We start from the raw sequence: 57,671 nt of genomic DNA, 5'->3' as shown, positions 1-57,671 counted from the left end.
TACATTGAACTGTGATTTTTAGACTCTCAGCCCCTCAATCTCACCTAAACCATTGTGGCGTTACAAACAAAAGTTACTTCAACCCCAAATACCAAGCGTTGCGAATCTGACATAAACGCTTTGCTAGCACTTTATTCGATAACCCAATTTGCTGCACCTACACCATCTTCACTAAAATATAAGTTAATTGGGTATGTCTTCTCACAGCCGTTGACCACCCAGATCTCACGCCAATATCTTGAGCCGATCTCTCCTTGAGGTAGCGCCTTAACGTATGGCAGGAAATTTTCTGGACTTTCACACCCCCTAGTCGCTACCTCTGCGACAACACCAACCATAGCATCCTGGATCAATTTTTGATTCGACAAGCTTCCTTCTTGTATTGCTCCTTCAGGTAGGGCTGAATCAGCGACTACAGGATGGGCAAAAAGCATAAATAGGCCTGCGATAGTTTTGAGTTTCATAGATATTTCCTTTTAAGTACGCGTTTATCCTGCTGCTTCGCGCTTTTCTTTGGTGACTAGCCAGCACATCAGCGAGCCAACCGTCACCATCACGACGCCTTGCCAGAAGCTGTGGCTCAGAGTGACCCCAAGAATAAGAGAGGAAAACAAAGCTGAGAAAATCGGCGTGAAGTAAGACAACGTTGCGAGAAACACCATATTGCCACCCACGATCGCAATGTTCCACAACCCGTAGCCACCCGCCATTAATGCGGCAGATGCGAGCAAATAACCCGCAGCTTCCCAACTGAATGTCATTGGTGGCTCATCTGCAAATGCATACTTCACCCACAAAGATACTGCCGTTGCGATAAAGAACAACGTAATTGCGTTGTGCTTTGATTGTTGTCGTTGCGTTAGGTTGCAATATACAGCCCAAATCACTGCGCCAGTAAACGCCATAAAATACACCAGAGGATTGCTACTAATATTAGCGACTAACTGTGTCGGAGATAGACCGTTGTCACCACTAACTGTCCATGCAACGCCAATAAACGCCAACGTAACTGCTGGGTACAACAACCAATTCGGCTTTTTATTACTGCCCAACACAGCGAATAAAACGGTTAGCGCAGGCCAGAGATAATTAACAATAGAAACCTCTATTGCTTGAGCTCGAGAGTTTGAGTACCCCAATGCCAGTGCGAGGAAAATTTCATAACATACGAACATCGCTCCTCCCAGCACTAAGTACTTGGGAGAGAAATAAGACAGCTTGGGAATACCGACAACAACCAACAAGAAAATCGAACTCAGAGAGTACAGCATCGCTGCACCTCCTACTGGCCCTAGACTCTCTGTCACCAACCTAGCAATACCGAGCAAACAGCTCCAACAAAGAATCGCGATACAGCCATAGAGGGTGAAACGAAATTGATAAGATTGCATATTATCTGTGTGACCTACTGCTCATGAATACCAACGAAAACTGCAGCTTAACTCAAAAATGATCCGCTTCAACGTACTCTTTTTCCAAAATCGGTATAAGAACTACTCTATTAAGCGATTGGAGTCGATATGAAACATTTTCTTCCTTCCAGTGTCATGCTGACACCGTTTGTTGTGCGCTACTATGAAGAAGAAGACGAAAGTGAAAACGTTGAAACACGTTCAGAAGCTCATAGTTTAGATAGTGAGGAACAATCTACGGAACGTTCAGAGTAAGGGAATCCAATCATGAAGAAAATCGCAGTTATTTTAAGTGGTTCCGGCGTTTATGACGGAGCAGAAATCCACGAAGCTGTACTAGCACTCTATGCTATCGAAAAAGCAGGCGCCACATGGCACTGCTTTGCACCTAACATCGACCAACTTCACGTCATTAATCACCTGACAGGCGAGGAAATGGATGGCTCGCGTAATGTTCTAGTCGAATCAGCACGTATTGCACGCGGCAACATTGATGATGTCGCCAAACTGAATGTCGACGAATACGATGCCCTACTTCTCCCTGGTGGATTTGGCGCAGCAAAAAACTTAACTGACTTCGCCGTTTCCGGTGCGGAGTGTTCTATCAATACTCACGTAGCACAAGCATGCCGAGCGTTTGCTCAATCAGGTAAACCTGCGGGTTATTTATGTATTGCTCCAGCAATTATTCCACTGGTTTATGACCAAGGCGTACAAGGTACGATTGGTAACGATGAAGCAACGGCAGCGGCGTTTAATCGCATGGGTGGTGAACACATTGATTGCCAAGTTGATGAAGTCCACTTTGATGAAAAACACAAAGTACTTTCTACACCAGCTTATATGTTAGCGGAGAATATAACCCAAGCGGCATCAGGTATTGAGAAATTAGTAGATAAGTTAGTTAAAATCGCCTAAAAGGAAAACGTTTGCTTAAAGGCGAAATACCAATCCCCATTGATAGATATAACATCAATGGGGATTTTTTATACTTTAGTCAAATTGGGAGATTAATCGTACAAAACTTGCTATTTTTGCCAATCGTTTGCGTGATAAATGAAATATTTCAGCTACGTTAAGTAGGTGTTGCACCACCTCACTGTGCAACAAGACTGCCATCACACTTTCTGCGTTCAAGATACCTCTAAGGGGTTATTCTTGTTCTAGATCAATCTCAAACATGAACTTGGTATGCAAAAGTAAATGACAGATTAAGAAAGATTATTAAAAATAACGACGGAGCAATCCAATATGACAAGTGCATTTTTTATCCCTACCGTAAACCTAATGGGCGCAGGTTGCCTTAAAGACGCAACAGACAGCATCCAATCTCAAGGCTTTAAAAAAGGTTTGATCGTTACGGATAAAATCCTTAACCAAATCGGCGTAGTAAAGCAGGTACAAGATCTTCTTACTGAGCGTGACGTTGAAACTGTTGTGTTTGACGGCACTCAGCCAAACCCTACAATTGGCAACGTAAACGCAGGCTTAACTCTTCTTTCTGATAACGAGTGTGACTTCGTTATCTCTCTAGGTGGTGGCTCACCACACGACTGTGCAAAAGGTATCGCACTAGTTGCTTCTAACGGCGGCAAAATCGCTGATTACGAAGGCGTAGATCAGTCAGCAAAACCAATGATGCCACTGATTGCAATAAATACGACTGCTGGTACAGCATCTGAAATGACTCGTTTCTGCATCATCACTGACGAAGAACGTCACATCAAGATGGCAATCGTTGATAAGCACACTACTCCGCTTATTTCTGTAAACGATCCTGAGCTAATGCTTGCTAAACCAGCTTCGCTAACAGCAGCTACAGGTATGGATGCACTGACGCACGCCGTTGAAGCTTACGTATCTATCGCAGCGACACCAATCACTGACGCAGTAGCAATCAAAGCGATCGAATTGATTCAAGCGCACCTACGCACAGCAGTGAAAAACGGTGAAGATCTAGAAGCTCGTGAGCAAATGGCATACGCACAGTTCATGGCTGGTATGGCGTTCAACAACGCGTCTCTAGGTTACGTACACGCAATGGCACACCAACTAGGTGGTTTCTACGACCTTCCACACGGTGTTTGTAACGCGATTCTTCTACCTCACGTACAGCGTTACAACGCGCAAGTATGTCCAGAGCGCCTACGCGATGTAGCGAAAGCAATGGGCGTAGATGTAGAAGGTATGTCAGCAGAACAAGGTGCGGCAGCAGCTATCGACGCTATCGTTGTACTAGCGAAAGATGTTGGCATCCCTTCAGGTATTAAAGAACTTGGTGCGAAGCTAGAAGACATCCCAACACTAGCAGACAACGCACTTAAAGACGCTTGTGGTTTCACTAACCCTAAACAAGCAACTCACGAAGAAATCTCGAAGATCTTCGAAGAAGCGATGTAATCTCGCTGAATAATTAATTCTCTATTGCCTTAATTCAATCCCCGATCTCGTATCGGGGATTTTTTTATGTTCGCATCCTCTGCCAAACATAGTCTTTTAGTGTTAGCTTTTAAGCATTAGTACGATTCATATTGGAAGGAACCATGAGAACGATTGCCGCCGCCCTACTCGCTTGTCTATCCTTTTCTGCCAGCGCTGCTGAATACCGCGCTAACGAAGTAGCGAATGGATTGCAAATTCCCTGGGGAATTGAGTTCTTAGATAACCAACGAGTTATCGTTAATGAAAAAAACGGTACGGTTTCACTGCTCGATATCACTTCAGGCAAGCCTCAAAAGCTGTTTAACGTCCCCGACATAAATAGCAGTGGGCAAGCAGGCTTATTGGATGTCGCACTCGCACCGAATACCAATGAGCAGAACCCGCACCTCTTCTTTACCTACAGTAAGCGCTCTAGAAAAGGCAATACGGTGGCATTAGCGACTGCGCAATTGCAAAATAATCAGCTTGTTGGCTGGAAAGACGTATTTGTCGCTGACGCGATCACTGACACGGGACGTCACTACGGCAGTCGTATTGCGTTTGTTGGCGACAAAGTTTACTTCTCGATTGGAGACCGCGGCGAACGTGATAATGGGCAAGACACTCAAACCCATGCTGGCAGTATTCTTCGTCTCAACCTTGATGGTTCGGTTCCGCAAAACAACCCATTCAAACCTTCTGAGGCTCGTCCCGAGATTTGGAGTTACGGGCACCGCAACCCGCAAGGCATGTTTTATGACGAAGCAACAAAACAGCTGTGGTCGATTGAACATGGACCGCGCGGCGGTGATGAAATTAACCTGATAAGGAAAGGCGCGAACTACGGCTGGGCAAAAGTCTCTCATGGTAAGGAATATTGGGGACCGTTGGACGTTGGTGAAGCTAAGTCGTTACCGGGAATGGAAGATCCAAAACTGGTATACATCCCTTCTATCGCACCAAGTAACATGATTTTGTACCGTGGCGATAAGTACCCTGAGTTGGACGGAAAAATCCTCGCCGGTGCATTGAAACTGGCGCACATCAACGTGGTTTCTATTGAGAATGGCAAGCTCACCGAATCAAAAAGATTGATGGAAAATCTTGGTGAGCGAGTAAGAGATATAACCATCAGCCCCGATGGTTATATCTACTTTTCTACCGACAGCGGCAAAATATTTCGTCTCGAAGAGAAATAGTTTTCTCTGACGAACTAGTCAAAAAAGCTAGCTCTTTAAACTCACTGCCACCGTTTCATTGTCAAAATCGAGCATCATGGTCGAGCCCAATGGTACGGTGAGCATTGGGTGGGTATGACAGCTATCAAAGTCATACAAAATCGGTAGTGGTTGACCGTTCAGCACTTCTAGCAACACGTCTATGGGTGCTCGCCCTGTGCCTTTGTCGTTGAACTTTTCATGCTTGCCAAGAACAACTGCACTGACTTTTTCAAACACGCCAGAAAGCTTGAGCAGCGCAAAAGAACGTTCGACCGTTTCAATCCCCTGCAAACAATCTTCCACCAGCAAAATATCGCCATGTTCAATACTCGGCATAAACTCACTTGCCCATATTCCTGTCATGGTGTTGAGGTTACCGCCAATCAAACGTCCGGTGATCTTGCCTTCGCCTTTGAAGTGCCACTGGTTTTGCAAAGTGTGCTTTGCGCGGTCTTGGTCACCCCACTCTATCCATTCATCTGTCCAACCTTGAGGCATTGTGTACTGATGTGCCAAGCCATCTAACGTATTCACAATCGATTCGAACGAAGCAAAGGTCTCGTCGACCAAAGGCGGGAATTCACCCAGCGACGCCACTAAAGCAGGACCATAGAAAGTGACGATGCCAGTTTGTGCGTAAATGCCCATCAGTAGGGCTGTCACGTCTGAATAGCCAACAATGATCTTGGGGTCTTTCTTCAATGCCTCGTAATCAATGTAAGGCAGCAATGAGTTACTGTTGTAACCGCCAATGGTCGACATAATACAGCGTACTTCGGGATCACGAATCAGCGCATTCAACTCTTCCACTCGCTCTTGAATCGAACCCGAGCGATATTGGTCAGTTTTGTCCGTTAAGCTTCCTGCTTTTAGCTGGTATCCACATGACTCCACATACGCTTTAGCACGCTCAAAACGCTCGGGGGCAAATACTGTGGCAGGAGAGGAAGGAGAGAAAAAGCCGATGGTATCGCCCTTTTGTAACGGTTTTGGAACTATCATGACTCATCCTTGTTTTGTGATGCACTATTGATTTATTTTCATACAATCTAAACAGAAGATCCTACACTTAACAATAACCAATTGTTTTTTAAAACGATCGTTCGGTTTTGTTGTACGAGGTCACTATGGTTCCTTTCCCATTACAAATTGAAAATATCAAGGCTGTTATTTTTGACTTAGACAATACACTTGTCAGTTCTGATATGAATTTCAGCCAGTTAAGACATCAGCTCGGCTGCCCATCAGATGAGGACTTATTGGATTTTGTAGAAGCACTTGATCACCCACATCATAAAGAACACGCCCACAATGTTATCTTTGACTATGAGATTTCTGATGCGGAACATTCGTCACCGATGCCAGGATGTCATGAACTGTTAGACCACTTACACGGCCAACAAATCAAGACAGCGATTGTAACCCGCAACTGTTTAATTGCGACACAGAAGAAACTCGAACACAATCAAATCAACGTTGAAATCGTGATCACGAGAGAGTGTTACCCACCCAAACCCGATCCGCTTTCACTGCAAGTATTGGCTAAAGATTGGCGCTTGTTGCCCAACGAGGTGCTCTATGTCGGGGATCACTTGTATGATTTGCAAGCAGCATTTAACGCTGAAATGCCCTCCTGCTTGATTCACCATGGGAATCCAGAAGACTTTATTCCATCTGCATCCGTCGCTCTTGAGCAACTAGGCGATTTACTTAGTTTATTTCATTTGGCTCACCACAAATAGGGTGACATTTAGTTAACCAATCTGAACCACTACTCTATAGTGTCGGATGGTGGCGCAAACAAGCACCGCCAGCGCTGACGCCAAGACAAGTTAGGACGAGTCACTTCTTTGATCATGTCTTTCCATTCAGCGAACGTTACTGTGATTGGGTTGAAGCTGTTGACGGGTTTAGAGATGCCATAACGAACCGTTTCCACTTCTGGTTCGAAGGTGCCAAACATACGATCCCAAATGATCAGTACCCCGGCATAATTTTTATCGATATATTGACGATTTACCCCATGATGCACACGATGATGGGATGGCGTATTAAAGACCCATTCCAAAGGCCCGAGAGAACGAATCGATTGAGTATGAACAAAGAACTGCAGCCCAAGGTTGAGTAACACCACAAACACAACCCATTTAGGATCAAAACCAATAACGACCAAAGGTAGCCAGAATAACCACATTCCAGCCAATGGGTACATCAAGCTTTGACGGAATGCAGTACTGAAGTTCATGCGCTCTGAACTATGGTGCACCACATGAGCAGCCCACATCCAACGAATGCGATGACTTGCGCGGTGGAACCAGTAATAGAAAAAGTCCTGTAAAACCATCAGCAACAAGAAAGTAGAGACGGTCATCTCAATGTCAAACAGACGCCAGCCAAACCACCATAAATACAGCTTAGCGATCAGCAGTCCTGTTAAAATATCTGTAGCTTGATGAAGCCCCGCTAGAACGAAATTACACACCACCTCGGGTAAATAATATCGCGCATTCTCTGGTAATCTCCCGCCGCGCTGTCCAAACCAATATTCCGCCGCAATACAGAGAAAGAATATTGGCGCGAGCAGCATCAGCAATAAATCAGGATGTTCTGTAATCTGTGACCATTCCATAGTCCGTTCCTACCATTTCGCGTAGTGATCTTCGGTGAGTCCCATCACCTCATCGAGTTCGTGCTTAATGCCATTGCCATCAATCAAATAGCCAGAGAAGTAACCGACAAATTGACGAAAATTGCTTTTCAAAAACCAGAAGTTCTTCTTCTCCGAACGTTGATTTTTAGGCGTAAACACCAGGTTAATGCGATTGTCTTGCGAAGTGATCCGCCATGATGCTTCTTGATGCATGCGGGAAAAATCAAACTGTACGGGTGGCATCAGATGACGTTCACCATCAATCCAAATGACGTTTTCACAATACCCCGTTTCGTTCACCCCAGCCGCTAGGTTAAGCCCAATGCGTTTATCTTCATCTTGATGATTGATACTCGCCCATCGCCAACTGGTTTCTCTTCGCATATACCCAGCCGAGAAATCATACCCAGCAACCGCATTCACCAAGTCTTGTTGCTGCCCTTTCACACTCATTTCACCTTGTACGGTGAGTGCATTATGTTTTTGGGTATAGGTCCATCCTGAGTATGCTGTGGGTGTGCAAAGCATCAAGGGTAAGCTTTCTTGCTCAGTTTGAGACTTTGAATCAGGTAAGAGCATCAAATCCGCTTGAACAAGATTCGTGGCAAGCTTTATATGCCACTGCCCATTTTCAATATTGAACTGGATTGCATCATTAGCGAGATATGCTTGGCTATTCCAGCTAGAAGGTTGCGTTTGATAACCCATATTAAGCGGCTTTAACCACTGCTGTTCAACTAGCTCATGGTTTTCTGTATCAAACACATAGCAAAAACCAGACGCCAAATAGCGAATATCTGCAATTGCGACACCAATGATGTATTTCGACGTGACAATCGAAACAAACTGGAATTGCTTGTAATCGAACCGCTTACGCCAACTCGACGCGGGCAGATCCATTTCATTGAGATACACGAAAGTATCTAACTGAAGCGATTCCGGTATTGATGCTAAGTGACCAAATTGAGGTATTCCATTAGCTTGAATAAAGGGATTCAAAGGCGTTTGCACATCCATGCTCGTTATTAATCAATGACACACCATTCGATATTAACATTAATTTAACAACAAACTATTTGCGCCACTGCACAACATTGGTTCAGGCTCCGACTTTTAATGACTCAAAGTGTGAAACAAGTCACTCACATTCAAGCCATTAGACGGTTAATTAGAGCTTTAACTTGGGGTTAGATAGCAAGCTGATTACGATTGAATACCAGCCTTATCACCTATAACGTCACTCTCCCTTAATCCACTAACTCTGTAACAACATCCGTCTTCACTGAGTTGGCAATAAAGCAGTTTTCGTGTGCCATGTGGTGCATTTTCGCTAACTGTTCACGTGTCGGTTGCTTATCTCCAGAAAAGACAATGTTTGGTCTAAGCACTACTTTCGAAACCCACTCTTTGCCATTTTCTCCTACTGAAAGTTCTCCAAACGCCTCATCAATATAGCTGTCGATCACGTAGCGACGTTTCGCTGCAATGGAGAGAAACACCAACATATGACAGCTTGAAAGCGCGGCAACAAACGCTTCTTCTGGATCAACGTTTTCTTCGACTGAAAGTGGCAATGGTACAACATGAGGCGATGGTGAAGCGGGTACGGTCACGCCACCATCAAACTGCCATACATGCGCACGACTATATAAATTATCACTGAAAATTTCCTGAGGCTGACGTTGCCAATGAACGGTAGCGGTGTGTCGAGACATATCACTTCCTTGTCAAAGTGGTTAAGAACTTCACCATACTGATAAATTGCTTGAATGTTAAAGGCCATTTACTCATTCCGTGTCTCAAACCATCAACTACATCACTACTGGCTAAGAGTCAGCCACCTAGAAAACTTACTTATCGATACGACAAACAAGACAAATTGGCGGAAGTGGTGAAAACATATACTATCCGCCCCCATTTTTCATTCTGATAAGTTATTGAGTTTAAAGAATTAGTGAAAATTCAAAGCCTTTTATTGATTGCATTATCATCTATTACATTTGCTATTTCTGCCGCTGATCTTTTAAGCAAAGAACAGCAGACTTATCTAAAAAACAACCCATCACTAAAAGTCGGTGTGCTAGAAGGAAACTGGTTACCTTACTGGGGCGATATTCGCTCAAAAGAAGGTATCAATATTGAGTACGCTGAAACAATGACGGAAGAGTTGGGCATAACACCGGAGTATGTCCCATTTTCCAATATACAAGCGCTTTTTGCCGCGTTAAAAGCGAACGAGATCGATTTGACAGTTGGCTTTGTTGCGACACAAGCTCGAAGCGCCGACTTTCTTTTCTCACAGCCTATCTTCAATACTCTACGCTTAATTTGGCTTAGAGACAGCTCTCTAAAGTCCAAACCTTTAGACGAACTAGTGTGGGCATGTGTGAGAAATTCGAGCGCATGCGACCTCGCAAAAACGCAGGATTACAATAAGCTTCATATCGTCAATAACAACGAAATGCTGTTTCAGTCTTTAAACACTGGGATTGCCGATGCCGCAATTGTGGGCCTCTCAACCCTTAATAGCTATGGTTTTCAGAACGTTAACGGTGAGCTCGTTGGTGAAGTGATATATGACAAGTCGCTATCAAAAGGCGAAGTCTCTATTGCGACTAATAATAGTAACCCTGAGTTGATGTCAATCATCAACAAGTATATTGAGCACACAAAAAACACTCAGAATACTCATGTCGAAATAGAAGCAAATATCAATATATTGCATAACGACATGATGCTAAAAGTACTTGAAAAACAAGAAGGCCGAACAGCAATTCGATACACGATAGAAGATGATTTGTATCCTCTCTCTTATATTGATCCGCAAACAGGAAGACTGCGAGGATACGTTCACGACCTATTGAAACTGCTAGCCCAACGTAGCTTATTGTCATTCGAATATATCGATCCTCAAGGTCATGATGTCGAACAGATGTTAAAGGACGGTGTCGTTGACCTCTTGCCTGCTCGCAATACGAATAATATCGATCGCCGCGATTTTATCGCGACACAACCGTATTCTGAGCTCAAGTTTAGCTACATAAGAGCAACTCAAATCAAAGGAAAGCAAACCACTGCCATCTTGGATCGCAGTGGTAACTTTTACACCCACTTTCATCAAAATGAAAAGTTCAAACAATATCCGGTGTACCGAGATTTCGAGGCGCTGATGAATGCCTTTGCTTCGGGCAAAGCTTCTCATGCCTTCGTCAATAAGAGCATTGTTGATAACCACTACTACAAAGGTTTCGAGAAGCTTTTTGTACCTGTAACTGCGCCAACAGCTTACGACCTAACGTCTCCAATCGGCATGGAGTTACGTAGTGAATCTGCGTTCTTACACAAGATACTAAACACTGTGCTCACCGTTACGTCCAAAGAGGAGATCGAGCAATTAATTGAACGTCATAACAAGGTGATGATCACTTATGGTATCGATAAGAAGTTAGTCGTTATTTGGGCGCTGGTAGGAACTTGTGTTTTCCTAATTGCTCTGATGATTTACTTCATGCACACGGATAGATTGTCTAGAACACTGCGAAGAAGAGAGCTTGAGTCAAAAATCAAACGCACTGAAAACCAATGGCTTTCATCAATCTTAGATAATGTGCCCAACTTGATCGTCATAACGGACAAGAGCAGTCAACAAGTATTAGCTAATCAGCGGTATTTGTCAGTAATGGAGCGCTGCACTAAATATGGCACTGCGTCGGTTGATGAGAAGCAGCTCTTTCTGAAAACGGTAAAATTTGACAAGGCATCCTCATTAGAACATGAGTCTAAACACCTAAAACTTGATGATCACATGTACCGTGTCCACCAGCAGACAATAAAACACCCGTCTGATGGTAACGAATACCAAATGACGGTCTTCGACGATATTTCAGTGCTCAAGAGAAAAGAAGCCGAACTAGAGCAAGCAATTGCGTCACGGAACCACTTCTTAGCTGTAGTGAGCCATGAGCTGAGAACTCCTATCGCCGCCATGTTGGGCTTGATGGAGCTGTTGGAAGAGGATCTTACGAAGCCAGAGAGCAAAGAACTATTAAGAAATGCGATGCTTTCAGCCGATCGTTTGAAGCTGCACGTAAACGATATATTGGATTTCTCAAAGATTGAAGCAAACCAACTTCAGTTAGACGTCTGTAACGGAAATCTGTATAGCGAATTGGGGCCAATTCTTCGCAGCTTTGAAAAGAATGCTGAGCAAAAAGGGCTTAGATTTATTGTCGATTGGCCACCAAACGCATTTGCGGACGTTGACCTTGACTGGCTGCGCATCAATCAAATTTTAAATAATTTGTTGAGTAATGCCGTCAAATTTACCCATGAAGGCAATATTGAAGTTTCTATCGCTTCATCAGAGTCTCAGTTGGTCATGGGTATATCCGATACCGGATGTGGAATGACTCCAGAGCAAGTATCATCCCTTTACTTACCGTTTATCCAAGGGGATGAAACCATTACACGACGCTTTGGCGGCACTGGGCTTGGCATGTCTATTGTAAAAAGTTTGGTGGACTTAATGGCAGGCAGTATTAGTGTGAGTAGCCAACCCAATATTGGTACTTCTGTCATCATCAGCATTCCAATGGTTGGTAGACAGATTCAACTTTTAAATACTGGACCAGTTGCTTGCAACAATAGCCAAACCGAAGCTTGGTTGAATTGCTGGGAAGTACCTGTTGATGAGTTCGGTTTGTATACATCGGCATTAGAGCCAGAATCTGGGAGTTCAAACTTCTACCCAGACACGCTTTATCATGCCCTGCTAAACCGAACATCCAAACAAGGTCAAGATAAGCCGCAGCAATCACTATCTGTGTCAGGTCATGTGATGGTAGTTGATGATGATCCGATCAACCGCTTGCTGTTCAAAAAGCAACTCGACAGCATTGGTGTGTCAGCAACGGTTATGTCGAGTGGAGAGTCTGCTTTCAAAACACTGGTCGAATCTATTGAGAAAGAAGAGCTCGCGTACGATTTAATCATCACTGATTGCCATATGCCACACATGGATGGGTATCAATTAACCCAAAAAATAAAGAATCATCCGATGTTGAATGCACTGCCTATTGTCGGCTGTACCGCAGACAACGCTAAGTATGTGTTGGAAAAAGCATCAGCAGCTGGAATGAACGAAGTCATTTTCAAGCCATACTCTATCGAAACACTCAGAGGCATTTTTGAAAGGTACTTACCGCCGAGCTCAGTAAACCAAAACAGATGTTGGCTTGATAGTTACCACGTGGATGAGCAAGTTGAAATTGCAGAGGTGGTACTCATGGCTTTTGCCTCAGACAAAGCACTACTAAACAGTGCTGAAGAACCTCTTAAATCTGTCGCCCATAGAATTAAGGGCTCAGCAGCGGCACTCTCTATTGGTGAACTAGAGCAAGCTGCAAAAACATGTGAACAATGGATAGGCTCAGACAAAGAGCAAGTTAGTAAGGACGCACTGATAAAAATACTTGAAGAGATTTTGTCTAGCACGAAAGCGTGGCTAGATAACAGAGCGTAGTTAAATGAATATATTGATTGTTGAAGACGACATTCTACAAGCGACAAACCTGAAGATTTTACTGAGCCGTTACACTAGCGCCAACATTCAGCTGCTGCATTCCGGCAAAGAGGTCGCTCCATTGTGTGCCAAGCAACAAATCGACCTGATGTTTTGTGATTTAAACTTACCGGGTTTAAATGGCATTGACTTACTATCGTCACTATCTGAAGCTCAGCGCCCTACCGGCGTGGTGATTCTTAGCGCGGCAAACAAAGATGTCGTCGATATTACTTATAGTATGTGCGTGTCCGCTGGCTATTGCTTTGTTCGCTCCCTAGTTAAGCCCATCGCTTTAGGTACCTTAGAAGACATATTGTCTGACTTTAAGGCTATCGCTTCGCCATCAGATTCGGGTAAGCAAATGGTCTCGCTCTCCGTTGAGGATATTAATCAAGGCTTTGACCAAGGCTGGTTTCGTAATTACTACCAGCCCCAATACCAAGTATCTAACAACAAGATCATTGGTGTTGAAGCGCTGATTCGTTGTGAACATCCTACACATGGTGTGTTGGGGCCAAATGCGTTTCTTAGCGCAATGACCAAACACAACATGTTGGACAAATTGTTTTGGGTCTCATTAGAAACCGCACTAAACGATCTATCTCGTTTCGATAACCAATTGCTGCTTTCAATAAACATGAATCAAAAGACGCTGCAAACACCAATGAGCGAACAACTCCTAGAGTTCTGTGAGCGTTCTCAATTTGCGGTGGAACGGCTAACTCTCGAATTAACCGAAGATGAGGTATATAACTCATGCGTTATTTCATTGGCCAATTTAGCCAATTTACGACTGAGAGGAGTTGGGTTAGCGATTGACGATTTCGGGACGGGCTATTCATCTTTGAGCCAATTGGCGACGTTACCATTCACTGAACTAAAAATTGATCAGAAGTTTATTGGTAATGCGGTTCAAAATTACAAAAGCCGCCAGCTAATTGCGGCCTGTGTGCAACTTGCTACGTCACTCGGATTACGCTCCGTTGCAGAGGGCGTTGAAGACCATGCGACTTTGACTTACTTAAACGAAATTGGGGTAGACCTTTTTCAAGGTTACATTGCATCAAAGCCCCTACCTATTTCTCAACTGATTGAATTGCTCTAACGCGCAAGCTTGGAGCGTTTCTATCCACTGCTGTTGTTTTGTTGATATTAAATTTCATGAGTAACAAATCATTTTCTGAACTCAATGTTTTAATCGTAGATGATGCCCCTGTCGTTGTGCTGACTTTACGAAACATGCTGACTAAACTCGGATTTTCAGACAAACGCATTCTTAGTGCTAGGCTTGCCAAAGGGGCGATAACCATCGCTCAACGTGAAACACTAGACGTTGTTATCTGCGACTATAACTTTGGTAAAGGCATGAATGGCAAACAACTGTTCGAAGAGTTGAAGCACCTTAAGCTGATTCGACCAGAAACCTTGTTCATTCTTGTCACAGGGGAAAACTCAGCATCCATCGTGCGCGCTATCATTGAGTTAAAACCGGATGAATATCTACTAAAACCATTTAACTCCGTGACTTTAAAAGAACGGATATCTTCCGCGATTCGTCGTAAGGAAGCCCTTAAAGATATCTATAAAGCGGAGCTAGAAAATAACTGGAATGCGGGCTTACTTGCCTGCGATGAATTGTCTCCTTTCCATCCCGAATATTATTTTATCGTGGAGAAGTTTCGCGCAGACTTCTTAACAAAGCTTAAATTGCATGAAGAAGCAAAAGTGGTTTATCAGAAAGTCATCGATCGCAAAGAGGTTAACTGGGCAAAAGTAGGCTTAGCTAACTCTTTAATGATGCTGGGGGAAACGGATGAAGCACAACACATCGTACAAGAGCTACTTAAAAGCTCACCGAATAACGTTCAGATACGTGAATGTGCAGCAGCTTATGGGATTGTTAAACGAGAGATTCCCGAGGCTATTAAACACTTAGCACTCGCAAACAAATTAGTGGAAGGTAACTCGGAACGAGAACTGGTTATCGTGAACTTGTGTCTTTCAGAAGGATTATACAAGTTGGCGCTTGATCATTATTACAACTATTTAGAAATCAACAAAGATACCTATCGTAATAATGCTTACAGTAAGATGAATCTCATCCGAATTTTACTGTATTGCCACAGAAAGCTCAGTGGCCGTGAGGATTTGTTGCGCCAGGCAAAAGCACATTTTAAAGCTCTAGTAACCAGTGCTGAAGGGTTCCAATTTCAGGATGAGCTCGACCTCATTGCTGCGCATATTGCCGCTGAAGATGGCAACTATATGAAGGCCTTCAAAGTACTGAGCGATCTCTATCGTCGAAACCCATTTCGTCATTTCTACGCCCAATACCATCTCGCTTGGTTATTACATGAAATGAACTTTGAGACTGAGTTTGCGACCGCAATTACTTGGTGCTTTGATAACCTGCAGACTGACTCGAGCGACACCATACTATCGAGCAAAATTACCCTAGGACAAACGTTAGAAGCTGAGAATCGTGCACGTCAGGCTTGGATGCAGGAGCAATACACAAAAATAAGGGCGCATGAGGAAGATTATCCAGCACTATTGGATGCATTAATCGAGCTTCAACTTCGATGCCCAATGCTGCGTACCGTTTGCATAAACATTATCAAAATCCTAACTCGGGCATGGCCCTCAGACAAAACGGCTTTGGAAGTTCAAGCTCTTATTCAACGCTGCGATACCATTATCCAACAGTTGGTAAGTGCCGAAGAGCTAGAAAAAACCAACTATCTTAAGTTTTACAATAGAGCACTAGAAATCAGCATTCAGGCTGAATTGAATGAAAAAAAGAAGCAGTATTGATCATAGCGGAGCCAACGGAACTGGCTCCATAGAAGAAACTTACCTTCCTATCAAACGATCAATCCACGTAATATGGCCGTATTGAATCAGGTCAAACACGGTAAAGAAAATCACACAAATAACGGCAAGCTTTAAAAGCCTTTGAACTACTAGCATCACATTTCCTAAAAATTCCCGATGACGAACTCATCATATTCAAATCATCTTGACTATCAACCAACGGTTTCAGTTAACCCCTTGTCGCTGTAGGGGTTTTAAAACATACCTTTAAATTGTACCTTAAATAGCAAACGATCAATTACTTACAAATGTATCAAAGTGAAATTTTAGGGAGCCTCAAGGAGTAGAGTATCTATGTAATCCAAGGTTTTTACTTCTACAAACCGATGCCAAAGCCAGACATCTTGGATCAGTTTTCATCACTTGAACCCCACCTAAAATGCCGAAGCGCTACTAGCAAAAACTAGTGGCACTTTTTGTACATATTCATTTACAGCTTATTACTAACAATTTCCGAGGATTAGCCCTGCTATAGCTATACTTTAGTTATTGCACAAGGAGGGCTCTATGAGACATTTATATGCTTGGCTTGCCCTATTTTTTACACTCGCCACAAGTAACGTTAATGCCGCGAGTGAAATCTGGGTAGTTCCGGTCAAAGGCGCTATTGGCCCCGCAATCAGTGATTACCTAGTCCGTGAGATCGAGCTTTCAAACGCAGAAGGAGCTGATCTAGTCATCTTGAAAATGGACACCCCAGGGGGCCTAGATAGCTCGATGAGAGATATCATCAGAGCAATCACTACCTCCACCGTTCCCGTGGCGACTTGGGTTGGACCTTCTGGTTCTCGCGCAGCTAGTGCTGGTACCTATATTCTTATGGCAAGCCATATTGCCGCCATGGCTGAAGCGACCAATTTAGGCGCTGCTACGCCTGTCGCCCTTGGTGGTGCACCTCAACAACCTTCATCAGAAAAAGAAAGCAATGAAAACAAGGAAGAGGCTGATCCTGAGCAATCGTCCGATAAAGTCACCACAAAAACCACAATGGAAAAGAAAGTCGTCAATGACGCAAAAGCATATATAAAGGGGCTCGCTAAGCTTCATGGTAGGAACGCAGAATGGGCCGAAAAAGCGGTCAGTGAGGCAGCAAGCCTCGATGCACAAGAGGCTCTAGAGCTCGGGGTCATTGATTACATAGCAGCCTCTCCGCAAGAGTTGGTAAAGATAGCTTCGGGCAAAAGCATCAAGTTAAACAGCATAAGCGTGACATTGTCACTAGAGAATCCCGTATTCATTGAACGCGTCCCTGACTGGCGCGCAGAAATGTTGGCCGTTATCACTAACCCAAATGTGGCTTACATATTGATGCTCATTGGTATTTATGGACTATTACTTGAGTTCTACAATCCTGGTATCGGTTTACCCGGCGTATTGGGAGGCATTTGCTTACTACTAGCAATGTACGCCCTACAAATGATGCCAGTAAACTATGCTGGCTTGGGGCTTATTTTACTCGGTATCGCGCTGATGATCGCGGAAGCTTTCAGCCCAAGTTTTGGCGTACTCGGGCTGGGAGGCGTTGTTGCATTTGTGCTGGGTTCCGTTTTCTTGATGGACAGCGAGCTACCTGGTTTTCAAATCGCCCTTCCCCTCATATTCGGAATAGCGATTTTCTCCGTCGCACTGATCATCATTACCGTAGGTTTATTACTGAGAATACGAAACAGGAAAGCCACAACAGGTTTAGAAGCCTACCCAGGAAAACTAGCCATTGTAAGTGATGACTTTATCGATGGCACAGGTCGAGTGCAGTTAGAGGGCGCACTCTGGAAAGCCAAAGCAAGTGAACAACTCAAACAAGGTGACCAAGTCACCATAATAAACGTGGAAGGGCTGACCTTAACTGTGAAGCCTAATGACCGCCCTAAAGGATAGGAGGCGATTATGATGCTCTACACTGCTGCCGTTATACTGGTTTTACTGTTTGCACTGGCAACGCAAATGTTCAAAGTGCTGCGCGAATATGAACGTGGCGTTGTCTTCTTCTTAGGACGCTTTCAAGAGGTGAAAGGTCCGGGGTTGATAATCCTTATTCCATTTATTCAACAAATGGTTCGTGTTGATCTACGAACCATTGTATTGGATGTTCCGACCCAAGACTTAATTACCCGTGATAACGTCTCTGTGCGTGTCAATGCAGTGGTTTATTTTAGAGTCGTCGACCCGCAAATGGCCATCAATAACATCGAAAGCTACAGCGATGCCACCAGCCAACTTGCGCAGACAACGTTGCGTTCGGTACTTGGTCAGCATGAACTGGATGAGTTGCTTTCTGAACGAGAGCGCCTCAACAAAGACCTGCAATCCATTCTCGACCAACAGACCGACGATTGGGGTATTAAGATAGCAACGGTTGAAGTGAAACATGTAGATCTTAACGACAGCATGGTGCGCGCCCTTGCCCGCCAAGCCGAAGCCGAGCGTAACCGCCGCGCGAAGATCATCCACGCAACTGGTGAGTTGGAAGCTTCCAACAAGCTAAAAGAAGCGGCAGAAATGCTTAACGAAGCACCTAACGCGTTGCAACTTCGATACATGCAGACGCTCACTGAAATCACCACAGACAAGACATCGACCATCATCTTCCCGATGCCGATTAATCTCGTCGAAGCGGTCTCCGATATCGCCAAAGCAGTGAAGAAAAATCAGGGAGAGTCGGAAGAAGGGAAAGAGTAAGCCTAGTAGCCGCTATAGAGGCAAGTAGAAAAAGAAAAAAGGGAGTAGCTGTATTCTACTCCCTTTACCAATTCAACATTGATTGCACTTAAGCGTCGGTGCACTCTTTCTTCATAATTGCCAACCCAGTTTCAAAGCAGTGACGCCACGCGTACTCTACCCTTTCATCAAAGTCAGCATCACATTGGGCGACGGTTTCTAACAGGCTTTCAAACCAGACATCAATGTCTTCAGGGGCGACGCCAATATTGTTGCGTCCATGCTTATTGCCGTATTTCCGCATCATATCTCGAGCATCTACAGAGGTGTCTGCCATCATCACAAACACAATAGATCCTTTAAGCATCCGGATTTGCTTTTTCATGTCCACGCCATCGAACTTTTGTCTGAAGTTCTCACCTTTCGACCAAAAGTTCTCATAGAACAAATCAAAGAAGTCCTCATGGATTACGCAGCGTTCGTAGCTGTCGTTAAATACCTCGATTACGTTCATACCCTAGCCTCCAACCAACTTATCTATTTTCATTATGAATGTAATTTGATAATCCTACCAAGCTCGTTGGTGGTTTCTGCGGTTTCTGAACGTCGGCGTACGGAGAATGCCAACCTGCCTTTTAGGCGTTCAAATTCGATTTTCAATAAAAAATAGAAAGTGATTTAAACGAAACACGTATTATCAATTCTATAAAAGTCGATATTATGGACTCACTTTCGAGGTACGCATGGTTGTCGATGCTAAGCGCATCCTCATTTGTTGAATAATTTTAAGAGGATATCAACGTGTCTCATCAAATCATTACAGACCTAAACAACCGTTACACAGCTAAAAAATACGACGAAGAGAAACGCATCTCTCAAGAAGATATGGCAATCATCAAAGAAGCAATCCGCCTATCTGCGTCTTCTATCAACTCTCAGCCTTGGAAATTCATCGTAATTGAGAGCGACGAAGCGAAACAGCGTTTCCACGATACGTTTGCTAACATGCACCAGTTTAACCAACCGCATGCTAAAGCCGCGTCTCACACTATTCTGCTGGCGTACGATCCAAAATTCACTAAAGAGAAATTCGCGAAGCGCGTTGATGCCGAAGTAACTTCTGGTCACTTACCAGCAGAGATGTACGACATGTTCATGGGTGCTTACGCTTTCGCTGAAGCAAACACAGACGAGAATGGCTACAACGGCGGTTGGACTAAAGCGCAAGTTTACATCGCGCTTGGTAACCTACTGCACACACTAGCGCGTCTAGGTATTGACTCTACTCCAATGGAAGGTGTTGACCCAACATTGATCGGCGAAGAATTCAAAACAGAACTCGACGGTCACGTATGTGAAGTTGCACTTGCAATCGGTTACCACAAAGATGGCGAAGACTACAACCACGGCCTGCCTAAAGCACGCCTTCACATCGATGACGTGGTTACTACTCTGTAAGTCATAAGTCGAGTTGGTTTTCTTAAGGAGAGTCGTTTATACGGCTCCCCTCTCGTTTTACGAATCCACTATTAATCGAAAACTCACCAAATTAAGCTTAATTTTATATAAACCTCAAACTTTGAACACTTGGCAGTCAAGCAAATTGTCTTGAGTGTTTCTCCTCTATATACTGCGCGCTCACTTTAAAGCCTCCCAATCTAAAGCATTGTTTGGCAAATAAAAACTTCGATATAACTCCCACAAAATAAGCAGGATTATAATGATCAGCAGTAAAGCGTCAGTACTTGGCCTAATTTCCCTTTCTATTTTACTTGGTGGTTGTGCTACCACTAAAGAAGAGCAAAACAACCAACAAACTAACGTTGAGCAAACATCTGAAAACAAAGTTAAGGTTGGAGCGACAGCTAAGATCAATAAGTCTGGCCTTGCAACGCCTGCTTTTAAAAACAAGCAGCTTGTTGGTTATAACTTCCAAAAAGGCTTCGCGGTTCCTGCAGAAATTGGCAACTTCTTTGGCTTTAGCTACACGGCAACTCAGTCAGTTTCGATGACACCAGATGCAACCGAAGGAAAAGTTTATAAGAGCCTACCGGTTATCGTTGAAGTGACTCACCCTGAGATCAATGGCTCAACTCAAAGCAGCTGGAACGATACGCTTTACTTTGGTCGTGATAACTTTGCAATGTGGCAGTTTGAATCAGAAGCAGAACTTGCAAACGGTAAATGGACAGTGGCAGTTAAGCTGAATGATGAAATCATCGCAGAGAAAAACTTCTTCGTTCAAGTGCCACCAAAAATGCCAGCGAAAGTGACGCAAGTTTGTGATGCGCAAGTAGAACTTTTCCCTAAACCACTACAAGAAGCTCATACTGCATGTTGTGAAAACAACGACGCACAAGCTTGTTACAACTTTGCATGGCGTGGTCTAGAGCGCATTCGTGATAAAGTAGGCGCGCAACTTTACTACGCAAAAAGCTGTGATTTAGGTGATGTTTCTGGCTGTCGCACGGCAGCAAAACTTGCTGACACTAAAGAACAGAAAATGGAATTCTTCAAAAAAGGTTGTGATTTGGACGACTTCGAAAGCTGTGTTGACGCAAAACTAGAGCTTTAGCAACAACAGACGTTGAATTGAAAAGAGCCGCACTTGATCAGTGCGGCTCTTTTTTATTTTAAGAAGGTAACAAACGTTTGGGATAAGAAACAGCTACGCCACTTGCTTGGACTTAAAATTACCAAGCAGCGCGTCATACAACTCGTTATCACTCAATACGCCCACTAACTTGTTCTCTTCCACCAGCAAGATAGGTTGATTGCTGCGCTGCTTCAGTTCAATCGCCTCACGCATGCTGATGTCTGGGTTAGCTTGAACGACCGTACTTTCACCGATGTCGTCGAGTGTGGTTAAATCGCTTTCCCAATTCACCAATGACTTATCGGAATCCACCAGCGTTAAGCCTTTCGGCTCTTGCTCGACCCAAATCTGCTTATCTGCGCACACCAACACACGGTCATTCTGCTGCTTAAGCTCGGTACTGGCTTGCATCAATGAACGACCTTTCAAAACATTGAGCGGATTAGTGTGAGCCACAAAATCTGCTACATATTCGTTTTCTGGCGCAAGGATGATTTGCTCAGGCTTGCCGTGTTGAATCAGTTTGCCCGATTCCATAATGGCGATGTTGTTACCAATTTTTAGCGCTTCATCTAAGTCATGGCTCACAAACAAAATCGTCTTGTTGAGCTTCTCTTGCAGTTGAATCAATTCATCTTGAAGCTGAGCGCGAATCAGCGGGTCGAGCGCAGAGAACGGTTCATCCATTAGTAGGATGTCGGTATCCATAGCAAAGGCGCGAGCCAAGCCAACACGCTGCTGCATACCGCCAGAAAGCTCATGCGGGAATTTACTCTCCCACTCGCTTAGCCCAACCATTTCAAGTTGTTCACGCGCTTTTTTACGACGTTCCGCTTTGCCAATGCCCTGCATCTCAAGACCAAATGCCACGTTATCCAATACCGTTAACCACGGCATCAGCGCAAACTTTTGGAACACCATAGAAACTCGATGAGTACGCAAGTTACGCAGAGTCTGCTCGTCACAATTGGCAAGCTCTACCATGTCTTCACCATCTTTGATTTTGAGTGAGCCGCGAGAGATCTCATTCAAACCATTAACGGCACGAAGTAAGCTGGATTTACCCGAACCAGAAAGCCCCATCAGTACACAGATCTCACCTTGTTTGACGCTCATTGAGACCTTATCAACACCAACCACTTGTCCGGTTTCATCAATGATCTCTTGGCGAGACTTACCTTGGTCTAAAAGCGCCAATGCTTGCTCTTGCTGCTGACCAAACACAACGTCGAGGTTTTCAATCGTAATTGCATCCATGTTATGCCTCCTTTTGGTTTGGTGCTTTGCACAAGCGGTCGAGAATAATCGCGACCAAAACAATCGCTAAACCGGCTTCAAAGCCTTGAGAAATGTTCACGGTGTTCAATGCCCGTACGACTGGTTTACCCAGACCATCGGCACCTACTAGTGCAGCTATCACCACCATGGAAAGCGACAACATAATGCACTGGGTCACTCCCGCCATAATGCTTGGCAGAGCCGCTGGGAGTTCGACTTTGAATAGTAATTTCATGCGGCTTGCACCAAACGCTTTACCCGCTTCAATCAGCTCTTCTGGCACTTTGGTGATGCCAAGGTAAGTCAGACGAATTGGCGCGGCGATGGCAAAGATAATGGTAGAAATCAGCCCCGGAACGATGCCTAAACCAAACAGAACTAATGTTGGGATCAGATACACAAACGTTGGTACGGTCTGCATTAAATCGAGTATCGGGCGCAATAAGGTATACAACCACGGGCGATGCGCCGCCATGATGCCAAGCGGCACGCCAATTAATACGGAAATCGTTGTCGCAGCGAAGACGAGAACAAAGGTTTCCAGCATTTCTTGCCAGTAGCCGAGGTTGAGGATGGTCAGCAGCGCGAGCACGATAAACACAACTAGAGGAATGCTGCGGTGTAGGAACCACGCAATCGCTGCGGTCATGATGATAGGTGCTGCCGGTGGCATCCATTTGAAAATATCCACCACGAATAGAATGATGGTTTCGAGAAAAATAGAGATAGCATCAAAGAAACCCGACGCGTTCATGGTTAACCAATCCACGCCTGTTTCCATCCATTCACCCAACGGAAGTTTGTTGTCCGTAATAAAATTCACAATAAAACCTTTGTGTTAAAAGGCGGGCATCTCTACCCACCTTTTCCTAAAGAGAGGAATGATTAAGCGTTTGTTTTTAGGTAAGAAGTAATCGCTTGTTTTGCGTCTTTGCCGTCTAGCGTCTTCACGCCTTCTAGCCACGCTTCAAATTGTTGTGGGTTGGCATTCAACCATTCTTGTGCTGCTTTCGCTGGCTTCTGCTTTTGGTTTAGAATCGCTTCCATCAACTGGTTTTCCATCTCTAGGCTGAACTCTAGATTCTTAAGCAGTTGACCCACGTTTTGACACTCAGATAGGTAATCTTGGCGCACGTTGGTGTAAACATTTGCACCACCATAGTTAGGTCCAAAGAAATCGTCACCACCAGATAGGTACTCCATCTCAACATTGCTGTTCATTGGGTGCGGAGCCCAACCTAGGTAAACGATCCATTGGTTACGGCGCACTGCACGAGACACTTGAGACACCATGCCCGCTTCGCTTGATTCCACTAGGCTGAAGTCTTTCAAGCCGAATGCATCGCTGTCGATCATATCTTGGATCAAACGGTTGCCATCGTTACCCGGCTCAATGCCGTAGATGCGGTCTTTGAATTTGTCGGCATGTTTTGCCAGGTCAGCAAAGCTTTTCACACCCGCGTCGTACACGTACTTTGGCACTGCTAGTGTGTATTTTGCGCCTTCTAGGTTTGCACGAACGGTTTCCACTGTGCCAGCTTCACGGTACTTGGCAATATCGCCTTCCATGGTTGGCATCCAGTTACCTAGGAATACGTCAATGTCGCCGTTTGCCATTGAAGAGTACGTCACAGGTACAGATAGCAGATCGGTCTTGGTTTTGTAGCCCAAGCCTTTTAGCAGTTCAGAGGTAACAGCAGTAGTTGCAGTAATGTCTGTCCAGCCGACATCGGCAAATCGAACGGTTTCACATTGGTTAGCGTAAGCACCTGTCGCTACTGCACTCAGTGCGATAGATGAAAAGATTTTTGTCATCGTAGACATGTTTAAATTCCTTGTAATGATTACTGACTTTATGAGATTGAGCTTAAGTCTCTTTTCGGCGGACGCATTCTTTGCGTCTCTTGCCAGTTCGGAGCAATCCAAACCGGTGTGTTATTCGATTCTTCGAGTACGTTCCCCAAGATCATGTCCGCAGCACGCTCTGCGACCATGATGGTTGGTGCGTTTAAGTTGCCATTCGGAATCGTTGGGAAGATGGATGAATCCACTACGCGCAAGCCTTCAATGCCGCGCACTTGGCAGGCTTCATTCAGAACTGCCATTGGGTCATCATCTGCGCCCATTTTGCAGCTACACGATGGGTGGTAAGCACTTTCCACGTTTTGCTTTACCCATTCATCAATCGCGTCATCGCTGGTGATGTTAAGACCGGGCTGGATCTCTTCACCACGGAACGCATCCATTGCTGGTTGGTTGAGGATTTCACGCGTTAGACGAATACAGTCTCGCCAATCCTGCTTATCTTGTTCCGTCGATATGTAGTTGAACTCGATTTTTGGCTTGTCATTTGGGTTGGCAGAAACCACTTCGACACTGCCGCGACTCTCTGGCTTGTTTGGACCAACATGCACTTGGAAGCCGTGACCATCAAATGCCGCGCGTCCGTCATAGCGCATTGCCGCTGGTAGAAAGTGATATTGAATGTTTGGCGATTTCAATCCTTCACGAGAACGGATGAACGCACACGATTCAAAGTGGTTGGTTGCGCCCAGACCTTTGCGCGTCAGAATCCACTCCGTACCAATCAAACCTTTGCTGATCAAACCTAACTTGCTGTTGAGCGTGATCGGCTGTTTGCAGTGATACTGGAAATACACTTCAAGGTGGTCTTGCAAATTTTTACCCACTCCTTCCAGTGCGTGTTTCACTTCAATGCCCGCTTTTTCAAGCACAGTCTTAGGACCAATACCCGAAAGTTGCAGCAGTTGTACCGAACCGATAGAACCTGCGCTCGACACCACTTCTTTGTTGGCGAAACACTGTTTGATCTTGCCGGATTGCTCGAACTCAATGCCGACCGCTTTCTTACCTTCAAGTAAAATGCGATGAGCAGTTACGCCTTTCATCAAGGTGAAGTTGCTGCGCTTTTTTGCACGGCTTAAGTAAGCGTTAGAGGTAGAAGCGCGCACGCCTTTGTCTACTGTCATGTGCATAGGACCGAAGCCCTCTTGCTGGTAACCGTTGTAATCTTGCGTTTCTGGGTAACCTGCATCTTTACCCGCTTCGATAAATGCTTGGTAGAGTGGATTCAGCTTCATGTCGTTGCCGTTACACGTCCCTACTGGACCGCTGTCGCCACGGTATTCGTCTGCGCCGCCTGTCCACGTTTCCGCTTTACGGAAGTACGGCAGACAAGCTTGGTAGTTCCAGCCTTTTGCGCCTTCTGCTTCCCATTCGTCAAAGTCACAAGCATGACCACGAACGTAAACCATACCGTTAATCGAAGAGCTTCCGCCTAACACTTTACCGCGTGGACAATGCAATTGGCGTCCGTCTAATCCCTCTTCCGCGACAGTTTCAAACTGCCATGCGTACTTTTCAGTGTTCATTGGGTAAGACAGCGCCGTTGGCATTTGAATGAAGATACTCTTGTCTGAGCCACCCGCTTCCAACAGTAACACTTGGTGTTGACCGCTTTCACTCAGGCGATCCGCCAAAACACAGCCTGCCGAGCCAGCACCGACGATGATGTAATCGTAGTGTTGTTGCATTACAAATCCTCCTGACTGATTAGACGTAAGGGCTATCGAAATCACCCAAATGCACTAACACGCTCTTGGTTTGGGTGTAATGCTTGAGGGTTTCGACACCGTTTTCACGTCCAATGCCAGACAGTTTGTAACCGCCAACGGGCATTTCAGCTGGAGAATCACCCCAGGTGTTAATCCAACAAATACCTGCTTGAATTTGATGAATGACGCGGTGTGCACGAGAGAGGTTTTGCGTAAACACACCAGCTGCAAGTCCGTAATCGGTGTTGTTAGCGCGTGCAATCACTTCGTCTTCGTCACTGAACTTAAGCACTGACATTACAGGACCAAAGATCTCTTGCTGCACGTGTGGCATGTCGTCTTCGCAATCAATGAAAACCGTTGGCACAACAAAATTGCCGCTCGCCAAACCGTTTTCTGTGACTTTGTAGCCGCCGGTTAGTAGCGTTGCTTTGCTTGCTTTCGCTTGTTCAATTGCGGAAAGGACTTTTGATTCATGCTCTTTAGAAATCAGCGCGCCAATTTGAGTTTGCTCATCAAGCGGATCGCCAACCACCAGCAGTTCGGTGCGTTTCTTAAGTTGAACGACAAACTCATCATAAATACCTTCATGAACGAACACGCGCGTACCGTGCGTACAAACCTCGCCTTGGGTGTAGAAGTTTGCAACCATTGCAGCAGAAACCGCATCGTCTAGCTTGGCATCCTCAAAAATGATCATTGGTGATTTGCCACCAAGTTCCATAGTCACTTGCTTTAGCGTATTGGCACTGTCACCCATCACCACTTTGCCCGTACCGGATTCGCCCGTGAAAGAGACTTTAGCGATGTCTGGATGTGCGGTGAGCATTTGCCCTACTCGGTAATCACCTTGAATAACGTTGAACACGCCATCTGGCAATCCCGCTTCGCTGTAGATTTCTGCCAGCTTGAGTGCGGTTAACGGGGTTTCTTCTGATGGCTTAAAGATCATCGCATTACCCGCAGCAAGCGCAGGAGCAGATTTCCACATCGCGATTTGAATTGGGTAGTTCCATGCCCCAATGCCCGCGCAAATACCCAGAGGTTCGCGACGAGTGTAGAAAAACTGTGATTCATTCAGCGGTTGCTGTTCGCCATGCATGCTAGGCGCAAGACCTGCGTAGTACTCGATCACATCCGCGCCCGTGGCAATGTCTACGCAATTCGCTTCTTGGATTGGTTTGCCCGTATCCGCGACTTCTAATGCTGCCAGTTCGTCGTTTCTTTCACGAAGTAGCGCCACCGCTTTAAGCAAAATGCGGCTTCGTTCTGTCGCCGTCATTGCAGACCAAATCGCAAAACCACGTTTGGCAGATTCAATTGCTGCTTGCATGTCTTGCTGGTTAGCCTGCTTCACATTTGCAAGCGGTTCACCATTGGCTGGATTGTATGTGGTGAAGTGTTCTTCTGAGCATCCTAGGTGCGTGGCACCATCGATGTAGTGTGCTTTCATATCCATTTGAAGGTTTGACTCTTTATTTTTGTTTTGAGTAGAACGTGAGTTGTTTATCGAGATAGTCGTTAATGATGACGCGAGCTTTCTCGGCATCGATGCCTTGCGGGTTGAGCGTTCCGCGCAGCCAAATGCCATCAATCAGTGACGCAATACCATGCGCTACTAGCCCTGCTTGGTCTTGATCCAGCAAAGCTTTTAATTCTTTTTTTAGGTGAGAAAGGAGGCGTCGTTCATTCACTCGTTGCAGACGTTTGAGTTGCGCGTCATGCATGGAGTAAGACCAGAATGCCAACCAAGTTTTTGCCACTTGGTTCTCGGCTTGAAAACCCACAAAGTTGCCGTCGATGATGGCGTTAATACGTTGATGATGCGCATCAGCCGGTAGTTGGCTTAGGTTCTCTTTGATGGTGGCAGAAAGCTGGCGCAGGATCTCACGCATGGTCTCTTCTAACAGACCGTGCTTACCACCGAAATAGTGATTAATGATCCCCGTTGATACCCCTGCTTCTTTGCTGATCAAGGAGATACTCGCGGCGTGTAAACCTACTCTGTCAATGACCGACATCGTCGCTTTGACTAGCTGCGGTTTTCTGATTTCAGGCATCCCAACCTTGGGCATTCTGCATCCTTGTTATTTTTAATTGAACGGTTAGTTAAATATAAAATGCCTCAAATTTACTTCGAACTCAAACTAATTATCTAGAAAAAACAACAGAAACAGCCGAATCATTTCGACAACAATCATTATTAAAACTTGAAAAAAGAGAGAATTTATGAAGATTTAACACGTAAAAACAGAAACACAAAAACTTTTAAAATCAATAATTAGAGTATTTATAGCGCAAGTTATAGCTGCAAAGACTCATGAAAACCCCGTGCTTATCAAAAGTACAAACAAAGACAAATGCAATGAACTCAAATATTTTCTACACATTTTATTTTTAAGTTTGTTAATTGACCAAGGAATGGCATACCGCTTCATCACATCAAGTTCATTGCACCAGGATGTAAACACCTTGTGGCAGTCAAGATCGTTCAGTTTGATGACATTCTTTGTTTTTGTTGTCCGGTTTGGACAATAAAATGTCCGCTATCAACATGTGAAGTTCACTTTGCTAAAGACATACTGAATTCCATAAACGCAGATACTAATGAGGAGTCAGATATGTCAGCTCAACCACTTTACGACATTGACCAACCAGAAGCGGCGCTTCGTCCAACGTTAGAAACATTGAAAAGTGCTTTCTTAACCATTCCAAATCCAAGCGCTGGCATGCGTATTGAACGTCTTCAAAGGCTGCACACCGCTCTGCTTGCCTATCAAGACCGCCTCATAGACGCGGTAGATCAAGATTTCAACGGACGCTCAAACGCTGAAACCTTGATGATTGAGCTTCTGCCTATTCTTGAAGGGATTCATTACAACAAGAAAAACCTGCGTAAGTGGATGAAACCATCTCGTCGCAAAACGCCTTTAATGTTGTTCGGCGCGAAAACTAAAGTGCATTACCAACCACTCGGTGTTGTTGGGATTGTTGTGCCTTGGAACTTCCCTATTTTCTTAGGTTTATCACCTTTGGCTGGCGCGCTGGCGGCGGGTAATTTGGCAATGATCAAAACTTCTGAATTTGCCCCAAAGACGGGTGAAGTGATGAAGCAAATGATCTCCGAATATTTCACCTCTGACGAGGTTGTCGTGGTCAATGGTGGTGTTGAAGTCGCGACCGAATTCACAAAATTACCGTTTGACCATATTGTTTTCACTGGCTCAACTCAGGTGGGTAGCATTGTGATGCAGGCGGCAGCACAGAACCTGACTCCTGTGACCCTAGAATTGGGCGGCAAATCTCCTGCTATCATCCACGAAGACTTCCCTATTGAAGAAGCAGCTAAACGCATCGCTTTTGGTAAAGGTCTCAACGCTGGACAAGTTTGCGTCTCACCCGACTACATTTTAGTGCCAAATGGAAAGGTGGATGAGTTTGCAGAAGCATTCAAAAACGCCATCTCCAAGCATTATCCAACCATGCGTGACAACCCAGATTACACCTCCATCATTACAGAGAGGCAGCGCGATAGATTGGCTGACAACATTGCTGACGCGAAACAAAAAGGCGCAGAAGTGATGGTGATAAACCCAGCAAACGAAGACTTCTCTGGGACTCGAAAACTGCCTATGCATGTGGTTAAGAATGTCACTCACGACATGCGAGTGATGCGTGAAGAGATCTTTGGCCCAATTCTGCCGCTAGTACCTTACGAAACGCTTGATGACGCCATTCAATACGTCCAAAGTAAGGACAGACCGCTTGCCCTGTACTACTTCGACTGGGATCAGAGCCGCATCGAGAAAGTGGTAGAAAACACACATTCAGGCGGCGTGTGTATCAATGAAGTGATGACCCATACCATGGTCGATGATATGCCTTTTGGCGGTGTAGGGCCTTCAGGCATGGGGCACTACCACGGCAAAGAAGGCTTCTTGAACTTCTCGAAAGCGAAATCGATTGTGATCAAAGGTCGCTTTGATGCGAGCCAGTACATCTCTGCACCTTGGGGAAATAAGATGTTCAACTTCTTCACCAACTTCCAGTTGAATCGTCTGAAGAAATTCTAAAACCAAATAGCCCTAATGACGCTAAGAGTCATTGGGGCTGTTTGTGATCAACACGTTTTCTTGATGCTGCCAGGCGAGAAGCCGAACTGCTTTACAAAGGCTCGAATAAAACTGGCTGGCTCGGCATACCCCACTCGCCATGCGACGGTTTCTACGTTCAAACAAGAAGCTTCAAGTAACTGTCGAGCAATGGTCAAACGCGTGTTGGCATACAGTTCTCGATAAGTTGTCCCTTCGTCACTCAAACGTCTCCTTAAGGTTCGCTCTGTCATTGAGAGTTTATCGGCGACCGCACTGAGCGTCTTCTCTTCTGCGATATCTTCGAGAACCACTTCTTTCACTCGCTCGGTCCACTGTTTCTCTTCGTCTTCTCCCTGAGCCACAATGGCATCACACTGCTCCAGACAGAACTTCAAGGTAACAGGGTCGCTTTTTGGCAGCGGTTGATTGAGCATAGAATGAGGAATCACCAACGCATGGTGTGAGTCCCCGCCTTTAACGTGAATACCAAGAACCTGACTAAGTTTGTCGATGTGGTCTGGGTTATCTAGCGTGGTTTTCAGATAAAGGTCTTCCAGTGCGGGCAGAGGTAATGCCTCACGCATAAAGTTGAGTGTAACGGCGGTATGCCTTTCCAAGATGAAAGGCGTTACTCGCTCAGACAAACCAGACATGCCGAAGCTCAGCTCACCACCTTCTTGCGTCTCTTTGAAAGTCAGTTTGGCTATTACCAAAGAGAGCGCGACATAGTCGATTGCTGTGTTGAATGCCGCACGCATCGTCGGACTGGTTAGTATCGCAAATCCCCAAATTCCGAACACATTCACATGCATTTGCTGACCTATTTCAGCGCCGAGCCCCACTTCACTTGGCGCCAGTTTGACGTAGTTTTCTATCACCGCGACTTCTTGCGGCATGGTGAGTTTTAGATCGTCTTTAACTAGGTCTTGCTCTGTCAGCCCTGTGCCCGCTAAGCATTCCTCCAAAGGAATACCTCGCTTCTGTGCGGCATCACAAATCAATCGTACGCTGGTGATCGATCTCATAAGTGTCTCTGTAGGTGAACAAGGCTTACGAGTTTGAATTTTAATGCAATCATGCACTTATGCATAAACCATAACTTCCTAATTCAGGTATTTCCTTTTAAGCGAGAGTACTGATAGAAGTATAGAGCGTCAATGCTGAGAAGATAGTCAAAGCACATTGCATTGACGTGAGCCTCAGTTCAGCCGTGAATTCTACTCGTTGTACCAACTCACCACAGGACAATGAAATATAATTTGCTTGTGTATTTATTCTTGCCGCTAAATGGCAATTTTTGAAAGTCATTCCCCTTTATCTTACTTATCAACTTGTTTGAATTAGGAAAGAGAAATGAAAGCACGTAATGCCCTTTTGATTTTACTTACAAGCACTATTGGTTTTAACGCTAATGCGATTACCGACGCCAGCAAGGTTGGCGCAAATGCAGGAGCGATGAGTTACTGCTACGATCGCGTCGCCTCTGGCAAAGACAAATCGAAATACCGTTTATTGAAGCTCAAAACACTGGAAGAGTATCAAGACCTAGACAGCGGTGATCGAGCGAGAGCCCTAGTGATGAAGAAAGCCGCTGAAGATGGAGAATATCTTGGCGATCCACTGGATAAATCACGATGCAATAGCTTAAGAAAGATGTTGTTTGTAAAATACTAATCGAACCAAAATCCTTAAAGCCATCACTGTTTAGTGGTGGCTTTTTTGTAGAGATTTGCCCTCAAGCGTTTCAAGTAACCATTTCTATCACAACAGTGCATGCACTAAACCGAAGCCTTACTAAATAAGGTACCCAGACTCCCTTACACGAGTTTCGAGCCTACTCTCTACCTCAAGTGAGCTTAGGTCTGTCAGCTACAAAAACGGACTTTCACATGCCCAGGAATGAAAGGGTTAACTTACTTCCATACATGAATCGTTAAAACAAAAACCGCACTTAACAAAGTGCGGTTTTTAAAAGGCAGGGTTCTAAAATAGAAACTACATCAGTGCAAGTTCTGCCTTATAGGCTTGAATGATCTTTTCTGCTGATTGATCAATATCTTGTTCTGAGGTGTGATAGTTGAGCACCGAGAACAACATGGTTTTTAGACCTTTATAACCTGATGTTGATGGGTATAAGAATCCCTCTTGCTGCAACCGATGTACGACACGATCAGTAAGTTCATTGCGATATTCATCATCACCAATGCCAAACTGCGCAGAGAATCGGTTAGACACCACATCATTAAGGATGGTAACCCCCTGTACTTGCGCCAACTTATCTGCCATACGCTTTGCTAACGTGACACAATTGTCTAGATGAGCAACAATACCCTCTTTACCCAATGACTTGAATGCAGCATAAACAGGTAAACCTCGTGCACGTCGTGATGCCGCGATGCCAAAGTTGATCGCATTTCGGTCCGGTTTCTCCATGGCATCATTCAAGTAATCCCCCATATTACTACCACCCATCGCACTCGTAATTTTGCTAGGGTCTTTAACAATTACCATGCCGCAATCGTAAGGCATGTTAAACCATTTATGACCATCAGTATCAATCGAGTCCGCTCGCTCAATGCCTTTCAATAGATGTTTCTGGCTGTCGCTCGCTGCAGCCCAAAGGCCAATCGCACCATCAACATGCAACCACGCGTTTTCATGCGCTGCGACCGCATCTGCGATTTCATCAAATGGGTCAAAGGCACCGGAATCGATACAACCAGCCTGAGCACAAACTAGCGCAGGTCCACTGCAATCAGACAGAACTCGGTTCAGCTCTGATGGAATCAATCGAAGATTGCTGTCTGTCGGTACTTTTTTAATACATTCGACTCCAAGGCCAATCATGGAAAGCGCTCGCTTGATAGTTGAATGGATCTGGTCACTCACCACTACGTTGATGCGTGGTGCACCATACAAACCTTTTGTCGCGACGTCCCAATCAGCTTTTGCGAGTAACGAATTACGTGCAGTGATCAGAGATGTGTAAATTGCCTCTTGCGCTCCTGAGGTAAAGCCAACTGCCGATCCTGGAGTGAGACCAAGCAACTCTACCATCCACTCTGCCGCGGTTTCTTCAGCGACTGCCATCGCAGGGCTAGAAACATAGTAGGGGACATTCTGGTCCCAAGCACTGACTAACCAATCTGCCGCTAAAGACGCTGGAAATGTACCGCCAATTGCGTAACCAAAGAAACGGGGGCCACCAGACGCTACTAGGCCGGCATCCAGTGCATTCACCATATCATCAATGACTTTTCCTGGCTCACTCGCAACACTTGGTAAATCACCTCCAATCAACTCTCTTAGCTGCTGAGATGTGGTTTCTTTATCAACAGGACGCTCGCCTAGTGACTCTAGGTAAGCGGTTGCATGCTCTAGTGAACGTTCTAGTAAAGGGCGATAGTCTTTGAAATGATGAGACATAATGTTTCTCTCTGTTGTCGGAAATTATCTTCAATATACAGCCCACAGCCGAGATTAATTGCCACATCACGACAAGCACAAATTAAGCTTGCCGGCTTTTTACACATAAAAAATTATCCACCGGCATAGCCGGTGGTTTTTCATATGCGCCTATAGGGCTCTCCTACTGGCAGCGCCCTAGCAGGCGCATAGTGATCTGACATTTGCATATGACTATTTCCTGCGGCCCGTAAACGGGCTACCTGAATACGGGATCGACAATTGCTCCCCCATTTTATCCTGCTCTAGTTGGTACTTTATGTATCTTTGTATCTTGCCTGTGTTTTTTCCTACCGTATCTACATAATACCCTCGACACCAAAATTCTCGATTCCTGTACTTGAACTTCAAATCTCCAAATCGCTCATAGAGCATCAGGCTACTTTTTCCTTTCAAATGCCCCATAAACGAGGAAACACTCATCTTCAGTGGTATCTCTAAAAGCATATGAATATGATCTGCGCAGCATTCCGCTTCAATAATATTCACGTCCTTCCATTCACATAGTTTTCTAAGTATCTCTCCTACTGCCCTTCGTCTCTCACCATAGAACACCTGTCTTCGGTACTTAGGTGCAAAAACCACATGATATTTACAGTTCCAACGCGTATGCTCTAAGCTATTTTCTTCCCCCATTGGGACCCCTTTCAATTCTTAATTAACTCTTGCAGTTGCCAGATCACAAGACGTTTTTATCAAATTGAAAGGGGTTATATAACTGACTCATAGCTGTAAGCTTTACGGAACCCCCAGCCTAGCTGGGGGTTTTCTCTATACAATAAGCGAAGCTAGGGGGGTGGATGTCAGTTCCGTAGCTACGCTCAAGCAACATCTTGCTTAACTCGATTAAAATCGAGCAATTTTTTGCCTCCACTTTCCTCGTGTTATAGTCGTTTTTTTAGGAGGCGACATGGATAAAACCAATAAAAACCTTTCAATAATCATATTCTTATTTATTACGATATCACTATCTGCAGCAAGCGGTTATCAGTACGTTGGTGACTTTATTGAGAAAGGGCTTAACGCTATCAGTTTCTTTATCGGGTATTTTGTGCTGGTGGCTATGTTTGGCATCTTTAAGGGCGTCACTCTATTTACTCGAAAGCAGCTTTTATTTCTTGCCTACTCTTCTATCGTGTTCGTATTTGCTGTTTACCTATATCCATGCTTCAAGTATTCAGACCAGAACCAAAGCGCCCTAATGTCTACTTTCGTTTTCGACCTAATTCTTAACACCTTTATTTTCACAGTTCTATATAAGGAAGCCAGCAATGAACGCAGCAAAAGTAATCGCTGAAATTAGAAGATTAGCGCCGCTTGTTAGTATCTTAAGGCGTGTTTGATGATTGGGTTGCTAGCATGAAGCATGAGAGCTACCTCTTATTGTCTTTGATTACGGATTCAGCACCTTTAATCAAAGTGGGTAACTCTCTTCTTTTCAAATTGAAGTGTCAGATCTAGTCGGAACTAATACAACTTATTTATAAAGTGTTTTTGTATACAACACCGTCTTTCATGATTAGCTTCTGTGTCTCTGTATTTGCGACACACTCGACGCCGTCAAGGGGGTTACCATCAATGATCAATAAGTCTGCATAAGCACCCTCAGCGATTTGTCCCAGTTTTCCTTCTTGGTACGGGTGTTGGTATGTCGACATTTCAAATAGGCGTCCACAGTTTGACGTTGCCATGCGAAGCGCTGTAATGGTATCGAACGTTTTTTCAATCGCACCAAACTCATTTAATTGCGTTGCATGGACGTTGGTTTCACCTACACAGTCGGTACCAAACGCAAGGTTTTGAATATCGTACTTTTTGATAAGCTCTGCAGATTTAAACATTGCTTTGCCTACTCGTTCAGTTTTGCGATAAGTCTCTTCGTTTGGTAGCGGAATCTTACGCTCGGCAATCAAAGATGAAGTAAAGTAAGATGGAATAACCCAAATGCCTTTCTCTTTAATCGTTTGAGCAATATCATCATCCATGATAGTTGCATGCTCGAAAGACATCACACCCGCCTCTGCCGCTCTTCGCATTGCATCTGCGGTATGAATATGAGCAGCGACATACGTACCGTAATCACTAGCAGCTTCAACAGCGGCTTTCATTTCATCCAGTGTGTATTGCAGCGTGTCTAGTGGATCAAACGTTGAAGATGCACCGCCGCCAGCCATGATTTTGATCTGAGATGCACCCACGAATAACTGTTCACGAACCGCTTTGAGCACCTCCGCTCGGCCATCAGCTACTTTCATCGCCCCTAACTTCATCATTGGCGAATCTTCATGCCCGTTTGCTAAACGTTCTTGAGCTTGATTTTGACGGTAATCTGAATGACCACTAGTTTGAGAAATTGCCGCCATTGATGGCAAAATGCGAGGACCTTTTGCATAGCCATTATCGATGCTTTTCTTCAAACCAAGGGTGTTACCAGCAACATCTCGAATCGTAGTAAAACCACGCATTAACATTTCTTCAGAGATTTTCGCTGAGCGAATCGCCACTTCTTCACGTGTCATGGTATCAATCACATTGAATGGCGCTGATAGCGTGATATGCACATGAGCATCAATTAAGCCAGGCATGACCGTTTTACCTTCGGCATCAATGATTTTCTCAGCCTTCGAGTCATCCACTTTCCCGATTTGTGTGATTAGATTATTTTCAATTAGAATGTCTACGTTCTTTTGAAGTTGCTCATCCACACCGTTAAACACGTTTGCATTTTTAATTACGATACTCATGGTTTCTATCTCCAAGTCAGTTGTCTCAATACAGGTGCATCATATCGAGCTGCTCGAAGATATAATTGCCATTTCACGACAGAGTATTACATCGCTAACTAGAGTAAAGTTTGATGATTGAGCGGTTATGATTAACGATAGAAAAAGAGCCGCATAATGCGGCTCTTTACCAGTTATGAATCTGGGTCGTCATCAATAATGACATCGCCAGTTTGCGAGTTATAAAAGATGGATAACTCCGGCAGAGTATTATAGTTGTAACGGCATTGACCAGGGTTAATATAGTTCGCTTGATATTCGGACCGATTTACATCGCTGGATGTCGAAATTGTTGGTGGTTCAACAAAGAGAACATTCCATACTGAAATACAGTCAGCACTATTATTTAACGTTGGAAACTCCTCATAAGGAGGGTATTGCTGAGCAGGAAATCCCCACTGGTTGATATCTAGTTGATCTTCAGGCCCATCACCGTAGATTTGAAGATTATCCGCCGGACCACCACCATTCATAGCCATCGCTTTAGAGTGTGCAAGGCTAATCGCCGTTTTAAAAGATGCACCGCTTCTTTGGACAGATGCGACATGTGCGTCTGTAGTAACACCTAAAAACCTAGGTGCCGCGACCACCGCAAGTATGCCAAGTACTACGATGACGACAACAAGCTCAATTAACGTGAAACCTTTCACTTTCATCGTGTGTTTACCCATTATTGTTTTTTGTTATTCCATTCTTGCATTTTTTAACATGATAGAAATCACATCGCACTAAAAATCAAACCTTGCTCACGACAATTGATAAAAAATACAATAACGAAAATTAACATTTCACTTATAACAAGCACCTTTAAATTTCGACGCCATCAAATAGATTTGATAGTGTAGGTAGCATCTAATTAGATTAGTAATAAATTTAAAGTAAGGTGAAGAATGCACTATCTAAAAAACTATTGGTTAAGTATCACCTTTGTTCTAATTAGTGGCTTATGTGTTCTACTCTACCGTGCTGCTCCGTCATATATAGATGAGAACGGTTTTCTAGTTGAGGCTTTTGGTTTCATACCTCTTTCTTGGTTTTTCCTGTTGCTATCGGCTATCGCCTTTCTCGTAACTTACTGGCGAAATAAAAGATAGTTTAAACCCATAACGAACAAGCGCGTGGCCGCATATGGAGATGGATATTTGAAAAATAACGGATTAGATCATCAAGGCTACATCATCAACCCGTGCTCACAAGATCGTATTCAACCTGAGTTTACTCACCTCATTGAAACAACCCTGCAATCATTGCAATCAAGCCTCAGTGGCACGCTTCATAGCGTTTACTTGTATGGCAGTATCGCAAAAGGCAGTGCTATACCTTTTCTATCAGACTTAGATCTGTCTTTGGTCTTTAATGAACCAATCAACGACGCAGATACCAAGTACCTTGCCCAGCTATCTCTCGATCTTCAGCTGCAATTTCCTATCGTCAGTAAGATTGACTTTGACTCAGGCCATGTTGAAGAAGTTCTTAACCCAAGAGAGAAGTATCGATGGCAGTTTTGGTTGAAGCATTCTTGCTGTTGCATTTGGGGAGAAGATTTGTCCGTAGGCTTTTGCAAACATAAGCCAAATATCAAAATTGCACACGAACTCAATCATGATCTGGCAGCTTTCATCATCGCTATTAAAGATAACCAAAGTTTGACGGAAGCGATCAAAAGTAAATCGATGGCAAAGAAGATATTACGAACCGCTTATTATCTCATCGCACATGAAGACGACAGCTGGTACACGGATCTCGATAAGTGCTCAGAAAGTCTCTTAAAATTCTATCCTGACGATAAACAAGCGATTCATGACGCACTTCATTTAGCTATTGATGAAACCACCGATTCCACCTTAGCCATTAAGGTATATCAAACATTTGGTACTAAGCTCGCACAAAAGCTAAATGGCGTTTCGTTATATTCGAGCCAGTAGCTAAGCAAACATGAAACAAGGAGGTTTCGTGCAACTCTCTCTTTTATTGATCGCGATGGCGTTGTCATCGGATGCCCTTGCAGAAGCGTCTTTCTCTGAGCTCCTTACTGAAGCTGCGAAAGAAAGGACAACCTTTGATGTTCAATATGATGGCTCATACTACGGTATAAACTATCCAAACGGAGACGTTCCTGAAGGGATTGGAGTCTGCACGGACGTGATTATTCGCAGTTATCGCAAACTCGGCATCGATCTTCAAGTTTTAGTACACGAAGATATGCGCGATAACTTTAATAAATACCCCTCAAAACGTATCTGGGGGCTTAGTACCACTGATAGAAACATTGACCATAGAAGAGTCCCCAACCTTCAAACTTTTTTCTCTCGCCACGGCACCTCTCTGCCAGTATCTTCAAATCCATCTTCTTACCAAGCTGGGGATATAGTTACGTGGATGCTACCAGGAAACCTTCCACATATTGGCATTGTGATTGACAAGTACTCAGATGGAGAAAAGCGCCCACTAATTGTGCACAATATAGGCGCAGGAACCGTCATTGAAGATATGCTGTTTGACTATAAAATAACTGGGCATTATCGATTTCAGCCATAGTGTCAGTATGAATGCGTACAGTATTGTGTTTGGTGGCCCTAGGTCAGAAGCTAAGCCAAGTTGGTAAGATAGAGCACCCTATTTCCACTCTGTGCGTAAACACCATAAAATATCATGTGTCGCCAAACATTCTTATGCGATTGCTATACACCTGATTGTACCTTCTTGATTTTTAGCCAAAACGCCTCTTGGCACTTATTCGTAAAGTTCTTTTTATTCGGTTTAATATTTATAGTGTTAGGTTGTTCTATCACCTCATATGAAATCCAGCACTCCTCACAAACGACCTCCGAGAAGTGAGCTGATGATTCGAGTTCAGTTAACTTTCTTATCGTAACACCGTTGATAAACTTTGCGGTTAACTCACTGCTTTCGGTAATAATGCCGTCTTCTTCCAATGTTTGGGCTCTATTTGTCTCCTCTGTGAACGTCAAACAGTCGGAGCCTTCATTCATCGCCAATATATAGGTAAACAAGTTGTTCATTATCGTTCCCAGATTTATATCAAGCATACATAGCGCCTTGTTAAACAGCCAAAGTGGTACCAATTTACACTATTACGCTGATTCATCGTCGTGTCCATCACCTACCTCTGAGCACCATGCGATTCCTGCTAACACTTCTGAACGAAAATATATCTGACTTCATATGCTTTTTGTCCGTGCTTAGCATGACTGACACTGTCGATGACTTGACCACCTTCAAGTTTCGTAAACTGCCGGAAACTATTCGTTAGATCCGGTTCGGTGAAAAAATGTATGTACTTTCCAGCTTTCACCTCAAAAGTAGCTGCTTCTACTTCTGTCCCACACCCAAAGTAATCATCATTTTCTGAAAGCGCGGTAAAGAACATAAAGCCATTCGGTCTTACAAAGCGACTGCATTTATCGATGAATCTGCTGCGTTCTTTCTCTAGAAACAAATGAAGTACATCAAAGCAAAAAATGGCGTCATATTTTTCTTCTGGTAGCTCTACATCAAAAATCGAACCATGAAATAAATTTATTCGTGGGTCATAATTACGGGCTAAGTTACAAGCCGTTGATGATATCTCTACGCCGGTTACATCGAATCCATTAGAAGTAAACAGCTTACTATTTCTACCATACCCCACACCGGGAATTAAGATGCTATGCACTTGGTTTTCTTTGAAATGAGATAAAGCTATATCAGCGGTAATACTTGGTCTATTTCCCCAAATACAAGCACTTTCTTTAAACTGTTCATCCCAGTATGCTTCTTGATTCAAACTCCCTCCTTGTACCGAAACAAACTCACGCATCAATATTTGGATATTGAGAATAAAATGCCGAGCGTTGTGAATCACTCTCAAGTTTATTGCTGTACTAACATTTCATCGTAGGCTTCAATTACTTTAGAAGCTGCACTCATGTCATTTTTGCCATTAAACTCATGCTTAATCACGACAACTTCACAACCGCTTGATTTACCGGCCAAAACCCCAGCAGTCGAGTCTTCAAAAATCAACGTGCTCTCTGGAGAGGCATTTAGCTGTGACAAAGCTAAATTATAAGCTTCAGGATCGGGTTTATGCTTGGTCACATGCTCTTGAGTAATGACAATTTCGAAAGCTTCTGTAAGATTTAACGTCTCGAGGATGTTGTCCACCATCCATGTTGCCGCTGAGCTAACAACACCACATGTTTTCCCTGTCTTGTTTAATTGTTCAATATACTCTTTTGCGCCTGTATTTAACTCTAAGTTATCTGATAAAAGACGCTCGTAGTGAGTGCGAAAATGGGAATTAAACTCTTCTAACATCGGATAAATCGATGCCGCTTCAAAGAAATGTCCTGTCACTACTGACCAGCTTTCACCCATCACATCCTTATAAATGTTAAAATCAACCTCTGAGCCATAATCTGCGCACGCTAACGCCAGCGCCTTCCCTTTTAGCGGCTCCGAATTCACTAACGTCCCATCCATATCAAATAGATACACTTGATAATCTTTCAAAATACTCTCCACGAAAAAATCTATAGTTTTATATACACAGGATACCTAGAGCTGTTTATCGACTACCTGACTATAACGATTGTGTTTGCCAACTTGTCGCCTAGCCTTTGTCTTCTTTTACCAAGAATGAATACTGCATCAAACATGCCGATAAGTGGCGTAAGCACATTGCGGAAAAATGACTGTGGGAAGCTGCAACTTTTCCCTGTAACCGAATCAATGACTGATATACCTAATAGCTTCTTACCGAAACTTTGTCCTTGTGCTAAGCCATCAGAAAGCAGGAAGTATATCGCTGCTCCGAAAAAGGCAATTAAACTTGCGATTTCTTGGGATAAGCCAATTAAATTGGCAGCCCAAAGCGAAAAAATGAACATTGAAATGCTAATTACGCCGTCGATGAGTTGTCCTAAGTAACGTAGACCTGGACTAGCAAGCCTGTGCGACTCAATAATTGAACCTCTATCAATTTCCATTTTGATTCTCTCTTAGTGTTTTAGATGTTGAATATATTGCCTTATTCCTCGTCAAGGGAGGGCGTACGCCACCGTCTAATTTCGAACTAAAGATATCACGCAAACTAAATATCAATTAAACGCTTTTTAACTATTACCTATAACTCGTCAATTTACCCAAAAACATTAAAGCCTGTAACTAAAATATCAACAAAAATCACCACTACAAGCTAAACTTAGCGACGTAAAATTAAGTTGCAATATTGTATTAAAAGACATGGAGAGTGAGTTCTAAGTTTTTACACGTGCTTCTAGAGTTTTGAGAGGAGACTTATCCATAGCTTAGCTTAACTGAACTTTACTTCTCTCAGTACATACTTATGTGTACTTAATTGAAACTCAACGTCACTAAGCAAGGTGATCTGAATAAATTTTATACAACAAACCATTGCATGCAGGTCAAGAAAATCTGAAATGGGCTACTGGTATTCTACTTCCATTTTTCATACTTAAATTCAATTAAATACATTTCAGTCAGTATCTTAGAATAAAATTGAGATATCAAACATGAATAAGCCTTTCCAAATTGCTAGTGTCGACTTCCTTTCCAATAATATCTAAAGGTTGAATATGAAGTATTTTTTCTTGGCTTTAACACTCTTTTTTTCGCAAACTGCTTTTTCTGGAAGTGGTAAAACAATTATCCCAACTTGGGAAAGTAATCACGCAGCTTTCTTCTATGTCACAAACATCACTAATAACCCCATCAGTGTTAATTTAAAATTGTACGATCGAGATGGAAATGTTATCAACCTCTTAGATTGGGGATACAAAGAAAGTTTTATTGTCGATCCAAAAGCCACAAACAAATTTTCAATTAAGGCTCCAAGATCAAATCGAGCTGAATGGGGATTTGGAACAGTCTCTTGGGAAAACCAATCGGGTGACGATGAAGTAGCGCTAATTATGTATACAAGTAATATTGTTTATGATAATAAGGTCGCTGTAAACGGTGGAAAGCCATTTTAAAAAAGCGGCTAAAGCCGCTTTTATTTTCCTTTCCCTAAAAACCAAAGCCATCTATACCATCTAACTATGTTATGCACTGATTTCACTAGCAATGCTAGTTAAATTATCAGCTACTACAATTTTGACTGATATATTCCAAATAGAACTTGCTCATATCTTGAACTTTATTTTGTTCATCATTGGTAAGCGTTTTAACAAATTTTTCTAGCATTCTGTTATTGTCATGATAGCCATTAGCCCGCGATACAAACATCCATACGTACGCTTGAAGATTATCTTTAGCAACCCACGTCCAAGAAAATACAGTAAACCAACGTTGTATTGGGATTCCAAAATACCTTTTGGGGCTGCTTGCTCATATAAATGAATAGCTTTTCTGTCATTTTTATCCACAGCTTTCCCTGTATGGTACATATTTCCTAGATTATTTTGAGCTTTTGCATGCTCCTGTTTTGGGGATTGTTGATAACAGTACATAGGCTGTTCATCGTCTATCTCCACATCTAAACCTTCATCGTATATCCAACCAAGGTAAAACTGTCCGTCAATATGTCCTTGCTTGGCTGATTTTTCATACCAATAAACGGCTTTGTTGTCGTCTTGACCTATACCATACATCAATCCCATATGAACCTGAGCAACTTCACTTCCCTCCTCTGCTGCACCTTACATTAAAGAAAAAGGCTCCTCTTTCCAGCCCAAGGAACAAACTGACATTGAAGGTGCTGCCATTGTCATAATCATTAATGTTATTTCTATAGACATAAAAATCTCTCACATGAAGAAATCCATTCATTTAATTAAGTTACGCATGTTAAAAACATAAATTTATTATCAACATTCCTGTCAATTAAAAAATTTATATGCATAACCGAACGTGTGTCCAATGAGTTATAAAAAATTTAAAGGGAATCTTTTTAATTACACACCATTAAAATTAAATTTCGCAGATAAGGATTCATTTATCAATATAATCCTTATTATTTGCGATAAAAAACAATAAAGTAATTTCTTATATATTAGATGTAAGCCTTTCATTACTATTGCTTTCAATTAACGTGTAAAAAATTGCTAACGGGCTTTGATGTATCGGGGCTTCCTAAAAACTACTCTGTATCTAAGCATGTTATCCAGTTTCAAACTAATAACTATGCAACAAGCTGTTTACGGAGTGCTACACGCCCTTCTGCTACATACTGAAGAACAAGCTAAGTATAGAGTCACCTTTCAGAAGCAATCATTCATAACCCAATCACTAACCTGTAGTTTGTCGCCACTCTACCGCCACAAAAAATAAATTCTCTGTCGCCACTTTGTCGCCACTTGGCAAATTTTAGACAAAAAAAGAGCCGCTATCAGCGGCTCTCTATAATTCGTATTTTCCGAATAATCTTGAGATTACTCTTTACCGAAAACGTTGTTCTCTTGCTCTTGTACGCGGATGAACGTAGTACGCTTGGTTAGCTCTTTAAGCTTTGCTGCGCCTACGTATGTACATGTTGAGCGAACACCGCCAAGGATGTCTTGAATAGTGCCGTGAACACTGCCGCGGTAAGGTAGAAGTACGGTTTTACCTTCAGCTGCGCGGTAGCCAGCTACGCCACCAGAGTGCTTGTCCATCGCGCTCTTAGAAGACATGCCGTAGAACTTCATGAACTTCTCACCGTCTTTCTCAATCACTTCGCCGCCTGACTCTTCATGACCAGCGAGCATGCCGCCAAGCATTACGAAATCAGCGCCGCCACCGAATGCCTTCGCTACATCACCTGCACATGAACAGCCACCGTCGCCAACGATCATACCGCCAAGGCCGTGAGCTGCATCGCCACATTCAATAATTGCAGAAAGTTGCGGGTAACCAACACCAGTTTTAACGCGTGTGGTACATACAGAACCAGGACCGATACCGACCTTAACGATGTCTGCACCTGCTAGAATCAGCTCTTCACACATATCACCAGTTACGACGTTACCAGCAGAGATAACTTTGTCTGGGAATTCAGCACGAACGCGCTCTACATAATCAACTAGATGTTCTGAGTAACCATTCGCGATATCGATACAGATGAAAATGAATTCATCTGACAGAGCCATAATGTCTTTAGTTTTTTGGAAGTCTGCGTCCGATGTACCCGTAGACACCATTACGTTGTTTAGCGTTGTTTTGTCTGCTGATTTTGCAAACTCTGCCCAGTCTTCCACTGTGTAGTGTTTGTGAACAGCAGTCATTACACCATGCTCTGCTAGTGCCTTCGCCATGGCAAAGCTACCAACCGAATCCATGTTAGCTGCGATTACAGGCACACCTGACCATTGACGGCCACTATGCTTGAATGTAAAATCGCGGGTTAAATTTACTTGAGAACGGCTTTTCAGGGTAGAACGTTTCGGGCGAAACAGTACATCTTTAAAACCTAACTTAAGTTCTTGTTCGATACGCATTGTGTAATTCCTTGATTCATATGTATATGTGTCACCTCAGAGTGCGTAGTGAAGTCGTTGGCAGACGAGTTCACTGTTCTTCGGACACAAAAAAACCGGAGCGTTGGCAGACGCTCCGGTTTTCAGCATTATAGGCCGTGATTTATTTCCTACAAGTCTGATATTTGAATTTTTTTTGTGATACCATCTTGGAAATCGCATATCAAAAACACCCTCCAAAACCTCCAAATCATAACTTAATCAGCAATATCAAGTAGTTAAAACCAACCTTTAGGTAATCCTTTGCGCAAACCTTTGCTTATTTTCTATTTTTTGATTTTCTAATCGTACAACTTTCGCTCTACCTATCTCACAAAATCGAGCGTTCGGTAACTAAATTCCACCAATGCGCCCTGATTTTTTCTTCAAAAGTTAGATATTTTTCGCTATCAGATTTTCTCATGTGGCAAAACTCGAAAACAAATAGTACAACGTACCATAATTATATATAATCAAACGCAACCCACTCACATCAAAACATTGGCAAAGCGTATGAAAAACAAATCTCTTCTCCTTACTACCGTCATCATTACTTCCCTTTCCAGTGGAAACGCTTTGGCAAAAAGCGGCCATGAAGTATATGGGCATACAGGTATTTCAACTTTCTCTAAAGATGGAAGCAGTGAAAGCGGTCTATATACCCAAGCTGGCTATAATTACTTTTTCACACCATTTGTCGCACTCGATATCAACTACACCCGAGCAAGCTCCTTTAACACTGATGTATCTCAAAATAATACAGACTTTACTTCAGATGCAGATGGCTTTGGCGCAGGTGTTAAATTGATCCACTACTTCGGAAGACTAAATGTACAAGCGAAAGGTGGTGTGAGTTCTTTAAAAGTGACGCAAGATTATTGGGATAATAACCAACTAAAGTTTGTAGAAACCTCTGATAGGACAACTAGCCCATATTTTGAAGTTGGTGTTGGTATGCTATCTCCTTGGAGCAAAAGATTATCTGTTAATCTGAATTACAATTATCAAATAGCTAATGATGATATCGACATCTCTTCATTTTCACTTAGTGGCAACTACACATTTTGATAATGGCTTTAAAGCTGAGATCGACGTCAAGAGAATAAAGACGCAAATAGAGGGAGTCTCAAAGCCTTGATCACTCCCTTTTGATTTGAACGAATCAAAGGTGGCTGTTGATTGTACCTCTAACGTCAGTAACTATATCTGAGGCAAGCAAACCAACTCGACCAAACTTCCGCACATTTTCATCAGCAGCACAGCTATGAATGACGACGCCGAGCCTTGCCGCGATAGAGATAGATAAGCCTCTGGCCAATAGACCACCAATTATTCCGGAAAGAACATCACCAACACCGCCGCAGGCCATACCCTCGTTCCCTGCAAGACAAACGTACATTCTGCTTCCATCGTATATTAAAGTACCTGCGCCTTTTAAAACGATAACGCCACCATATTGCTCATGCAACGCCCTCACGGCTTGAAATCGGTTACTCTCAACCTGTTCTATGTTTGAATTCAACAACCTTGCCGCTTCTCCTGGATGGGGAGTAATGATCCTCAAATCATCACGGTTACTTGGAGTTACCTCACCTACATTACATTTTGCGAGTAAATTCAGGCCGTCGGCATCCAATAACTTTCTTTTTTCTACATCGGAGAGCAGTTGATACACTCCGTCTGACCAAGAATCCATCCCTAAGCCAGGCCCCAAAACCAAAGCGTAAGCCCACTCCGCTCGTTTAACTAGTTCGTTATCGGTATCTTTGAGCTGCTCTAGAGTAATACTCTGGCTCATGACTTCTGGTGAGGCGACCTGTAAAGGTATTAAAGAATTCGGATGGGTTATGGCGGCCGTTAAGCCTGCTCCTGTACGAGTTGCCGCTGATGCACATAATCGGATGGCTCCAGACATACCTTGGTTACCACCCACGCACAATAACTTACCGTTGTCACCTTTATGGGCCGTTGGGTTCGCTTCTGGCCACAACCGACTAATTATTTTCTGATCAATGCCTAGAGCGCTTTCATCAGTGGTAGACTGGAACTCTCGCTCAACACCCAATCCAGCAAAATGAAGCTCCCCAACGTTCGTGCGCGCTTGTCCAGTACAGAGTCCTTGTTTAACACCGATAAATGTAACGGTATGGTCGGCTTTAATGGCATGGCCTAATACATTACCTGTATTGGCACAAAGACCTGATGGAATATCAATAGAAATGACAGGGCATCGTATGCGGTTGATCTGGTCAATGTACTCACTGAGCGGCTTCTTAACGTCCCCACTTAGACCAGTGCCTAGTAAGGCATCAATTATGACATCCGCTTCAAACAGGGCTTCCTCCCAATCATTCCAGTCTGAATGCCTGCCATCATTAAGAGCCCATTCTTGGAAAGCGAGTTTAGCGTCCCCCTTGAGTGCTTCTTCTTTTCCGGCTTGAAAGACTGAAACATCAAGTTGTGCTTGTTGTGCGAGCGTCGCAAAGACATACCCATCACCACCGTTATTGCCTTTTCCGCACAAAACAACCACTTTCTTCGCTCTAGGGTAAAGAGTTTGAAAGCGTTCGTATACCGCCATCCCCGCACGTTGCATCAAGCTATACATAGAGATGCCCGCCAAGCGAGCAGCCTCCACCTCTCCGCTTTTCACTTGCTCTGCGGTGTAGAGTTTCAACGCTAAACTAAAGTCCATATCATCAATCTGCATACCGTGTGCCCTATCTATAAGGGTATACAAAAAAGCCGAGGTTAACCTCGGCTTCTCTGTGTTTATTTTGGTTGAGCGAGTAACGCTTCTGCGGTCGCATCATTAATAGAAAGGAATAATGAGTTTATCTTCCCAGTTGGGGTTCGCATTGGGTTAAGCGTTACATTCTGGTACATAAACTCCGCTTGTTGTGTAACAGGACGAACGTTACGACAACGGAAAAGATATGGACGCTGGCGCCAAGTAATAAAGCTTCGGCAACCTAGATCATAAACCGGCTTCGTTTTTAGCTTGAACCATTCTTGAGGGATCTCTGGAAAAATATCAAAGATCGAGCGGCCAATTGCATCATGAGATTGAAGACCACTATGGTGAGTCATAAAGCCATTCCACACTTGAACATTGTAATCTCGGTCCAAAACCACCAATCCCATGTCGACATTTTGAACCATGTCGACCATCCAGTGGAACTGTTCAAATTCTGCAGGCAGATTCAACATCAGAAATCCTCCATCAAATACGACAGTTTGTTGTCAAGAAGCGGAAGCGACTCATCGACAAACATAAACAAAAGATCACAACGAATTGAAGTGCCATCAATATTGTAACTCACCTCGAAGGTCATAGTTCTACTGAACGCGCCCGTCGTGGATTCGATAATCGAGTCAATTGATATGTGCTGACCCAAAAGAACAGGAGAGCTCTGGAAGAAACGAACTTCCGCTTGTTCCCCTAAACCATTCAAAAATGACCCGACTAAGATATTGGAGATATCCATTAGCAGCTCTAGCTCTTCAAGCTCTTCGCTATCAGCAGGTACCTTCATGAGTTTCTTCAGATCAGAAACACTTGAATCGCTTAAGATAACTAAGGCCTCTCCGGCGATCCCTTCTCCACAAAAGCCTTGGCAAACACCTGAAACATTATCATGTGAAGCCAAATCTCTTAACGCCATATGAAGCTCGCTGAGCTCAAAAATATTAACGTTTGGCAAAGGCAGATGAACAAATACGTCGAAATGGCGAGCCAAAGCATCCGCTGCACGACCGATCGAGACGTTGGCCACCTCCATGTAGATATCGCGTCTACGCAAAATTGGCAGCTCAACAACGCTAGGCATAACAACTTGCGGAACCTGCGGCGGCTCAACCAACTCTTTTAGTGTTGCTTTTAGCTCGTCTTTACCGATGGGCTTTTGAATAAATGCTTTAGCGCCAAGCGCAAAAACGCGCTCTTTTGCTTTAGGCTGAATATCCCCCGATACAACAACAACAGGCGTGGTGTTCCCCAGCCTACGCATCTCTTCAAGTGTTTCAAAACCATCCATCTCAGGCATGGTGAGGTCAAGAAACATGAGCTTAAATTCTTTTTGCGCTAGCTCTTCTAGCGCGTTTTTACCGTGAATGGCAAAAGTGATATCTGCATTCAGTGTTGCAGGCAGTGACCTCGCCATCTGTTTGCGCGCGAGCGCTGAGTCATCACAGATGAGTACAGGAAAAGACATTCAACCACCTTCAAATATTCAACAACCTGATCAGAAGTTTATCAGATTGTTACCGCATATAGTACGAGAAAACTGACAAGTTTATTTTCATTATTATGGCTTCTAGCATACGCAAGATGAATAGTTGAGTGAACACCAATCCAAGTAAACTCTTGGAAAGAGCCCTAAAAAAGAGATGTCACGAACAAAAATGCCCACGCTTAAAGGCGCAGGCATTAGTAATCAAAGGTTTTAAGTGAGAACGAGAAGCTTTGCAGTGTGTAATTGTTTAGTTCAACGGCTCATTCCCTGAGACCTTTTATTTCACCTCACCGTATCGTTCCAGATACAAAACCGTTGCGGCTGTACGCGATGGAACCTGCAGTTTTTTCAAAAGGCTCTTCATATGCACTTTGACCGTAGACTCCGAGATAAACAGTCGGTCTGCAATCTGCTTATTGCGGAAACCCCTCGCAACTTCTTGCAGAATTTGTGTTTCACGATCCGTTAGTGAATCGAAAACATCCGTTTGATCAGAACGCTCACTTAGATAGTTAGCCACGGCTTGGCTATAGGCTTTGTCACCTTGATGTGCACTTTTTAGCAACTCAACAAGCTCATCGGGTTCCGTATCTTTTAGAAGGTAGCCATCAGCACCACTACGAACAATCGCTTCAATATCTGCTGGGCTATCAGAAACCGTCAAAATTACAATACGAGCTTCACAACCATCCGCACGTAATGCTTTTAGTGTGTCTAAGCCCGACATACCTTTCATGTTTAGATCGAGTAGCACTAAATCCAGTTCATGCTCATGCGCTTGTGCAATAGCATCTGCACCGCTACTTGCCTCACAAACTACATCGAATTCTTGTTCGAAACTCAATAACTGTTGGATACCACGGCGCATCAGTGGGTGATCATCCACCAGCATTACTTTACACACTGTCAATTTATACTTCCTTACTCTGCTGGAATTCTAATGTTACGGTACAGCCCATGTCGCGTTGAGCCTCAACACTCAAATCTGCGTGGAGCCTTGCTGCACGCTCTTGCATGATACTCATACCGTAGTGATTTAACTTTTCATCTTGTCTATCAAACCCAACACCATCATCTTCGACTCTCACGGTGACAAAACCGTCTGATTCAAGGCATTCAATGTTAATGTTCTCAGCTTGCGCATGCTTAATGGCGTTGATTGTCGCTTCTCTTATCAACTGTAGTAGATGCACTTGCTGGTGCGCATCAAGCTCAGTAGACGAAAGTTGGTTATTCAATGAAATGACCGCTGTGGTTTGCTCGTCCAGTGTTGCCACCATTTCTTGTAGGGCTTGCCCAAAGCTGCCCTCTTTGATCGAGAGACGAAACGTCGTTAAAAGCTCTCGTAATTGAGTATAAGCTGCCGATAACCCAGTATCGAGTTCGGCAATAACTTGCGCAGTTTGCGCAACTGCCACCTCATCCGGTAGTCCTTTTACGCTTCGCTTTAATAGCGAGACTTGGATCTTAAGATAAGAAAGAGCTTGAGCTAATGAATCATGCAACTCACGCGCAATGGTGGCTCGTTCTTCCATCAACAATAACTGTTCGGCTTGCCTTTGTGCGCGGTTGTAATATACCGCACGAGATAAGATCTGCACAAAGTTATCGATAAGTGACTCATTAGGACACGGTAAGCCCGCTTTCCAGTGCAAGTAACCAAGGTGCTCGCCATCGAGAGTCAGTGTTTTGCTATGACACTCACTATCGCAATCATGACGACACTCTTCACCTTCCGTCAGTATCCAGTTTGGTTCGCCAATTTGGTCGATTTCAAGCTTTACAGCACGAATACCTTCCAAGCTTACAATATGTTGGAGGATTGCTTGAAAGTTCTCTTGATGAATGCGCGAAGCGGTCAACTCCTTCGATGAATCATAAAGCACTTGTAACGACTGGTTAGCATGTTGCAATTTGCGAGTTTTCTCATTAACTGCTTGCTCTAATCCCCGATACAACTGGCCTAGATCGTGCGCCATGTTGTTGAAGGTTCGGGTTAGGATACCCATTTCGTTATCACTTGAAACGTTCAATGACACGTTAAATGAACGATTCTGAATCTGCTCACTAGCAAATACTAATGCACGTAACGGCCTGACCACCTCAAGCCTGACAAAATGCACAACAAACATGCTAACAAACAAAATGCCTCCGAGCCCTAATCCACCAATCCACGCTAAGTTGATCAGTTTCTGCTCAGAATAATGCTGCAGCTTAAAAACGAACGCATCAATCTGCTTCACAAAGCCCGCTACCAACACCAAATATCGGTCTCTATCTTGGCTCTTCAACACCGATTTCAGTTCATGCCAGCGAAGGATCAAACGGTAGTAATCTTTTGTAATGTCGTCAGGTACAGACCAATGTTGCAGTGCCAGCATCGAATGGGAGTATATAGACTGCTCAAATAAGTCAATATGTGAAGAATAGTCTACAGATTCACTCTGAATATCGTGAGCTAATCGATAGCTCTGCATGCGCATTGAACCAGACACATTGACGGCCTCTGCATCATTAAGGCTCGATGCAAGAGTGAAAATAGCAAAGCCAGTCGTCGCCACTGAGAGGAGCAAAATCAACATCATGGCAGATGCGATGGTACGTGTTACTGACTTTTTCACATTATTAAACAACTCTGAACTCCGCTGATACGACAACCGCATTTCTTACTATGTAACACGCATTATCTTTTAACTTTATCAATATGTGATCACCTGCGTTGGAATTTATTGATCCAAAACAACATTGCATCCCAATTACCTCCTAAGAGGTATTTATAGATATATGTCAAAAACTACAATTTCGTGTACTTAAATGACAGTTTATTAATGAAATTGTGGACTATGCTTAGTTTGGGTTTCTAACTTTGAGGTAACTAAGTGGTAGACCTTTCTAGACGAAGACTTTTTGCAAGAAAAACGCAACCGGATAATTCGGTACGTCTTCCTTGGCTGGCAAAACCAACTCAGTTCATCGATGACTGTACTCGCTGCGGTAAATGTATCGAGGCTTGCGAAACCAAGATTATTACCAAAAGTGACGGCGGTTTTCCTGCCGTTGATTTTTCGATTGATGAGTGCACGTTTTGTTATCAATGCGCCGATGCTTGTCCTGAGCCGCTTTTTTTAGCAGAAGAAGAGCAACCATGGCAGGCAAAAGCAACGATCAACGAGAGCTGCTTAGCAACGCAAAATGTCGAATGCCGAAGCTGTTGGGATATGTGCGACCCAATGGCAATTAAGTTCCAATTGGAAATTGGCAAAGTAGCACAACCAAATATAGACCTTGATGAGTGTAACGGCTGCGGCGCCTGTGTATCAGTTTGCCCTACTTCATCCATCAATGTGAGCAATATAACAGCCTAGCCCTTATTTAGCGCTAAAGGCGATAGAAACGAGAGACATACATGTCACTAAACGAAGTGCACATATCGAGTCTGGTAATCCATGTTCTGCCTGAGCACCTGGCTGAAGTAAAGACCCAAATTGAAGCGTACGAAAACGCAGAAATTTATGGGGATAGCCCAGAAGGCAAAATTGTGGTGGTGCTAGAAACCGAAAACCAAGGTTTCATCACCGATACGATCGATGCGATTAATAATTTACCGAATGTCTTAAGCACAGTACTGGTTTATCACCAAATCGAAACTGGGCTAGAAGAAACGGACAAAGAAGACACTGGAACACAACATTCCCAAATTGAGGGTGAAGTATGAAAATGACAAGACGTGCGTTTGTGAAAGCAAACGCGGCTGCATCAGCTGCTGCTGTCGCAGGTATTACACTACCAGCTTCTGCAACCAATCTGATTGCAAGCTCTGATCAAACCAAAATCACATGGGACAAAGCGCCTTGTCGTTTCTGTGGTACAGGCTGTTCTGTTCTTGTTGGTACTCAAAACGGTAAAGTAGTAGCAACGCAGGGTGACCCAGAAGCACCAGTGAACAAGGGCCTAAACTGTATCAAAGGCTACTTCCTATCGAAAATCATGTACGGTCAAGACCGTTTGACTCAACCGCTACTGCGTATGAAAGATGGCAAATACGATAAGAACGGTGAGTTCACGCCTGTATCTTGGGATGTTGCATTTGACACTATGGCTGATAAGTGGAAAGAAGCACTTAAAAAACAAGGCCCTTCTGGTGTTGGTATGTTCGGTTCTGGTCAATGGACAGTAATGGAAGGCTACGCGGCTGCAAAAATGATGAAAGCCGGTTTCCGATCAAATAACATCGACCCTAACGCTCGTCACTGTATGGCTTCTGCTGTAGGTGCCTTCATGCGTACATTTGGTATCGATGAACCAATGGGCTGTTATGATGACTTCGAGAATGCTGACGCTTTCGTGCTTTGGGGTTCAAACATGGCAGAAATGCACCCAGTATTGTGGACTCGTATTACTGACCGTCGCCTAAGTCACCCACATGTTAAAGTTAACGTTTTATCGACTTACTACCATCGCTCATTTGAACTAGCAGACAAAGGTTACATCTTCGAACCTCAATCTGACCTAGCAATCGCAAACTTCATTGCAAACTACATCATCGAAAATGATGCCGTAAACTGGGACTTTGTAAACAAGCATACAAACTTCAAGCAAGCGACAACAGATATCGGTTACGGCCTACGTGATGATGACCCACTTCAAAAAGCTGCCGCTAACCCTAACTCTGGCAAAATGAGCTCTATTTCATTCGAAGAGTACAAAAAGTCCGTTGCACCTTACACAGTAGAGAAAGCTTCTGAGCTATCTGGTGTGGAGCAAGAGAAGTTGATCGAGCTTGCAAAACAATACGCGGATCCAAACACGAAAGTAATGTCACTTTGGACAATGGGTATGAACCAACATACTCGTGGCGTATGGATGAACAGCCTGATTTACAACATTCACTTGCTAACAGGTAAAATTGCGACTCCAGGTAACAGCCCGTTCTCACTTACTGGTCAGCCATCAGCATGTGGTACCGCTCGTGAAGTTGGTACGTTTGCCCACCGCCTACCAGCCGACATGGTTGTTGCTAACCCTAAACACCGTAAGATTGCAGAAGGTATCTGGAATATTCCTGATGGTGTTATTCCACCTAAACCTGGCTTCCACGCGGTTCTTCAAGATCGCATGTTAAAAGACGGCAAGCTAAACGCATACTGGGTAATGTGTAACAACAACATGCAAGCCGGTCCAAACATCAATGGTGAACGTCTTCCTGGTTACCGTAACCCAGAAAACTTCATTGTATGTTCTGACCCATACCCAACAGCAACAGCGCAAGCTGCTGACCTAGTTCTACCTACAGCAATGTGGATCGAAAAAGAAGGCGCTTATGGTAACGCAGAGCGTCGTACTCAAGCTTGGTACCAACAAGTCGGTACTGTAGGCGAAGCTAAGTCTGACTTATGGCAGGTGATGGAGTTCTCTAAACGCTTCAAGATGGAAGAAGTTTGGACCGAAGAGCAACTAGCGAAAGCACCTCAGTACCGCGGTAAAACCATGTACGACATGCTATTTGCCAACGGCGTTATTAACAAATACCCAATTGAAGAAGCGCGTGAGCTGAACGACGATGCACACCACTTCGGTTACTACGTACAGAAAGGTCTGTTTGAAGAGTACGCAGCGTTTGGTCGCGGCCATGGCCATGACTTAGCACCTTACGATGTTTACCACCAAGTTCGTGGTCTACGCTGGCCAGTGGTTGACGGAAAAGAAACGCTTTGGCGCTTCAAAGAAGGCTCAGATCCATACGCTAAAGCTGGCAGCGGTTGGGACTTCTACGGTAAGCCAGATGGTAAAGCACTGATTATCTCTGCACCATACGAAGCGCCACCAGAAGTGCCGGACGCTGAATTCGATATGTGGCTGTGTACAGGACGTGTTCTTGAGCACTGGCACACAGGTACTATGACTCGTCGTGTACCTGAGCTTTACAAAGCGGTTCCTGATGCAGTGGTTTACATGCACCCTGCTGATGCGAAGAAACGTAACGTACGTCGCGGTGAAGAAGTTCTGATTGCAAACAAACGTGGTGAAGTACGCGTTCGTGTTGAAACTCGCGGCCGTAACCGTCCACCTGAAGGCTTGGTATTCGTACCATTCTTTGATGCTCGTATTTTGATTAACAAACTGATCCTAGACGCTACGGATCCTCTGTCTAAGCAGACGGACTTTAAGAAGTGTCCAGTGAAGATCACAAAAATTGCTTAATTAAGAGTGCGATGACTGCTGTGAAAGCAGCAGTCATACCTAAGAATTTAGCCATTAGGCGGAGAATTAATAATGAAAAAATTTCTAATTGCACTGTTATCTGTAGGTGCGCTAGTTAGTGGTGCAGCAGTAGCCGAACTCGATAACCCGGGCGGCACCGGCGGACTTGAGTCTCTACGTGGTACTGCACAACTTGAAGACACACGCCCTGCTGATGACTTCAAAGACTTTCCAAAAGACCAAATCGTTGCAGACAGCTTTGTTTATCAGCCACCACTGATCCCACACAGCATCCGCAATTACGAAGTATCTTTGAATGCAAACAAATGTTTAGCATGTCACAGCTGGAAAAATGCAAAAGACGCAGGCGCTACAAAGATCAGTGTAACGCACTACGTTAACCGTGAAGACGCGGTTCTGGCAGATATGTCACCACGTCGTTACTTCTGTTTGCAATGTCACGTTCCACAAACGGATGGAAAACCTTTAGTGGTAAACGAATTTAAGGCAGTCGATTCGCTTCAGTAATTGAAACGCGAGTACTAAGAGGTTACTTATGAAAATACTTAAAGCGTTTTGGAAGAGACTGTCGAGCCCGAGTAAAGCTGCCGCCGGTGTAGTTTTATTCCTAGGCTTCGCTGGTGGTCTTCTGTTTTGGGGCGCATTCAACACGGGTATGGAAGCGACCAATACAGAAGAATTCTGTTCTGGCTGTCACGCTCCTATCGTTGCTGAAATTCAAGAAACGATTCACTACTCGAACCGCTCTGGTGTTCGTGCAATCTGTTCTGATTGTCACGTACCACACGAATGGACCGATAAAATCGTTCGTAAAGTTCAAGCATCTAAAGAGTTGTTTGCACACTTCGTAACGAAGACGATCGATACACCGGAGAAATTCCAAGCTCGTCGTGAACACTTAGCTGAACGTGAGTGGGCGCGTATGAAGAAAAACGACTCGTTGGAATGTCGTAACTGTCACCAGTTTGATTACATGGACTACTCTCAGCAAGGTAAACGTGCCTCCGCTCAACACTCTACCGCGTTGGCGTCAGGCGACAAAACTTGTGTAGATTGTCACAAAGGTATCGCACACAAACTGCCTGACATGCATGGCGTTGAAGGCTGGCAATAAGGAGAAATACAGAATATGAGTAATCTTGAATCCTTTATCTGGCATTTCCTTGGATACAGCGCAATGCCAGTCATTATTCTTTCCGGCTTTGTCGGAGTAGCAGCAATCTCTCTATGGCTACTCTCACTAGGTAAGGATAAAGAGGTCTAAACCACCTCGAACCAGTCGACATTTTTGCCTATTTTGTTGACGGAAAACGCCAAGCATTTGCTTGGCGTTTTTTCTTTGTACCCTTAACAGTCCTAGCCACTAGCAGGCTCTAAAAGCTCCCCCTCTAACTCATACCCACAAGCTCTCGAGACAATCCATGCCTCCTTCCCCGCTTTGCCCTGAAACACCAGAAACAAAAAAGGCGACCCGTGTAGGTCGCCAAATACAACTGCTATAAGGAGCAGTCTAGGACTCTTTGATAGGCAATACTTGTTTAACGTATTGACCGGGGGCTTCATCAATTACAGGATTCTGCTCAGAGCCGACCGGGAATGGCTCGACTTGCTCTTTCGGGTTAAATTGCATCAACCAGTCATGCCAATGCGTCCACCAAGAGCCCTCTTGATGATTCGCATTGTTAAACCACTCGTCTGCCGAGTCATCAAGATTGTCGTTTAGCCAATAGCCATATTTGTTTTTTGCGGGATGATTGACAATACCAGCAATGTGCCCTGATTCACCCAAAACAAACGTCTTGTTGCCACCTGTGTTTAGCGCGCCGCGATATGTACCTTGCCACAACGCAATATGGTCTTCTTTGGTCGACACAAAATAGCTTGGGATCTTAATCTTGTTCAGATCAATCCACACTCCTCCAATCTTGACGCCTTTGTCTTGTACTAGCTTATTCTCTAGATAAAGTTCACGCAGTAAGAAGTTGTGAGAAGCAGCACTCACGTTTGTACTGTCGCTGTTCCAGTAGAGCAGGTCAAAATCAACCGGGCTATTACCTTTCAAGTAATTATCGACGTAGTAGTTCCAGTACAAACTGTTTTCACGCAGCAGACTGAATGTCACGCTTAACGAGCGCCCATCCATGTAACCCTTGGCATTATTTTGCG

General features: G+C 44.0%; 56 protein-coding genes (1 of these 56 only partly in view). 26 read left to right on the top strand and 30 right to left on the bottom strand.

All coding sequences use genetic code 11. The features are described 5' to 3' along the window. Positions 1–131: 131 nt before the first annotated feature. Together KIV41_RS12070 and yddG are read right to left on the bottom strand one after the other, a co-directional pair. Positions 132–464: a hypothetical protein gene (locus KIV41_RS12070; protein ID WP_252042999.1), complete on the bottom strand. Its 333-nt coding sequence runs from the start codon at positions 462–464 to the stop codon at positions 132–134. A 24-nt stretch (positions 465–488) separates the two neighbouring features. Next, positions 489–1,391, bottom strand: a complete 903-nt coding sequence (yddG, locus tag KIV41_RS12065) for an aromatic amino acid DMT transporter YddG (RefSeq protein WP_252043000.1) — start codon at positions 1,389–1,391, stop codon at positions 489–491. Positions 1,392–1,520: 129 nt separating this feature from the next. Between yddG and KIV41_RS12060 the strand changes: the two genes are divergently transcribed. From KIV41_RS12060 to KIV41_RS12045, 4 genes are all read left to right on the top strand, one after another. Continuing rightward, positions 1,521–1,667, top strand: a complete 147-nt coding sequence (locus KIV41_RS12060; RefSeq protein ID WP_167381296.1) for a hypothetical protein — start codon at positions 1,521–1,523, stop codon at positions 1,665–1,667. 12 nt (positions 1,668–1,679) lie between these two features. Continuing rightward, positions 1,680–2,330, top strand: a complete 651-nt coding sequence (gene elbB / locus KIV41_RS12055) for an isoprenoid biosynthesis glyoxalase ElbB (RefSeq protein ID WP_252043001.1) — start codon at positions 1,680–1,682, stop codon at positions 2,328–2,330. A 333-nt stretch (positions 2,331–2,663) separates the two neighbouring features. Then, the gene (gene yiaY, locus KIV41_RS12050) at positions 2,664–3,812 is read left to right on the top strand and encodes an L-threonine dehydrogenase (protein ID WP_010451381.1); all 1,149 of its coding nucleotides are present in this window, start codon (positions 2,664–2,666) and stop codon (positions 3,810–3,812) included. Positions 3,813–3,955: 143 nt separating this feature from the next. Further along, complete coding sequence (locus KIV41_RS12045) at positions 3,956–5,032, top strand: PQQ-dependent sugar dehydrogenase (protein WP_252043002.1); 1,077 nt, start codon at positions 3,956–3,958, stop codon at positions 5,030–5,032. Between the two features lie 27 nt (positions 5,033–5,059). Here KIV41_RS12045 and KIV41_RS12040 read toward each other — a convergent pair whose 3' ends face one another. Continuing rightward, positions 5,060–6,055, bottom strand: coding sequence for a S66 peptidase family protein (locus tag KIV41_RS12040; protein WP_285336506.1), 996 nt, complete (start codon positions 6,053–6,055; stop codon positions 5,060–5,062). A 125-nt stretch (positions 6,056–6,180) separates the two neighbouring features. Here KIV41_RS12040 and KIV41_RS12035 point away from each other — a divergent pair, with 125 nt between their 5' ends. Next, the gene (locus KIV41_RS12035) at positions 6,181–6,795 is read left to right on the top strand and encodes an HAD family hydrolase (protein ID WP_138955103.1); all 615 of its coding nucleotides are present in this window, start codon (positions 6,181–6,183) and stop codon (positions 6,793–6,795) included. A 29-nt stretch (positions 6,796–6,824) separates the two neighbouring features. Here the strand turns inward: KIV41_RS12035 and KIV41_RS12030 are convergent, their stop codons facing one another. The 3 genes from KIV41_RS12030 to KIV41_RS12020 all read right to left on the bottom strand — a co-directional run bounded on the left by KIV41_RS12030 (position 6,825) and on the right by KIV41_RS12020 (position 9,418). Next, entirely contained in the window at positions 6,825–7,682 is an 858-nt protein-coding gene (locus tag KIV41_RS12030) for a sterol desaturase family protein (protein WP_071234297.1), read from the bottom strand. A 9-nt stretch (positions 7,683–7,691) separates the two neighbouring features. Next, positions 7,692–8,720: a DUF2804 domain-containing protein gene (locus KIV41_RS12025; protein WP_252043006.1), complete on the bottom strand. Its 1,029-nt coding sequence runs from the start codon at positions 8,718–8,720 to the stop codon at positions 7,692–7,694. Between the two features lie 230 nt (positions 8,721–8,950). Then, the gene (locus tag KIV41_RS12020; RefSeq protein WP_045386745.1) at positions 8,951–9,418 is read right to left on the bottom strand and encodes an OsmC family protein; all 468 of its coding nucleotides are present in this window, start codon (positions 9,416–9,418) and stop codon (positions 8,951–8,953) included. A gap of 239 nt (positions 9,419–9,657) precedes the next feature. On the opposite strand from KIV41_RS12020, the gene KIV41_RS12015 reads away from it, so the two are divergent. The 5 genes from KIV41_RS12015 to KIV41_RS11995 all read left to right on the top strand — a co-directional run bounded on the left by KIV41_RS12015 (position 9,658) and on the right by KIV41_RS11995 (position 18,819). After that, positions 9,658–13,224, top strand: a complete 3,567-nt coding sequence (locus KIV41_RS12015; protein WP_285336504.1) for an ATP-binding protein — start codon at positions 9,658–9,660, stop codon at positions 13,222–13,224. A gap of 4 nt (positions 13,225–13,228) precedes the next feature. Further along, a complete protein-coding gene (locus tag KIV41_RS12010) occupies positions 13,229–14,371 on the top strand; it encodes an EAL domain-containing protein (RefSeq protein WP_138943257.1) in 1,143 nt (380 codons plus the stop codon). Positions 14,372–14,427: 56 nt separating this feature from the next. Continuing rightward, on the top strand, positions 14,428–16,080 hold the full coding sequence (locus tag KIV41_RS12005) for a response regulator (protein ID WP_045386736.1): 1,653 nt from the start codon (positions 14,428–14,430) through the stop codon (positions 16,078–16,080). A 567-nt stretch (positions 16,081–16,647) separates the two neighbouring features. Then, positions 16,648–18,018, top strand: a complete 1,371-nt coding sequence (locus tag KIV41_RS12000; protein WP_285336500.1) for a nodulation protein NfeD — start codon at positions 16,648–16,650, stop codon at positions 18,016–18,018. Between the two features lie 9 nt (positions 18,019–18,027). Next, the gene (locus KIV41_RS11995) at positions 18,028–18,819 is read left to right on the top strand and encodes a slipin family protein (protein WP_285336498.1); all 792 of its coding nucleotides are present in this window, start codon (positions 18,028–18,030) and stop codon (positions 18,817–18,819) included. 88 nt (positions 18,820–18,907) lie between these two features. On the opposite strand, the gene KIV41_RS11990 is transcribed toward KIV41_RS11995, so the two are convergent. Next, positions 18,908–19,312 (bottom strand): globin, encoded by a 405-nt coding sequence (locus KIV41_RS11990; protein WP_285336496.1) that lies wholly within the window; start codon positions 19,310–19,312, stop codon positions 18,908–18,910. 287 nt (positions 19,313–19,599) lie between these two features. Between KIV41_RS11990 and KIV41_RS11985 the strand changes: the two genes are divergently transcribed. After that, on the top strand, positions 19,600–20,256 hold the full coding sequence (locus tag KIV41_RS11985; protein ID WP_171358334.1) for an NAD(P)H-dependent oxidoreductase: 657 nt from the start codon (positions 19,600–19,602) through the stop codon (positions 20,254–20,256). 262 nt (positions 20,257–20,518) lie between these two features. After that, positions 20,519–21,373 carry a DUF3859 domain-containing protein gene (locus KIV41_RS11980; RefSeq protein WP_171358335.1) on the top strand — a complete coding sequence of 285 codons (855 nt, stop codon included), beginning with the start codon at positions 20,519–20,521 and terminating at the stop codon, positions 21,371–21,373. A gap of 93 nt (positions 21,374–21,466) precedes the next feature. On the opposite strand, the gene choV is transcribed toward KIV41_RS11980, so the two are convergent. The 6 genes from choV to betI all read right to left on the bottom strand — a co-directional run bounded on the left by choV (position 21,467) and on the right by betI (position 28,322). Then, positions 21,467–22,651, bottom strand: a complete 1,185-nt coding sequence (choV, locus tag KIV41_RS11975) for a choline ABC transporter ATP-binding protein (protein WP_285336495.1) — start codon at positions 22,649–22,651, stop codon at positions 21,467–21,469. Position 22,652: 1 nt separating this feature from the next. Further along, positions 22,653–23,495, bottom strand: a complete 843-nt coding sequence (choW, locus tag KIV41_RS11970) for a choline ABC transporter permease subunit (protein WP_005425967.1) — start codon at positions 23,493–23,495, stop codon at positions 22,653–22,655. Positions 23,496–23,557: 62 nt separating this feature from the next. Continuing rightward, positions 23,558–24,496 (bottom strand): choline ABC transporter substrate-binding protein, encoded by a 939-nt coding sequence (locus KIV41_RS11965; RefSeq protein ID WP_005425881.1) that lies wholly within the window; start codon positions 24,494–24,496, stop codon positions 23,558–23,560. Positions 24,497–24,525: 29 nt separating this feature from the next. Then, complete coding sequence (betA, locus tag KIV41_RS11960) at positions 24,526–26,226, bottom strand: choline dehydrogenase (RefSeq protein ID WP_270051371.1); 1,701 nt, start codon at positions 26,224–26,226, stop codon at positions 24,526–24,528. A 19-nt stretch (positions 26,227–26,245) separates the two neighbouring features. Next, the gene (gene betB / locus KIV41_RS11955; RefSeq protein WP_285336494.1) at positions 26,246–27,706 is read right to left on the bottom strand and encodes a betaine-aldehyde dehydrogenase; all 1,461 of its coding nucleotides are present in this window, start codon (positions 27,704–27,706) and stop codon (positions 26,246–26,248) included. 16 nt (positions 27,707–27,722) lie between these two features. Next, complete coding sequence (betI, locus tag KIV41_RS11950; RefSeq protein WP_285336493.1) at positions 27,723–28,322, bottom strand: transcriptional regulator BetI; 600 nt, start codon at positions 28,320–28,322, stop codon at positions 27,723–27,725. Between the two features lie 546 nt (positions 28,323–28,868). Here betI and KIV41_RS11945 point away from each other — a divergent pair. Then, entirely contained in the window at positions 28,869–30,320 is a 1,452-nt protein-coding gene (locus KIV41_RS11945) for a coniferyl aldehyde dehydrogenase (RefSeq protein WP_285336492.1), read from the top strand. Between the two features lie 47 nt (positions 30,321–30,367). Here KIV41_RS11945 and KIV41_RS11940 read toward each other — a convergent pair whose 3' ends face one another. Next, positions 30,368–31,366 carry an AraC family transcriptional regulator gene (locus tag KIV41_RS11940; RefSeq protein ID WP_285336491.1) on the bottom strand — a complete coding sequence of 333 codons (999 nt, stop codon included), beginning with the start codon at positions 31,364–31,366 and terminating at the stop codon, positions 30,368–30,370. A 328-nt stretch (positions 31,367–31,694) separates the two neighbouring features. Between KIV41_RS11940 and KIV41_RS11935 the strand changes: the two genes are divergently transcribed. Continuing rightward, complete coding sequence (locus KIV41_RS11935) at positions 31,695–32,015, top strand: hypothetical protein (protein ID WP_045386708.1); 321 nt, start codon at positions 31,695–31,697, stop codon at positions 32,013–32,015. Between the two features lie 321 nt (positions 32,016–32,336). On the opposite strand, the gene KIV41_RS11930 is transcribed toward KIV41_RS11935, so the two are convergent. After that, positions 32,337–33,767 (bottom strand): pyridoxal-dependent decarboxylase, encoded by a 1,431-nt coding sequence (locus KIV41_RS11930; RefSeq protein WP_045386705.1) that lies wholly within the window; start codon positions 33,765–33,767, stop codon positions 32,337–32,339. Positions 33,768–33,980: 213 nt separating this feature from the next. Then, positions 33,981–34,442: an IS200/IS605 family transposase gene (gene tnpA / locus KIV41_RS11925; RefSeq protein ID WP_285336489.1), complete on the bottom strand. Its 462-nt coding sequence runs from the start codon at positions 34,440–34,442 to the stop codon at positions 33,981–33,983. Between the two features lie 274 nt (positions 34,443–34,716). Here tnpA and KIV41_RS11920 point away from each other — a divergent pair, with 274 nt between their 5' ends. After that, complete coding sequence (locus tag KIV41_RS11920; protein WP_252043018.1) at positions 34,717–35,103, top strand: hypothetical protein; 387 nt, start codon at positions 34,717–34,719, stop codon at positions 35,101–35,103. A 184-nt stretch (positions 35,104–35,287) separates the two neighbouring features. Here the strand turns inward: KIV41_RS11920 and KIV41_RS11915 are convergent, their stop codons facing one another. Next, positions 35,288–36,550 carry an amidohydrolase family protein gene (locus KIV41_RS11915; protein WP_285336488.1) on the bottom strand — a complete coding sequence of 421 codons (1,263 nt, stop codon included), beginning with the start codon at positions 36,548–36,550 and terminating at the stop codon, positions 35,288–35,290. Between the two features lie 173 nt (positions 36,551–36,723). Further along, on the bottom strand, positions 36,724–37,260 hold the full coding sequence (locus tag KIV41_RS11910) for a prepilin-type N-terminal cleavage/methylation domain-containing protein (protein ID WP_171358344.1): 537 nt from the start codon (positions 37,258–37,260) through the stop codon (positions 36,724–36,726). 219 nt (positions 37,261–37,479) lie between these two features. Between KIV41_RS11910 and KIV41_RS11905 the strand changes: the two genes are divergently transcribed. Genes KIV41_RS11905 through KIV41_RS11895 form a run of 3 tightly spaced genes read left to right on the top strand, consistent with a single transcriptional unit; the run spans position 37,480 to position 39,127 of the window. Then, a complete protein-coding gene (locus KIV41_RS11905) occupies positions 37,480–37,683 on the top strand; it encodes a DUF3955 domain-containing protein (RefSeq protein ID WP_171358345.1) in 204 nt (67 codons plus the stop codon). 48 nt (positions 37,684–37,731) lie between these two features. Continuing rightward, positions 37,732–38,514: a nucleotidyltransferase domain-containing protein gene (locus KIV41_RS11900; protein ID WP_252043020.1), complete on the top strand. Its 783-nt coding sequence runs from the start codon at positions 37,732–37,734 to the stop codon at positions 38,512–38,514. 28 nt (positions 38,515–38,542) lie between these two features. Continuing rightward, positions 38,543–39,127: a DUF1287 domain-containing protein gene (locus KIV41_RS11895; RefSeq protein ID WP_252043021.1), complete on the top strand. Its 585-nt coding sequence runs from the start codon at positions 38,543–38,545 to the stop codon at positions 39,125–39,127. Positions 39,128–39,270: 143 nt separating this feature from the next. Here the strand turns inward: KIV41_RS11895 and KIV41_RS11890 are convergent, their stop codons facing one another. The 4 genes from KIV41_RS11890 to KIV41_RS11875 all read right to left on the bottom strand — a co-directional run bounded on the left by KIV41_RS11890 (position 39,271) and on the right by KIV41_RS11875 (position 41,580). Beyond that, positions 39,271–39,639, bottom strand: coding sequence for a hypothetical protein (locus KIV41_RS11890; RefSeq protein WP_252043023.1), 369 nt, complete (start codon positions 39,637–39,639; stop codon positions 39,271–39,273). 101 nt (positions 39,640–39,740) lie between these two features. Next, a complete protein-coding gene (locus KIV41_RS11885; protein WP_052447932.1) occupies positions 39,741–40,376 on the bottom strand; it encodes a bifunctional 2-polyprenyl-6-hydroxyphenol methylase/3-demethylubiquinol 3-O-methyltransferase UbiG in 636 nt (211 codons plus the stop codon). A gap of 86 nt (positions 40,377–40,462) precedes the next feature. Further along, entirely contained in the window at positions 40,463–41,116 is a 654-nt protein-coding gene (locus KIV41_RS11880; protein WP_252043024.1) for an HAD family phosphatase, read from the bottom strand. Positions 41,117–41,166: 50 nt separating this feature from the next. Then, on the bottom strand, positions 41,167–41,580 hold the full coding sequence (locus KIV41_RS11875) for an RDD family protein (RefSeq protein ID WP_045386693.1): 414 nt from the start codon (positions 41,578–41,580) through the stop codon (positions 41,167–41,169). Positions 41,581–42,189: 609 nt separating this feature from the next. Between KIV41_RS11875 and KIV41_RS11870 the strand changes: the two genes are divergently transcribed. After that, positions 42,190–42,588, top strand: a complete 399-nt coding sequence (locus KIV41_RS11870; RefSeq protein WP_252043025.1) for a hypothetical protein — start codon at positions 42,190–42,192, stop codon at positions 42,586–42,588. A 204-nt stretch (positions 42,589–42,792) separates the two neighbouring features. Here KIV41_RS11870 and KIV41_RS11865 read toward each other — a convergent pair whose 3' ends face one another. Together KIV41_RS11865 and KIV41_RS11860 are read right to left on the bottom strand one after the other, a co-directional pair. After that, the gene (locus KIV41_RS11865) at positions 42,793–43,215 is read right to left on the bottom strand and encodes a tetratricopeptide repeat protein (RefSeq protein WP_285336483.1); all 423 of its coding nucleotides are present in this window, start codon (positions 43,213–43,215) and stop codon (positions 42,793–42,795) included. 771 nt (positions 43,216–43,986) lie between these two features. Continuing rightward, positions 43,987–45,030, bottom strand: coding sequence for a GMP reductase (locus tag KIV41_RS11860; RefSeq protein ID WP_010451329.1), 1,044 nt, complete (start codon positions 45,028–45,030; stop codon positions 43,987–43,989). Between the two features lie 531 nt (positions 45,031–45,561). On the opposite strand from KIV41_RS11860, the gene KIV41_RS11855 reads away from it, so the two are divergent. Continuing rightward, complete coding sequence (locus KIV41_RS11855; protein WP_138955175.1) at positions 45,562–46,116, top strand: outer membrane beta-barrel protein; 555 nt, start codon at positions 45,562–45,564, stop codon at positions 46,114–46,116. 94 nt (positions 46,117–46,210) lie between these two features. Here KIV41_RS11855 and KIV41_RS11850 read toward each other — a convergent pair whose 3' ends face one another. The 5 genes from KIV41_RS11850 to narQ all read right to left on the bottom strand — a co-directional run bounded on the left by KIV41_RS11850 (position 46,211) and on the right by narQ (position 51,916). Continuing rightward, positions 46,211–47,743 carry an NAD(P)H-hydrate dehydratase gene (locus tag KIV41_RS11850; protein WP_285336587.1) on the bottom strand — a complete coding sequence of 511 codons (1,533 nt, stop codon included), beginning with the start codon at positions 47,741–47,743 and terminating at the stop codon, positions 46,211–46,213. A gap of 77 nt (positions 47,744–47,820) precedes the next feature. Further along, complete coding sequence (locus KIV41_RS11845; RefSeq protein ID WP_010451326.1) at positions 47,821–48,258, bottom strand: PAS domain-containing protein; 438 nt, start codon at positions 48,256–48,258, stop codon at positions 47,821–47,823. Continuing rightward, entirely contained in the window at positions 48,258–49,262 is a 1,005-nt protein-coding gene (locus tag KIV41_RS11840) for a response regulator (RefSeq protein ID WP_010451325.1), read from the bottom strand. Before KIV41_RS11840 ends, KIV41_RS11845 begins: the two co-directional genes overlap by 1 nt. A gap of 298 nt (positions 49,263–49,560) precedes the next feature. Continuing rightward, positions 49,561–50,193 carry a response regulator gene (locus KIV41_RS11835; protein WP_010451324.1) on the bottom strand — a complete coding sequence of 211 codons (633 nt, stop codon included), beginning with the start codon at positions 50,191–50,193 and terminating at the stop codon, positions 49,561–49,563. Position 50,194: 1 nt separating this feature from the next. After that, complete coding sequence (gene narQ / locus KIV41_RS11830) at positions 50,195–51,916, bottom strand: nitrate/nitrite two-component system sensor histidine kinase NarQ (protein ID WP_010451323.1); 1,722 nt, start codon at positions 51,914–51,916, stop codon at positions 50,195–50,197. Between the two features lie 246 nt (positions 51,917–52,162). Here narQ and napF point away from each other — a divergent pair, with 246 nt between their 5' ends. The 6 genes from napF (at position 52,163) to KIV41_RS11800 (ending at position 56,769) form a co-directional block, all read left to right on the top strand. Then, complete coding sequence (napF, locus tag KIV41_RS11825; protein WP_285336482.1) at positions 52,163–52,648, top strand: ferredoxin-type protein NapF; 486 nt, start codon at positions 52,163–52,165, stop codon at positions 52,646–52,648. Positions 52,649–52,689: 41 nt separating this feature from the next. Continuing rightward, the gene (locus KIV41_RS11820) at positions 52,690–52,998 is read left to right on the top strand and encodes a chaperone NapD (RefSeq protein ID WP_010451320.1); all 309 of its coding nucleotides are present in this window, start codon (positions 52,690–52,692) and stop codon (positions 52,996–52,998) included. After that, positions 52,995–55,484: a periplasmic nitrate reductase subunit alpha gene (gene napA / locus KIV41_RS11815; protein WP_010451319.1), complete on the top strand. Its 2,490-nt coding sequence runs from the start codon at positions 52,995–52,997 to the stop codon at positions 55,482–55,484. Before KIV41_RS11820 ends, napA begins: the two co-directional genes overlap by 4 nt. 72 nt (positions 55,485–55,556) lie before the next feature. After that, positions 55,557–56,012: a nitrate reductase cytochrome c-type subunit gene (locus KIV41_RS11810; protein ID WP_010451318.1), complete on the top strand. Its 456-nt coding sequence runs from the start codon at positions 55,557–55,559 to the stop codon at positions 56,010–56,012. Positions 56,013–56,040: 28 nt separating this feature from the next. After that, on the top strand, positions 56,041–56,619 hold the full coding sequence (locus tag KIV41_RS11805) for a NapC/NirT family cytochrome c (protein ID WP_005433285.1): 579 nt from the start codon (positions 56,041–56,043) through the stop codon (positions 56,617–56,619). Between the two features lie 15 nt (positions 56,620–56,634). After that, positions 56,635–56,769, top strand: coding sequence for a TIGR02808 family protein (locus KIV41_RS11800; protein WP_005433365.1), 135 nt, complete (start codon positions 56,635–56,637; stop codon positions 56,767–56,769). Between the two features lie 246 nt (positions 56,770–57,015). On the opposite strand, the gene phaC is transcribed toward KIV41_RS11800, so the two are convergent. After that, positions 57,016–57,671: the end of a class I poly(R)-hydroxyalkanoic acid synthase gene (phaC, locus tag KIV41_RS11795; RefSeq protein ID WP_285336477.1), read on the bottom strand. Its footprint extends 1,120 nt past the window's final position; 656 of the gene's 1,776 nt are visible here — the last part of the coding sequence; its start codon lies off the right edge, out of view — the gene reads right to left on this strand; its stop codon occupies positions 57,016–57,018.

It is taken from the genome of Vibrio sp. D401a (genome assembly GCF_030248515.1).
In the GTDB taxonomy this organism is placed as follows: Bacteria; Pseudomonadota; Gammaproteobacteria; order Enterobacterales; family Vibrionaceae; genus Vibrio; species Vibrio rotiferianus.
The sequence above is the reverse complement of the archived record's forward strand: the minus strand, read 5'-3'. Positions and strand labels throughout refer to the sequence as shown.

Bases quoted from the DNA above. Each gene is read 5' to 3' on its own strand.
- KIV41_RS12010 (WP_138943257.1), top strand. From the start codon at position 13,229: ATGAATATATTGATTGTTGAAGACGACATTCTACAAGCGACAAACCTG.
- KIV41_RS11840 (WP_010451325.1), bottom strand. From the start codon at position 49,262: ATGTCTTTTCCTGTACTCATCTGTGATGACTCAGCGCTCGCGCGCAAA.
- KIV41_RS11850 (WP_285336587.1), bottom strand. From the start codon at position 47,743: ATGGACTTTAGTTTAGCGTTGAAACTCTACACCGCAGAGCAAGTGAAA.
- KIV41_RS11890 (WP_252043023.1), bottom strand. From the start codon at position 39,639: ATGCTTGATATAAATCTGGGAACGATAATGAACAACTTGTTTACCTAT.
- KIV41_RS12020 (WP_045386745.1), bottom strand. From the start codon at position 9,418: ATGTCTCGACACACCGCTACCGTTCATTGGCAACGTCAGCCTCAGGAA.
- KIV41_RS12045 (WP_252043002.1), top strand. From the start codon at position 3,956: ATGAGAACGATTGCCGCCGCCCTACTCGCTTGTCTATCCTTTTCTGCC.
- betA (WP_270051371.1), bottom strand. From the start codon at position 26,226: ATGCAACAACACTACGATTACATCATCGTCGGTGCTGGCTCGGCAGGC.
- KIV41_RS11810 (WP_010451318.1), top strand. From the start codon at position 55,557: ATGAAAAAATTTCTAATTGCACTGTTATCTGTAGGTGCGCTAGTTAGT.
- KIV41_RS11915 (WP_285336488.1), bottom strand. From the start codon at position 36,550: ATGAGTATCGTAATTAAAAATGCAAACGTGTTTAACGGTGTGGATGAG.
- KIV41_RS11910 (WP_171358344.1), bottom strand. From the start codon at position 37,260: ATGGGTAAACACACGATGAAAGTGAAAGGTTTCACGTTAATTGAGCTT.
- KIV41_RS11805 (WP_005433285.1), top strand. From the start codon at position 56,041: ATGAAAATACTTAAAGCGTTTTGGAAGAGACTGTCGAGCCCGAGTAAA.
- choV (WP_285336495.1), bottom strand. From the start codon at position 22,651: ATGGATGCAATTACGATTGAAAACCTCGACGTTGTGTTTGGTCAGCAG.
- KIV41_RS11945 (WP_285336492.1), top strand. From the start codon at position 28,869: ATGTCAGCTCAACCACTTTACGACATTGACCAACCAGAAGCGGCGCTT.
- KIV41_RS11905 (WP_171358345.1), top strand. From the start codon at position 37,480: ATGCACTATCTAAAAAACTATTGGTTAAGTATCACCTTTGTTCTAATT.
- KIV41_RS11865 (WP_285336483.1), bottom strand. From the start codon at position 43,215: ATGGGATTGATGTATGGTATAGGTCAAGACGACAACAAAGCCGTTTAT.
- betB (WP_285336494.1), bottom strand. From the start codon at position 27,706: ATGGATATGAAAGCACACTACATCGATGGTGCCACGCACCTAGGATGC.
- KIV41_RS11855 (WP_138955175.1), top strand. From the start codon at position 45,562: ATGAAAAACAAATCTCTTCTCCTTACTACCGTCATCATTACTTCCCTT.
- KIV41_RS12030 (WP_071234297.1), bottom strand. From the start codon at position 7,682: ATGGAATGGTCACAGATTACAGAACATCCTGATTTATTGCTGATGCTG.
- KIV41_RS12040 (WP_285336506.1), bottom strand. From the start codon at position 6,055: ATGATAGTTCCAAAACCGTTACAAAAGGGCGATACCATCGGCTTTTTC.
- KIV41_RS11920 (WP_252043018.1), top strand. From the start codon at position 34,717: ATGGATAAAACCAATAAAAACCTTTCAATAATCATATTCTTATTTATT.
- KIV41_RS11875 (WP_045386693.1), bottom strand. From the start codon at position 41,580: ATGGAAATTGATAGAGGTTCAATTATTGAGTCGCACAGGCTTGCTAGT.
- KIV41_RS11870 (WP_252043025.1), top strand. From the start codon at position 42,190: ATGAAGTATTTTTTCTTGGCTTTAACACTCTTTTTTTCGCAAACTGCT.
- KIV41_RS11820 (WP_010451320.1), top strand. From the start codon at position 52,690: ATGTCACTAAACGAAGTGCACATATCGAGTCTGGTAATCCATGTTCTG.
- KIV41_RS11845 (WP_010451326.1), bottom strand. From the start codon at position 48,258: ATGTTGAATCTGCCTGCAGAATTTGAACAGTTCCACTGGATGGTCGAC.
- KIV41_RS12070 (WP_252042999.1), bottom strand. From the start codon at position 464: ATGAAACTCAAAACTATCGCAGGCCTATTTATGCTTTTTGCCCATCCT.
- KIV41_RS12035 (WP_138955103.1), top strand. From the start codon at position 6,181: ATGGTTCCTTTCCCATTACAAATTGAAAATATCAAGGCTGTTATTTTT.
- KIV41_RS11980 (WP_171358335.1), top strand. From the start codon at position 20,519: ATGATCAGCAGTAAAGCGTCAGTACTTGGCCTAATTTCCCTTTCTATT.
- KIV41_RS11990 (WP_285336496.1), bottom strand. From the start codon at position 19,312: ATGAACGTAATCGAGGTATTTAACGACAGCTACGAACGCTGCGTAATC.
- tnpA (WP_285336489.1), bottom strand. From the start codon at position 34,442: ATGGGGGAAGAAAATAGCTTAGAGCATACGCGTTGGAACTGTAAATAT.
- yiaY (WP_010451381.1), top strand. From the start codon at position 2,664: ATGACAAGTGCATTTTTTATCCCTACCGTAAACCTAATGGGCGCAGGT.
- elbB (WP_252043001.1), top strand. From the start codon at position 1,680: ATGAAGAAAATCGCAGTTATTTTAAGTGGTTCCGGCGTTTATGACGGA.
- KIV41_RS11800 (WP_005433365.1), top strand. From the start codon at position 56,635: ATGAGTAATCTTGAATCCTTTATCTGGCATTTCCTTGGATACAGCGCA.
- KIV41_RS11860 (WP_010451329.1), bottom strand. From the start codon at position 45,030: ATGCGTATCGAACAAGAACTTAAGTTAGGTTTTAAAGATGTACTGTTT.
- betI (WP_285336493.1), bottom strand. From the start codon at position 28,322: ATGCCCAAGGTTGGGATGCCTGAAATCAGAAAACCGCAGCTAGTCAAA.
- KIV41_RS11995 (WP_285336498.1), top strand. From the start codon at position 18,028: ATGATGCTCTACACTGCTGCCGTTATACTGGTTTTACTGTTTGCACTG.
- KIV41_RS12060 (WP_167381296.1), top strand. From the start codon at position 1,521: ATGAAACATTTTCTTCCTTCCAGTGTCATGCTGACACCGTTTGTTGTG.
- KIV41_RS11935 (WP_045386708.1), top strand. From the start codon at position 31,695: ATGAAAGCACGTAATGCCCTTTTGATTTTACTTACAAGCACTATTGGT.
- KIV41_RS12025 (WP_252043006.1), bottom strand. From the start codon at position 8,720: ATGGATGTGCAAACGCCTTTGAATCCCTTTATTCAAGCTAATGGAATA.
- KIV41_RS11965 (WP_005425881.1), bottom strand. From the start codon at position 24,496: ATGTCTACGATGACAAAAATCTTTTCATCTATCGCACTGAGTGCAGTA.
- napA (WP_010451319.1), top strand. From the start codon at position 52,995: ATGAAAATGACAAGACGTGCGTTTGTGAAAGCAAACGCGGCTGCATCA.
- KIV41_RS11930 (WP_045386705.1), bottom strand. From the start codon at position 33,767: ATGTCTCATCATTTCAAAGACTATCGCCCTTTACTAGAACGTTCACTA.
- KIV41_RS12000 (WP_285336500.1), top strand. From the start codon at position 16,648: ATGAGACATTTATATGCTTGGCTTGCCCTATTTTTTACACTCGCCACA.
- KIV41_RS11940 (WP_285336491.1), bottom strand. From the start codon at position 31,366: ATGAGATCGATCACCAGCGTACGATTGATTTGTGATGCCGCACAGAAG.
- yddG (WP_252043000.1), bottom strand. From the start codon at position 1,391: ATGCAATCTTATCAATTTCGTTTCACCCTCTATGGCTGTATCGCGATT.
- KIV41_RS12005 (WP_045386736.1), top strand. From the start codon at position 14,428: ATGAGTAACAAATCATTTTCTGAACTCAATGTTTTAATCGTAGATGAT.